The sequence below is a fragment of the Streptomyces sp. NPDC047886 genome (assembly GCF_043204435.1).
In the GTDB taxonomy this organism is placed as follows: Bacteria; Actinomycetota; Actinomycetes; order Streptomycetales; family Streptomycetaceae; genus Streptomyces.
This window is the reverse complement of the sequence record NZ_JBIDCF010000002.1, coordinates 1,207,296-1,264,966: the sequence shown is the minus strand read 5'-3', so window position 1 is coordinate 1,264,966 and position 57,671 is coordinate 1,207,296. Positions and strand designations below refer to the sequence as shown.

Annotated in this window: 40 protein-coding genes and 4 pseudogenes (1 of these 44 only partly in view); 32 read left to right on the top strand and 12 right to left on the bottom strand. The window is 71.0% G+C overall.

The features are described 5' to 3' along the window. Positions 1-15 precede the first annotated feature (15 nt). On the bottom strand, positions 16-1,452 hold the full coding sequence (locus tag ACGF5U_RS11410) for an FAD-dependent monooxygenase (RefSeq protein WP_392716176.1): 1,437 nt from the start codon (positions 1,450-1,452) through the stop codon (positions 16-18). 136 nt (positions 1,453-1,588) lie between these two features. On the opposite strand from ACGF5U_RS11410, the gene ACGF5U_RS11405 reads away from it, so the two are divergent. Next, positions 1,589-2,203: a TetR family transcriptional regulator gene (locus tag ACGF5U_RS11405; protein ID WP_392716174.1), complete on the top strand. Its 615-nt coding sequence runs from the start codon at positions 1,589-1,591 to the stop codon at positions 2,201-2,203. 111 nt (positions 2,204-2,314) lie between these two features. Here the strand turns inward: ACGF5U_RS11405 and ACGF5U_RS11400 are convergent, their stop codons facing one another. Next, positions 2,315-3,049: a Mut7-C RNAse domain-containing protein gene (locus ACGF5U_RS11400; RefSeq protein WP_392716172.1), complete on the bottom strand. Its 735-nt coding sequence runs from the start codon at positions 3,047-3,049 to the stop codon at positions 2,315-2,317. A gap of 251 nt (positions 3,050-3,300) precedes the next feature. Between ACGF5U_RS11400 and ACGF5U_RS11395 the strand changes: the two genes are divergently transcribed. Together ACGF5U_RS11395 and ACGF5U_RS11390 are read left to right on the top strand one after the other, a co-directional pair. Further along, on the top strand, positions 3,301-4,218 hold the full coding sequence (locus ACGF5U_RS11395) for an ABC transporter substrate-binding protein (RefSeq protein WP_392716170.1): 918 nt from the start codon (positions 3,301-3,303) through the stop codon (positions 4,216-4,218). Between the two features lie 173 nt (positions 4,219-4,391). After that, positions 4,392-4,793, top strand: coding sequence for a CU044_2847 family protein (locus ACGF5U_RS11390; RefSeq protein ID WP_392716168.1), 402 nt, complete (start codon positions 4,392-4,394; stop codon positions 4,791-4,793). A gap of 442 nt (positions 4,794-5,235) precedes the next feature. On the opposite strand, the gene ACGF5U_RS11385 is transcribed toward ACGF5U_RS11390, so the two are convergent. Further along, on the bottom strand, positions 5,236-5,802 hold the full coding sequence (locus ACGF5U_RS11385; RefSeq protein ID WP_392716166.1) for a hypothetical protein: 567 nt from the start codon (positions 5,800-5,802) through the stop codon (positions 5,236-5,238). Between the two features lie 317 nt (positions 5,803-6,119). Between ACGF5U_RS11385 and hemL the strand changes: the two genes are divergently transcribed. From hemL to ACGF5U_RS11345, 8 genes and pseudogenes are all read left to right on the top strand, one after another. Then, the gene (gene hemL / locus ACGF5U_RS11380; protein WP_392716164.1) at positions 6,120-7,439 is read left to right on the top strand and encodes a glutamate-1-semialdehyde 2,1-aminomutase; all 1,320 of its coding nucleotides are present in this window, start codon (positions 6,120-6,122) and stop codon (positions 7,437-7,439) included. Beyond that, positions 7,436-8,119: a histidine phosphatase family protein gene (locus ACGF5U_RS11375; RefSeq protein ID WP_392716162.1), complete on the top strand. Its 684-nt coding sequence runs from the start codon at positions 7,436-7,438 to the stop codon at positions 8,117-8,119. Before hemL ends, ACGF5U_RS11375 begins: the two co-directional genes overlap by 4 nt. A 167-nt stretch (positions 8,120-8,286) precedes the next feature. Next, positions 8,287-9,543, top strand: a complete 1,257-nt coding sequence (locus ACGF5U_RS11370; RefSeq protein WP_392716160.1) for a hypothetical protein — start codon at positions 8,287-8,289, stop codon at positions 9,541-9,543. 185 nt (positions 9,544-9,728) lie between these two features. After that, positions 9,729-10,328 (top strand): annotated as a pseudogene (locus tag ACGF5U_RS11365) (TlpA family protein disulfide reductase); the annotation flags it as partial. Between the two features lie 102 nt (positions 10,329-10,430). Continuing rightward, positions 10,431-11,168: a cytochrome c biogenesis CcdA family protein gene (locus tag ACGF5U_RS11360; RefSeq protein WP_392716158.1), complete on the top strand. Its 738-nt coding sequence runs from the start codon at positions 10,431-10,433 to the stop codon at positions 11,166-11,168. A gap of 5 nt (positions 11,169-11,173) precedes the next feature. Further along, the gene (locus ACGF5U_RS11355; protein ID WP_392716156.1) at positions 11,174-13,123 is read left to right on the top strand and encodes a cytochrome c biogenesis protein ResB; all 1,950 of its coding nucleotides are present in this window, start codon (positions 11,174-11,176) and stop codon (positions 13,121-13,123) included. After that, positions 13,120-14,223: a c-type cytochrome biogenesis protein CcsB gene (ccsB, locus tag ACGF5U_RS11350; RefSeq protein WP_392716154.1), complete on the top strand. Its 1,104-nt coding sequence runs from the start codon at positions 13,120-13,122 to the stop codon at positions 14,221-14,223. Before ACGF5U_RS11355 ends, ccsB begins: the two co-directional genes overlap by 4 nt. A 63-nt stretch (positions 14,224-14,286) precedes the next feature. Continuing rightward, the gene (locus tag ACGF5U_RS11345; protein ID WP_392716152.1) at positions 14,287-14,832 is read left to right on the top strand and encodes an SRPBCC family protein; all 546 of its coding nucleotides are present in this window, start codon (positions 14,287-14,289) and stop codon (positions 14,830-14,832) included. Here ACGF5U_RS11345 and ACGF5U_RS11340 read toward each other — a convergent pair. The 3 genes from ACGF5U_RS11340 to ACGF5U_RS11330 form a co-directional block, all read right to left on the bottom strand. Then, the gene (locus tag ACGF5U_RS11340; protein WP_392716150.1) at positions 14,829-16,385 is read right to left on the bottom strand and encodes a hypothetical protein; all 1,557 of its coding nucleotides are present in this window, start codon (positions 16,383-16,385) and stop codon (positions 14,829-14,831) included. The genes ACGF5U_RS11345 and ACGF5U_RS11340 overlap by 4 nt on opposite strands. 60 nt (positions 16,386-16,445) lie before the next feature. After that, the gene (locus tag ACGF5U_RS11335) at positions 16,446-18,521 is read right to left on the bottom strand and encodes a hypothetical protein (protein ID WP_392716148.1); all 2,076 of its coding nucleotides are present in this window, start codon (positions 18,519-18,521) and stop codon (positions 16,446-16,448) included. 201 nt (positions 18,522-18,722) lie between these two features. Then, positions 18,723-19,658: an isopenicillin N synthase family dioxygenase gene (locus ACGF5U_RS11330; protein ID WP_392716146.1), complete on the bottom strand. Its 936-nt coding sequence runs from the start codon at positions 19,656-19,658 to the stop codon at positions 18,723-18,725. 145 nt (positions 19,659-19,803) lie between these two features. Here ACGF5U_RS11330 and ACGF5U_RS11325 point away from each other — a divergent pair, with 145 nt between their 5' ends. Beyond that, entirely contained in the window at positions 19,804-20,892 is a 1,089-nt protein-coding gene (locus tag ACGF5U_RS11325) for a DMT family transporter (RefSeq protein WP_392716143.1), read from the top strand. Here ACGF5U_RS11325 and ACGF5U_RS11320 read toward each other — a convergent pair. Together ACGF5U_RS11320 and ACGF5U_RS11315 are read right to left on the bottom strand one after the other, a co-directional pair. Continuing rightward, a complete protein-coding gene (locus ACGF5U_RS11320) occupies positions 20,792-21,688 on the bottom strand; it encodes a LysR family transcriptional regulator (RefSeq protein WP_392716141.1) in 897 nt (298 codons plus the stop codon). The two genes, ACGF5U_RS11325 and ACGF5U_RS11320, sit on opposite strands and share 101 nt — an antisense overlap. A 1-nt stretch (position 21,689) precedes the next feature. Further along, positions 21,690-22,121, bottom strand: a complete 432-nt coding sequence (locus ACGF5U_RS11315) for a PLD nuclease N-terminal domain-containing protein (RefSeq protein WP_392716139.1) — start codon at positions 22,119-22,121, stop codon at positions 21,690-21,692. Between the two features lie 392 nt (positions 22,122-22,513). Between ACGF5U_RS11315 and ACGF5U_RS11310 the strand changes: the two genes are divergently transcribed. Genes ACGF5U_RS11310 through mqnP form a run of 3 tightly spaced genes read left to right on the top strand, consistent with a single transcriptional unit; the run spans position 22,514 to position 25,433 of the window. Beyond that, entirely contained in the window at positions 22,514-23,965 is a 1,452-nt protein-coding gene (locus ACGF5U_RS11310) for a menaquinone biosynthesis decarboxylase (RefSeq protein WP_392716137.1), read from the top strand. Continuing rightward, on the top strand, positions 23,962-24,450 hold the full coding sequence (locus ACGF5U_RS11305) for a hypothetical protein (RefSeq protein WP_392716135.1): 489 nt from the start codon (positions 23,962-23,964) through the stop codon (positions 24,448-24,450). Before ACGF5U_RS11310 ends, ACGF5U_RS11305 begins: the two co-directional genes overlap by 4 nt. Beyond that, positions 24,450-25,433 carry a menaquinone biosynthesis prenyltransferase MqnP gene (gene mqnP, locus ACGF5U_RS11300; protein ID WP_392716269.1) on the top strand — a complete coding sequence of 328 codons (984 nt, stop codon included), beginning with the start codon at positions 24,450-24,452 and terminating at the stop codon, positions 25,431-25,433. The genes ACGF5U_RS11305 and mqnP overlap by 1 nt, the downstream gene beginning before the upstream one ends. 4 nt (positions 25,434-25,437) lie before the next feature. Here mqnP and ACGF5U_RS11295 read toward each other — a convergent pair whose 3' ends face one another. Next, on the bottom strand, positions 25,438-25,992 hold the full coding sequence (locus ACGF5U_RS11295; RefSeq protein ID WP_392716267.1) for a rhomboid family intramembrane serine protease: 555 nt from the start codon (positions 25,990-25,992) through the stop codon (positions 25,438-25,440). A gap of 187 nt (positions 25,993-26,179) precedes the next feature. Between ACGF5U_RS11295 and ACGF5U_RS11290 the strand changes: the two genes are divergently transcribed. The 10 genes from ACGF5U_RS11290 (at position 26,180) to ACGF5U_RS11245 (ending at position 36,478) form a co-directional block, all read left to right on the top strand. Beyond that, on the top strand, positions 26,180-26,863 hold the full coding sequence (locus tag ACGF5U_RS11290) for a UbiX family flavin prenyltransferase (RefSeq protein ID WP_392716133.1): 684 nt from the start codon (positions 26,180-26,182) through the stop codon (positions 26,861-26,863). Between the two features lie 244 nt (positions 26,864-27,107). Next, complete coding sequence (locus ACGF5U_RS11285) at positions 27,108-27,563, top strand: Lrp/AsnC family transcriptional regulator (RefSeq protein ID WP_392716131.1); 456 nt, start codon at positions 27,108-27,110, stop codon at positions 27,561-27,563. A 249-nt stretch (positions 27,564-27,812) separates the two neighbouring features. Then, positions 27,813-28,976 carry an aminofutalosine synthase MqnE gene (mqnE, locus tag ACGF5U_RS11280; protein WP_392716265.1) on the top strand — a complete coding sequence of 388 codons (1,164 nt, stop codon included), beginning with the start codon at positions 27,813-27,815 and terminating at the stop codon, positions 28,974-28,976. Between the two features lie 176 nt (positions 28,977-29,152). Further along, positions 29,153-29,806 (top strand): UdgX family uracil-DNA binding protein, encoded by a 654-nt coding sequence (locus ACGF5U_RS11275; RefSeq protein ID WP_392716129.1) that lies wholly within the window; start codon positions 29,153-29,155, stop codon positions 29,804-29,806. 18 nt (positions 29,807-29,824) lie between these two features. Then, positions 29,825-30,349, top strand: coding sequence for a GNAT family N-acetyltransferase (locus ACGF5U_RS11270; protein WP_392716127.1), 525 nt, complete (start codon positions 29,825-29,827; stop codon positions 30,347-30,349). 116 nt (positions 30,350-30,465) lie between these two features. Continuing rightward, positions 30,466-30,714 carry a DUF4229 domain-containing protein gene (locus ACGF5U_RS11265; RefSeq protein ID WP_392716263.1) on the top strand — a complete coding sequence of 83 codons (249 nt, stop codon included), beginning with the start codon at positions 30,466-30,468 and terminating at the stop codon, positions 30,712-30,714. Between the two features lie 441 nt (positions 30,715-31,155). Continuing rightward, on the top strand, positions 31,156-32,673 hold the full coding sequence (locus ACGF5U_RS11260) for a dicarboxylate/amino acid:cation symporter (protein WP_392716125.1): 1,518 nt from the start codon (positions 31,156-31,158) through the stop codon (positions 32,671-32,673). Between the two features lie 211 nt (positions 32,674-32,884). Next, on the top strand, positions 32,885-33,481 hold the full coding sequence (locus ACGF5U_RS11255; RefSeq protein ID WP_392716261.1) for a TetR/AcrR family transcriptional regulator: 597 nt from the start codon (positions 32,885-32,887) through the stop codon (positions 33,479-33,481). 370 nt (positions 33,482-33,851) lie between these two features. Beyond that, the gene (locus ACGF5U_RS11250) at positions 33,852-35,810 is read left to right on the top strand and encodes an AMP-dependent synthetase/ligase (protein ID WP_392716123.1); all 1,959 of its coding nucleotides are present in this window, start codon (positions 33,852-33,854) and stop codon (positions 35,808-35,810) included. A gap of 74 nt (positions 35,811-35,884) precedes the next feature. Continuing rightward, positions 35,885-36,478 carry a flavodoxin family protein gene (locus ACGF5U_RS11245; protein WP_392716121.1) on the top strand — a complete coding sequence of 198 codons (594 nt, stop codon included), beginning with the start codon at positions 35,885-35,887 and terminating at the stop codon, positions 36,476-36,478. Positions 36,479-36,558: 80 nt separating this feature from the next. Here ACGF5U_RS11245 and ACGF5U_RS11240 read toward each other — a convergent pair whose 3' ends face one another. Continuing rightward, positions 36,559-39,723 carry a DNRLRE domain-containing protein gene (locus ACGF5U_RS11240; RefSeq protein WP_392716119.1) on the bottom strand — a complete coding sequence of 1,055 codons (3,165 nt, stop codon included), beginning with the start codon at positions 39,721-39,723 and terminating at the stop codon, positions 36,559-36,561. 590 nt (positions 39,724-40,313) lie between these two features. Between ACGF5U_RS11240 and ACGF5U_RS11235 the strand changes: the two genes are divergently transcribed. Further along, positions 40,314-47,438, top strand: coding sequence for an RHS repeat-associated core domain-containing protein (locus tag ACGF5U_RS11235; protein WP_392716117.1), 7,125 nt, complete (start codon positions 40,314-40,316; stop codon positions 47,436-47,438). Positions 47,439-48,033: 595 nt separating this feature from the next. On the opposite strand, the gene ACGF5U_RS11230 is transcribed toward ACGF5U_RS11235, so the two are convergent. Further along, positions 48,034-49,149, bottom strand: coding sequence for a tyrosine-type recombinase/integrase (locus ACGF5U_RS11230; protein ID WP_392716115.1), 1,116 nt, complete (start codon positions 49,147-49,149; stop codon positions 48,034-48,036). A 320-nt stretch (positions 49,150-49,469) separates the two neighbouring features. After that, positions 49,470-51,033 (bottom strand): annotated as a pseudogene (locus ACGF5U_RS11225) (replication initiator); the annotation flags it as partial. 605 nt (positions 51,034-51,638) lie between these two features. On the opposite strand from ACGF5U_RS11225, the pseudogene ACGF5U_RS11220 reads away from it, so the two are divergent. From ACGF5U_RS11220 to ACGF5U_RS11195, 6 genes and pseudogenes are all read left to right on the top strand, one after another. Continuing rightward, a pseudogene (locus ACGF5U_RS11220) lies at positions 51,639-52,022 on the top strand (type II toxin-antitoxin system RelE/ParE family toxin). Then, positions 52,019-52,357 carry a helix-turn-helix domain-containing protein gene (locus ACGF5U_RS11215; protein ID WP_392716113.1) on the top strand — a complete coding sequence of 113 codons (339 nt, stop codon included), beginning with the start codon at positions 52,019-52,021 and terminating at the stop codon, positions 52,355-52,357. The pseudogene ACGF5U_RS11220 and the gene ACGF5U_RS11215 overlap by 4 nt, the downstream one beginning before the upstream one ends. 35 nt (positions 52,358-52,392) lie before the next feature. Then, positions 52,393-52,608, top strand: a pseudogene (locus ACGF5U_RS11210) (helix-turn-helix domain-containing protein); the annotation flags it as partial. Positions 52,609-52,975: 367 nt separating this feature from the next. Continuing rightward, positions 52,976-53,266 carry a hypothetical protein gene (locus tag ACGF5U_RS11205; RefSeq protein WP_392716111.1) on the top strand — a complete coding sequence of 97 codons (291 nt, stop codon included), beginning with the start codon at positions 52,976-52,978 and terminating at the stop codon, positions 53,264-53,266. Between the two features lie 389 nt (positions 53,267-53,655). Then, positions 53,656-54,987: a hypothetical protein gene (locus ACGF5U_RS11200; RefSeq protein ID WP_392716109.1), complete on the top strand. Its 1,332-nt coding sequence runs from the start codon at positions 53,656-53,658 to the stop codon at positions 54,985-54,987. 859 nt (positions 54,988-55,846) lie between these two features. Then, on the top strand, positions 55,847-57,671 hold the 5' portion of the coding sequence (locus ACGF5U_RS11195; protein ID WP_392716107.1) for an FG-GAP-like repeat-containing protein. The gene runs 1,379 nt beyond the window's last position; the window shows 1,825 of its 3,204 coding nt (coding positions 1-1,825); the start codon lies at positions 55,847-55,849; its stop codon lies beyond the right edge, outside the window.

The window sequence follows — 57,671 nt, the reverse complement described above, 5'->3', positions numbered from 1 at the left end:
GCCCGGCCCGGGGGGTCAGTGCTGGGGCGTGCGGTCCTGGGCCCAGGCGATGTAGCCGTCGGGGCGGACCAGCAGGGCGTCGCGGCGGGCGGCGTTCGCCCAGTGCGCCCGTATGACGGCACCCGCGGCGGCGGATGCGGGGACCTCCGGCCTGGTGCCCTCCGGGGCGATGAGCACGAACGCGCCCTCGCGGAGCTGTTCGTACAGCCGCCCCTCGGCCAATGCCAGGTCGGGTGCGCGCCGTCCGGTCAGCCGGTGCGCACCGCGCTCGGCCCCGTAGGCGATACCGATGCCGCTGACCATGCCGACGGCCCTGGCGGAGGCCGGGCGCACGGTGTTCAGGATTCGTGCGGCGACGGCCCGGATCGTCCGGCCGAGCGGGGTGTGCGCCATCGCGAGGCGGACGATGGCGCCGCTGGCGCGCAGCACGGCCGTCCCGACCGGGTGCCGCTCCGCGTGGTAGCTGTCGAGCAGCGCCTCGGGGTTCCGGGCCCGCCCTCCCAGGACCGCGGCGAGCTTCCAGGACAGGTTGGCGGCGTCCTGGAGGCCGGTGTTCATGCCCTGGCCGCCGGCCGGGGAGTGGACATGGGCGGCGTCCCCGGCGAGGAAGACCCGGCCGACGCGGTAGGCCGGGACCTGGCGCTCGTCACTGTGGAAGCGCGAGATCCAGCGGGCGTCGTGCATGCCGTGGTCGCTGCCGAGCGCCTGGCGGGCGATCTCGCGGACCTCGTCCAGGTCCACGGGCGCGCTGTCGGGGACCTGGCGGTGCCGGTTCCAGCCCATGACCCGGTACCAGCCGTCACCGAAGGGCGCGATGAAGGCGAAGGCGTCCTTGGAGCCGTTGACGGTGAGCAGCGCCTCCGGTTCCTCGGTGAGCCGGACGTCGGCGAGGACCAGGGAGCGGATCACCGCGTGCCCCGGGAAGGGCAGGCCGAGCTGGTCCCGCACGGTGCTGCGGACGCCGTCGGCACCGACGAGATAGCGGGCGCGCAGGGTCGTGCGCGCTCCGTCCGGGCCGGTCAGCTCGGCCGTGACCCCGTCCGGGTCCTGCGCCAGGCCGTCCAGCGTCGTGCCGTGCCGGAAGGCGACGCCCTCCGCCAGGGCGCGGCGCTCCACGAGGCGTTCGACCTCGTACTGCGGGGTGATGAGGACGTACGGGAACCGGGAGCGCAGTCGCGAGAGGTCGAGGGCGAGGTGGCGGAACAGCCGCAGCCGGGTGAGGGCGGTGCCCGTCTTCACCAGCTCGTCGGCCAGGCCGCGCGCGTCGAACAGCTCCAGGGTGCGGGCGTGCACGGCGAAGGCCCGCGTCATGTTGCTGATCCCGTGCGGCCTGCGCTCGACGACGGTGACATCGAATCCCGCCGCGGCGAGGTCGCCGGCGAGGAGCGTCCCCGTGGGTCCCGCCCCGACGACGATGACATCGGTCTCTGTGGTGCTCGGCTTGCCGTTCATGACGCCTCCCGAGTGCACGAGCTGTCGCTCGACCTTGGTCAACAGGTGTTGGCCAACGTGTGTTGTCAACGCTTGTTGGCAAATGTAGAGCTGCTGGCTCTGGCGTGTCAACACCTGTTGGCCTACAGTTGTTGACATGAAGGAAGTCCCTGCTGAAGCTCCTGCTCACGCGCCGGAGGACTCGGGCGAGCGGCCGGCGCCGCGCCGCTCGGACGCCACCCGCGCCGCGATCCTCGACGCCGCCCGGGAGCGGTTCGCCGCCGACGGCTACGAGCGCGCCACCATCCGCTCCATCGCCCGCGACGCGGGCATCGACCCGTCGATGGTGATGCGCTACTACGGCAACAAGGAGGGACTCTTCGCCGCCGCCTCGGAGATCGACCTGCGTCTCCCGCCCGTCGCGGCGCTGCCCGCCAAGCACATCGGCGCCGTCCTGGTCACCCACTTCCTCGACCGGTGGGAGACGGACGAGGTGCTGACCGCGCTGCTCCGCGCCGGAGCGACCAACGCGGCCGGGGCGGAACGCATGCGCGAGGTCTTCCGGACCCAGCTGGGGCCGATCGCGGCCGGTGTCTGCCCCGACCCGGCCGACGCGCCCCGCCGTGCCGCCCTCGCCGCGTCCCAGATCCTGGGGATGGCCCTGGCCCGCTTCGTGCTGCGCCTCCCGCCCGCCACCGAGATGAGCCGCGAGGAGGTGATCGCCTGGCTGGCACCCACGATCCAGCGCTATCTGACGGCGGAACGGCCATGACGGCGGAACGGCCATGACGGCGGAACGGCCATGACGGCGGAACGGCCATGACGGTGGAGGGCCATGAGGGTGGAACGGGCATGAGGGTGGGACTGCCGGCGGTCCCGTAGGTCAGGCCGCCGCACCGCCGAAGTCGCGCAGCGCGTTCTCGACGATGGCCTCCAGGCGGGCGTGGTGTGCCCCGCGCCAGTACACCCTGCCGCACTCGGTGCACTGGGCGAACACGTCGTACGTGCTCCGCGTGCCCTGTTCGAGGCTCTCGCGGACCTCGTCCTTGTCGGCCTCCGTCAGCACCCCGTTGCAGGCGGTGCAGCGCGTCCACGGCGCGAGCGGCGGGGCGAACCGCTCCAGCACGTCCCGGAGTTGCTCGTCCGGCCGGTCGCTGTACACGTACGCGCCGGCCCACAGCTCGCGCCGCCGCAACAGGCCCCGGTCCCGCGAGAGCATCACGCGCCGCTCCCGCGCGGACAGCGCGGCCAGCGCGGCGTCACCGATGTCCTCGCTCTCGTACGCCGCGTCGACGCCGAGCAGCCGCAACCGCCGGGCCAGCGTGCCGAGATGCACGTCCAGCAGGAAGCGGAGGGGCGCGCCCGGGACCGGCTGCGGGCGCTCGACGCCCCGCACCTCGACGTGCTCGCCCTCGGCCGGGATGTGCGATGTCGCGACCGGGCGGCCGTCCACCAGGAGCTCACCGGCCTCGGTGAGCGGCACCCCCAGCGACTCGACGACATGGCCGAGCGTCGACACGCCGTCGGTGACCACGGCGCTGCGCCCGGCGCGGCGGGGCGCGGCGACGAATACGCCCAGGTCGGAGGTGAAGCTGATGTGGATCTCCGGTCCTCTCACGCGGCCAGGATGCCACCGGGCGTAGCGCGCCAGCCAGATCATTTCCCGTGGCGGAGCGCTTCGGCGGCCCCGAGCGCCCGGCGTGTGCGCGCGGCCGTGCAGGACGGCGGCTGGAGGGCGGTGCGCGGTGTGGTCGCCGGCGTGACCTGGCGGCACGTGGTCCGGCGGGTTCGTGGAGCGGAGGCGGTCTTGCGCGGGCCCCACCGCCGTCCCAAGGTGGGGGAGGTATTCGGCCACGAGGGGAGCGGGCTGTGTGGGCTTTCACGGACGACACCGGACGGGACCTACAGACGGAGCGGCGACCGGAGCGGGTGATCGCGTACGCGCGTGCCGGAGCCGCCCTGCACGACCTGGGCATACGACCCGTCGCCGTCTACGGCTCCGGCCACGACGGTGACGTCGTCGACCCGGCCAAGGCGGGCACCCTGCCCGAGGCCGGTGTGACGTATCTCGGCCCCGGCGCCGCGCTCGGCGAGGACGCGCTGCGCTCCCTGCGGCCGGATCTGATCGTCGACGTCACGTACGACGGGAAGAGTGTGTACGCCGTGGACGGCGCTCTGGCGCAGCGGCTCGGCGTGCCGGTGGCGGCCCTGGCGGTCGCGGGCGCCCCGCTCACCGCGATCCTGCGGCGCTTCGCCGACCTGGCCGCTACGCTGCGGCCCTCGACACCCGGCCCGTCGGGCGGGTCCGGGCCGTCCGACGGGCCCGACGGGCACCCGGGGGACCCCGGGGACGACGGTGCCCGCGCGGTGGCCGCCGCCGAGCGGGCCGTACGCGCCGCGGTCGATGGCCCCGGGCCGCTGCGGGTCCTCGCGCTCTCGGCGGCGGGCCCCGACCAGGTGCACCTGGCCCGGCCGGAGGCGTGGCCGGAGCTGCGCCACCTCGCGGAGCTGGGCGTCGGGCTGGTCGACCCGGGGCCGGGCGGCGCGAGCTGGGTCACCACCGACTGGGCGGCGGCCGCCCGGCTGCGCCCGGACCTGATCCTGCTGGACGGCCGCGCGAACGCGGTGCCGCGCGACGTCCTGGAGACCTACCCGCGGTGGCGGTCGCTGGCGCCCGACGCGGGTGTGGAGCCGTGGAGCCCCGAGACCCCGCCGAGCGCCACCGCCCACGGACGTTTCTTCAGGGACGTGGCGGCGGCGCTGGAGCACCTGCGCGCCAAGCGCTGACACGCCCCGGGCCCCGGAACCACCGGGGCCCGCAGCTCCGGGTCACACCAACTCGGAGAAACCTGGGCCTCGTTCACCTCGCTGTGATCTCCTATGAGCCTCCGTCCCTCCCCGGCGCGTTCGCCGGGGAGGCTGGTTCGACGGAGTCGTCGCGCGAGTGATGGAGGAGCGCCATGAGCGACCGGATCGTCCGTACCGTCGAAGTGCCCCTAAGCGACACCGGGGCCGACAGTGACGCCGACGGCGGAGGCGACATCGTCCGGGTGCAGATCCGGGAGGTCGACGACTCCCTGGTGCGGGTCGGCCGGGGCGGTGACAGGGCCGTCGCCAGGGCCGAGCGCTCGCTGGGGCAGATGCTGGACACCGTACGGCCGGTGGCCGACAGCTTCGTCGGGCGGTTCCGGGGGCTCGCGAACGCACCGGACGAGATCACCCTGGAGTTCGGGGTGTCCCTGTCGGCGGGCGCGGACGTCGTCATCGCCAGCACCGCCACCGAGGCCAACTTCTCCGTCACGCTCACGTGGAACCGGAACGACGCGGGAGCCCCACCCGCGCCGGATCCGCAGGCCGGCTGATCCGCCCACCCTGATCCGCAGGTCGGCTGATCCGCCCGCCCCGAGCCGATCCGCCCGCCTCCGAGCCGCAGGTCGGCTGATCCAGCCGCGATCACCGCCATCACCGCGATCACCGCCATCACCGCCATCACCGCGATCACCGTGACGCCGGGGTCCGGCAGCGGCCGCCCGGTGCCTGCGGTCGGCGGCGACGGTCCCGGGGACGGGCTGCGGAACGCGGTTCCGTGCCCCCCATGCCCCGCCGGACGTTCCTGCCGTCCCGGTCCTCCCTGCCGTCCCGGTCCTCCCTGCCGTCCCGGTCGTCCTGGCACGTCCCGGTCGTCCTGGCACGTCCCGGTCGTCCTGGCACGTCCCGGTCGTCCTGGCACGTCCCGGGCCTCCCCGCCGTCCCGGCTGGCGTCCGGCGTCCGGCGTCCGGCGTTCGCGCCGACTCCGGGGCGGGCTACGGCCAGACCAGGCAGTACGGCTGGTGGCCGGCCTCGTGGAGGCGGACCGAGAAGTCCTGCCACTCGTGCAGCAGCTGGTACACGTTGAAGGCGTCGCGCGGGCCGCCCCGGTCCGGGACCGTCGACCATATGAAGGCCGCAGCGCCGACGGACTCCTCGCCGATGCCCCGCAGGGGGTCGACGACCGTCATCGGCAGCTTCACCACCGCGTAGTCGGGGTGGAGCACCACCAGCTCCAGCGGCGGCACCTTGTGCAGGGGCATGCCCTGGATGCCGGTCAGCACCATCGCCGCTATCGTTTCCGGCTTGATCTTGGTGAACATGCCGCCCATGCCGAGTTCGTCGCCGCCCAGCTCCTCCGGCCGCATCGAGATCGGTACCCGTGCGGCCGTGGCGCCGTTGGGCGCGCCGAAGTATTTGTAGGTCACCCCCAACCGGCCACCACCGCTCCCCAGGGGTGTGTCCCCCATTGGTTCGTTCCGCTCGCGCCGGTGCCTCCCCCGCCGGGCAGGCTCGGGACCCAGGTCGTCGGTCCCCTCGCCCAGTCCGCCACCGCGATGCATATCTCCACCCGACTGGTTTTTAGGCAACACAGCCCCCGCCGCGCAACCCGATCATCGTGTCAGTGACCTCCCCCACGAACGTACGGTGAAACACCTGTCCGCGAGAACGTCCGGGCCTCTGACACCATGGTTTCTGTGAGCTTTCCCTATGACGCCCCAGTTTCGCAGACGCGGAGGTACTGACGCCCCGCAGTAAACAAGGTCGTGAAGAAGGAATCAGAAGGCTCGACCGCCAGGAGCCTGGCGTCGCCGCCGGTGATCGCCCTGTCGCCCGGCGTCGCCCGCCCGTCCCATCGTTCTCGCAGGTCAGGACCAAAGTGCCGTATTCATACGAAGCCCCAGTCTCACAGACGCTTTTCGACCGCGCGTCCCTTGTGACGCCCGGCGGCGTGAACTCTCCCGTCCGGGCGTTCCGAGCCGTGGGCGGTACGCCCCGGTTCATGGTGTCCGGTACCGGTCCGTACCTCACGGACGCCGATGGGCGGGAATATGTCGATCTCGTGTGCTCCTGGGGGCCGATGATCCTCGGGCACGCGCACCCCGAGGTGATCGCCGCGGTCCAGGAGGCGGTGGCGCGGGGTACGTCGTTCGGTACACCGGGTGAGGGCGAGGTCGCGCTCGCCGAGGAGATCGTGGCCCGGGTCGCCCCCGTCGAGCAGGTCCGGCTGGTCTCCAGCGGCACCGAGGCGACGATGTCGGCGATCCGGCTGGCCCGCGGCTTCACCGGCCGCGCCAAGGTGATCAAGTTCGCCGGCTGCTACCACGGCCACGTGGACGCGCTGCTGGCCGCGGCGGGCTCGGGCGTGGCGACCTTCGGGCTGCCCGACACGCCGGGCGTCACGGGTGCGCAGGCGGGCGACACGATCGTCCTGCCGTACAACGACCTGGAGGCGGTGCACGAGGCGTTCCACACGCACCCCGGTGAGATCGCCTGTGTGATCACGGAGGCGTCGCCCGGCAACATGGGCGTCGTGCCGCCGCGTCCCGGATTCAACGCGGGGCTGAAGGACGCCTGCGCGAAGAACGGCGCGCTCTACATCTCCGACGAGGTCATGACCGGTTTCCGTACGTCGAAGGCCGGCTGGTACGGCATCGACGGCGTCACGCCCGACCTGATGACGTTCGGCAAGGTCATGGGCGGCGGCTTCCCGGCGGCGGCGTTCGGCGGCCGCGCCGACGTCATGGCGCACCTCGCCCCGGCCGGCCCGGTCTACCAGGCCGGCACGCTGTCGGGTAACCCCGTCGCCACCGCCGCTGGCCTGGCGCAGCTGCGGCTGCTGGACGACGCCGCGTACGAGAAGGTCGACGCCGTGTCGCGGGAGATCCAGGGGCTGGTGACCGAGGCGCTGGGCAAGGAGGGCGTGGCGCACCGGCTGCAGACCGCGTCGAACATGTTCTCCGTCTTCTTCGCGGAGCGCGAGGTCGTCGACTACGAGGACGCCAAGAAGCAGGAGTCGTTCCGGTTCACCGCGTTCTTCCACTCGATGCTCGCGCACGGCGTCTACCTGCCGCCGTCCGCCTTCGAGTCGTGGTTCGTGTCCACGGCCCACGACGAGCGCGCCGTGGAGCGGATCGCCGCCGCGCTGCCGGCCGCGGCCCGCGCGGCCGCCGAGGCCACCGCGGAGGGCGCCGCATGAGCGGGGAGCGGGACGTCACCGTCGTCCATGTGATGCGGCACGGTGAGGTGCACAACCCGGACGGCGTGCTGTACGGGCGTCGCGCCGGCTACCACCTGTCCGAGCTCGGGCGGCAGATGGCCGACCGGGTCGCCGAGCACCTGGCCGGGCGGGACGTCGCGTACGTGGTGGCGTCCCCGCTGGAGCGGGCCCAGGAGACGGCCGCGCCGATCGCCAAGGCGCACGGCCTGGACCTCGCGACCGACGCGCGGCTGATCGAGGCGGCCAACGTCTTCGAGGGCAAGACCTTCGGCGTGGGCGACGGCGCGCTGCGCAAGCCGGGCAACTGGCGGCACCTGACCAATCCGTTCCGGCCCTCGTGGGGCGAGCCGTACCTCGACCAGGTCGTACGGATGATGGGCGCGCTGGACGCGGCGCGGGACGCCGCCCGGGGGCACGAGGCGGTGTGCGTCAGCCACCAGCTGCCGATCTGGATCGTGCGCAGCTACGTCGAGCGGCGCAGGCTGTGGCACGACCCGAGGCGCCGCCAGTGCACGCTGGCGTCGCTCACGTCGTTCACCTACCACGGCGACCGGATCGTGTCGGTCGGCTACAGCGAGCCCGCCCGGGACCTCGTGCCGGCGCATCTGCTCGCCGGTGCCAAGCCGGTGAAGGGAAAGTCGAAGGCATTCGGCGCGTAGCGCCGGACGAGAGGTGCCGCAAGTGGCCGAACGGCATCAGGCTCGTCAACGTCTCGTCACATTGGTAATGGTGTGTTAATCCCCGGAACCCTCGCGTTCCGCCGCGCATCTCAGGGTGTGCCGGTTCGGACATTTGTCCGGCAGACGCCAGCGCGGATGGGGAAGATATGCGCCAGATCAGCAGAAGGACGTTGCTGGGGGCGGGAGTTGGGGCCGCGGCCGGGATGGGAATCGCCGGCTGTGGCCTCATCGACCGTGCGGGCGACGGGGGACGGGACGGGCGGAAACCCGGTAAGGATCAAGGAAAGGACGGCCAGGGAAAGCCGTCGCCCGGAGCCAATCCCGGCCGGCCGATAGGCGACGGTTCCACGGCCGACACCGGAAAGCAGCCGAACCAGCCCCGCAAGCCCGTCCCGCTCGAACCCGGTCAGACCCCGCCCCAGTTCGTGATCTTCTCCTGGGACGGCGCGGGCGAGGTCGGCAACGGCCTCTTCCCGCGCTTTCTGGAACTCGCCAGGAACCACGGGGCGGCCATGACCTTCTTCCTCTCCGGGATCTATCTGCTCCCGGAGTCGAAGAAGACGCTCTACCGCCCGCCGAACAACCGCGTCGGCGCGTCCGACATCGGCTATCTCACCGACGACCACATCAAGGACACGCTGAAATCCGTCCGCCAGGCGTGGCTCGACGGTCATGAGATAGGCACCCACTTCAACGGCCACTTCTGCGCCGGCTCCGGATCGGTCGGGAACTGGACATCGGCCGAGTGGCGGAACGAGATCGACCAGGCGGTGAAGTTCGTCACCGAGTGGAAGACCAACAGCGGCTGGACGGAGCTCGACCCGCTGCCCTTCGACTACCGCAGGGAACTCATCGGCGGCCGCACCCCGTGCCTGCTCGGCCAGGACAACCTGCTGCCCACCGCCAAGCAGCTCGGCTGGCGCTACGACGCCTCCTCGCCCGGAGGCCGCCAGCGGTGGCCCGACAAGCGCCGGGACATCTGGGACCTGCCGCTCCAGGCCGTACCGTTCCCCGGGCACTCGTTCGAGGTCCTCTCGATGGACTACAACATGCTCGCCAACCAGTCGAAGAATTCGACGCAGGGCGTGCCGTCGCGCTATCCGGGCTGGAAGAAGCAGGCGACCGAGGCGTATCTCGCCGGGTTCCGCCGCGCGTACGAGACGAATCGCGCGCCCTTCTTCATCGGCAACCACTTCGAACAGTGGAACGGCGGTATCTACATGGACGCCGTCGAGGAGGCGCTCAAGGGAATGGCCGGCGAGAAGGACGTACGGCTGGTGTCATTCCGGCAGTTCGTGGACTGGCTCGACGTCCAGGATCCGGCGATCCTCGCCAAGCTGCGCACGCTCGACGTCGGACAATCGCCGGCCGGTGGGTGGAACACCTTCCTGAAAGCCGCGTAGGGCGCGCGGCGGGCCGGGGGTTCCGGGCAGTACCCGGACCCACCGGGTTCCGGGTACTGCCGGGCTGCCGGGCTGCCCGAGGAGCATGCCCGCCGCAAGCAGGCTTAGGCGAGCTTGACAAGGGGCTTTACGGGCACTCAGGGGGGCGCCCAAGATCCGCGAATCGCCCATGCGAAACTTTTCACATGAGCCTTAGCCCTGCCCCCCGAGGACTCCTGCTCGGCGCCGCCGCGCTCGCGGCGGCGCTGACGCTGACCGCGTGCAGCGGCGACTCCACCGGCAAGTCCGGTGGTGGCGGCGGCACCAACTTCGTCACCGACACGGGTGGCATCTCGACCGTCGCCAAGGGCAGCCGCACGGCGCCCGGCACGCTGGAGGGCGAAACCCTCCAGGGCGGGCGGCTCGACGTGGCCGACCTCAAGGGCAAGGTCGTCGTGCTGAACCTCTGGGGCTCGTGGTGCACACCGTGCCGCACCGAGGCGAAGCACTTCGTGAAGGTCGCCGGGGAGCTGAAGCCCAAGGGCGTGGAGTTCATCGGCATCAACACCCGGGACTTCAACAAGCAGCCGGCGCTGACGTTCGAGGAGGACCACGGGATCACGTACCCGAGCCTCTACGACCCGGCCGGCAAGCTCATCCTCAACGGATTCCCCAAGGGCACCCTCAACCCGCAGGCCATCCCGACCACCATCGTCCTCGACCGCGACGGCAAGATCGCCGCCCGGGCGCTCATGGCGCTCAACGAGGACAAGCTCCGCTCGATGATCGAGCCGGTCCTGGCCGAGGCGGCCGGGACCACCGCCGGGAAGACGGCCGCGAAGACGGCCGGGACCACCGCGGGACAGACCGCGGACAAGGCCGCCGACAAGGCCGCGGAGAAGTAGTCGATGAACCAGACGGTCTTCAGCGGGGCGCTCCTGCTGGCCCTGCCCATCGCCGTGCTCGGAGGCCTGGTCTCCTTCTTCTCGCCCTGCGTGCTGCCGCTGGTCCCCGGCTACCTCTCGTACGTGACCGGTGTCACCGGCACCGACCTCGCCGAGGCCAGGCGGGGGCGGATGGCCGCCGGGGCCGTCCTGTTCGTCCTCGGCTTCTCCGCCGTGTTCGTCTCGGGCGGCGCCCTGTTCGGCTACTTCGGCTGGACGCTCCAGGCGTACCGCGAGCCCCTCACGATCGTCCTCGGCATCCTGTTGATCCTCATGGGGGTCCTCTTCATGGGCCTCATGCCGTGGTTCACCCAGCGCGAGTTCCGCTTCCACCTGCGCCCCGCTTCGGGCCTCGCCGGCGCTCCCTTGCTGGGCGCCCTGTTCGGCATCGGCTGGGCCCCGTGCATCGGGCCCACGCTGGCGGCCGTCCAGGCGCTCGCCGCGAACGAGGCCAGCGCCGGGCGCGGCGCGCTGCTGACCGTCGCGTACTGCCTCGGCCTCGGCGTGCCGTTCGTGATCGCGGCGGTCGCCTTCCGCAAGGCGCTCGGCACGTTCGGCTGGGTCAAGCGGCACTATGCGTGGGTGATGCGGATCGGCGGCGTCATGATGATCGGGACCGGTCTGCTCATGCTCACAGGTGTGTGGGACATCCTCGTGCAGGAGATGCAGGGCTGGTCCGAAGGCTTCCAGGTGGGGATCTGAGTTCGATGAGCAACACCGAGACGAGCACCGAGACGAGCACCGAGACGAGCGCGGAGACGAGCGCGGAGACGAGCACCGAGACCGCGACCGGTGCCGACACGACCGCCGCCGCCGACGCCGCGACCGTAGCCGACACTGACGCGACCGCGACCGCGACCGCAGCCGACGCCGACGACGCCGCCGCCGACCCCGACGCGGCCGACGCTGCGAGGAGCGAGCGGGAACTCGGCGCCGCCGGGTCGCAGCTCTCCACCGCCCCGGTCGCCGATGACGGCGCCATCGGCGGTCCCGCCCTGGGTGTCATCGGCTGGGTGCGCTGGTTCTGGCGGCAGCTGACCTCGATGCGGGTCGCGCTGCTGCTGCTGTTCCTGCTGTCGCTCGCGTCCGTCCCGGGCTCCCTGATCCCGCAGAACAACGTGGACGAGACGAAGGTCAACGCCTTCAAGGAAGCCCACGAGACGCTCGCGCCGATCTACGACAGGCTCCAGCTCTTCGACGTCTACAGCTCGGTGTGGTTCTCGGCCGTCTACATCCTGCTGTTCGTCTCCCTCATCGGCTGCATCGTCCCGCGCACCTGGCAGTTCGCCGGGCAGCTGCGGGGCCGTCCGCCGGGCGCGCCCAAACGGCTGACCCGGCTGCCCGCGTACGCCACCTGGCGCACCGATGCCACCCCCGGTGAGGTGCGCGACGCGGCCCTCGCGCTGCTGAGGCGGCGCGGCTTCCGCGCCCATGCCGCCGGTGACGCCGTCGCCGCCGAGAAGGGCTACCTGCGCGAGGTCGGCAACCTCCTCTTCCACATCGCCCTGATCGTGATGCTGGTGGCGTTCGCGTGGGGCCAGCTGTTCAAGTCCGAGGGCGGCAAGCTGGTCATCGAGGGCGACGGCTTCGCCAACACGCTCACGCAGTACGACGACTTCTCGTCCGGCTCCCTGTTCTCCACGGAGGAGCTGGTGCCGTTCGGTTTCACCCTGAACCAGTTCCGGGGCACGTACGAGACCAGCGGACCGCAGCGCGGCACGCCCCGCACGTTCGAGGCCCGCGTCACGTACGCGAAGGCCGGCGGCGCCGACAAGGACGCCGTCATCGAGGTGAACAAGCCGCTGGAGATCGACGGCGCGAAGGTCTACCTGATCGCCCACGGCTACGCCCCGGTCGTCACCGTCAAGGACGGCAAGGGCAAGGTCGTCTACCAGGGGGCCGTGCCGCTCCTGCCGATCGACAACAACGTCACCTCCAGCGGTGTCATCAAGGTGATGGACGGCTACCGCGACAAGAACGGCGAGAAGCGGCAGCTCGGCTTCCCCGCGTTCTTCGTCCCGACGTACGCGGGCAAGGGCCAGGGCGAGATGTTCTCGCAGTTCCCGGGGCTGGTGTTCCCGGCGCTCAACCTGAGCGCCTACCACGGCGACCTGCGCGTCGACAGCGGTCTGCCGCAGAACGTGTACCAGCTGGACACCAGCAAGATGGAGCCGTTCAAGGACGCCGACGGCGACATCTTCAAGAAGACCCTGCTGCCCGGCGAGACCATGACGCTCCCCGACGGGGCCGGCTCGATCACCTTCGAGAAGGAGATCAAGGAATGGGCCAGCTTCCAGATCTCGCAGCAGCCCGGCAACGGCCTCGCCCTCGCGGGTGCGGTCGGCGCGATCGCCGGACTCGTCGGCTCCCTGTTCATTCAGCGGCGCCGCGTCTGGGTCAGGGCCGTCGAGGGTGAGGACGGCGTGACCGTCCTGGAGATGGCCGGGCTGGGGCGGAGCGAGTCCGCGAAGCTGCCCGAGGAGCTGGCCGACCTGGCCGCCGCGCTCCACACCGTGGCGCCGACGGCGCCCGAACCCGATGCCGACGCCGCCGGTACCGACGCCGCAGCCGGTGTCACGTCCGACGACGCTGTGTCCGACGACGTCGACGACGTCGTGTCCGACGACGCCGTTCCTGCCGAAGGGGCTGAGAAGTGAGTCTCGCCGCCGCCACCAACGAAAACCTGGCGCACATCAGCAACGTCCTCGTCTATTCGGCGATGGCCGTCTACACGCTGGCCTTCCTCGCGCACATCGCCGAATGGACGCTCGGCAGCCGCAGCAAGGTCGGCCGTACCGCCGCCGCGCTGACCGGTGGCGCCGCCACGGCGTCCGGCGCCGCCGGTGGCGCGCCGGCCGTCCGCACCCGGACGGCCGGGGGGAGCGCCGGGACGGCCGTCCTGGACAAGCCGCGGGTGGTCACGCGGGCCGGCGCCGGGGCGCGGGACGTGCCGGACGGGCCCGGCGCGGCCGGCGGCGACGAGAAGGGCGACCTGTACGGGCGTATCGCCATCTCGCTGACCACGCTGGCGTTCCTCGTGGAGGCGGCCGCCGTCGTCTCCCGCGCGCTGTCGGTGCAGCGGGCCCCCTGGGGCAACATGTACGAGTTCTCGCTGACCTTCTCGACCGTGGCGGTCGGCGCGTACCTGGCCTTCCTCTTCGCGGGCAGGAACGTCCGCTGGATGGGCCTGGCCCTGGTCACCACCGTCCTGCTCGACCTGGGCGTGGCCACGACCTGGCTCTACACCGAGAGCGACCAGCTGGTCCCCGCCCTGGACTCGTACTGGCTGTGGATCCACGTCTCCACCGCCATCTTCTGCGGTGCCGTGTTCTACCTCGGCGCGGTCGGCACCCTGCTGTACCTGTTCCGCGACGCGTACGAGAACAAGCTCGCGTCCGGCGGGAAGCCCGGCGCCTTCGCCCGTTCCGTCCTGGAGCGGCTGCCGGCCGCCGCGAGCCTCGACAAGTTCGCGTACCGCGTCAACGCGGCCGTCTTCCCGCTGTGGACGTTCACGATCATCGCGGGTGCCATCTGGGCCGGCGACGCCTGGGGCCGCTACTGGAACTGGGACGCCAAGGAGGTCTGGTCGTTCATCACCTGGGTCGCCTACGCCGCGTACCTGCACGCGCGCGCCACGGCGGGCTGGAAGGGCCGCAAGGCCGCGTACATCGCGCTGATCGCGTTCGCGTGCTGGCTCTTCAACTACTACGGCGTGAACCTCTTCGTGAACAGCCTGCACTCCTACGCCGGCGTGTGACGCGGGGCGCTCCGGGGTCGCTCTGAGGTAGCGGAGCGGGTCCGGGCGCGCGACGCTGGAGGCATGGACACCGCCGACCCCGTGGTGGTCCCCGGTACCAGCGAGAGCCACGGCGACACGCACGTCCTGCGGTTCGTGGTGCGGCTGCCGCACCCCGAGGAGCGGGTGTGGCCCGCCGTCGCCTCCCGGGACGGGCTGCCGCGCTGGCTCGCCGCCGTCGACGTGTTCGAGCCCCGGCTCGGCGGAGCGGTGGCGCTGCGCTGGCTGACCGATCCGAAGACCGCCGTCACCGGGACGGTCACCGCCTGGGACGTGGAGCGCGTCGCCGAGTACACGCTCGCTCTGCACGGGCGCGTCCGGTTCCATCTGGAGCCGGGCGGCCCCGGCGCCACCGTGGTGCGGTTCACCAACGAGGTACGGGGCTCCGACGCGCTGCGGCTGGACTGCCTCGCGGGCTGGCACGACCACTTCGGTCTGCTCGCCGACGCGCTGGACGGGCGGCCGGCCGACTGGTCGCGGTGGACGCCCGACCACTGGCGGGAGCTGCGCGAGCGGTACGCGGCGGCGGACGCCGACGAGCGGGCCCGTACGGGCACCTCCGGAACCTAGGAGCGGCGCGGCGGCAGGCAGTCGCCCGCCGGCGGCTTCCCCTCGGGCCAGGCGATCTGTACGAACCTCGGGGCGTTGCCCGTCAGCTCCACCACCGGGACCGCCTTGTTGTACGGGTTGCCGTAGTTGTCCAGGCAGATCCAGCCGCCCGCCCCCGCCACCTTCAGCGAGCCCTTGACCTGCGGCCACTGCTTGACGACGTCCGCCGCCGGAGGGAGCCGGCTGCCGCGCGGTGTCGCCTCCCGGATCGCGTGCACGGCCAGCGCCATCGCGTCGTACGCGACGATCGCCTGCCCGTCGGTGAGCTCCACCGGGCCGATCGGCCCCGCGGGCTTCGTGGCGAGCGTGTCCAGGGTCCGCACGAACGCGTCGTACGCCGCCGTCGACCCGCCCGTCGCCGGGGTGGGCCTGCCCGCCACCGCCCGCCACGCGTCGGGGTGGGCGAGCGCCGCGTACCGTACGGTCAGCCCGGCGCCCAGCACGGACCGGTCGAGCTGCTTGTCGGCGCCCAGGTAGGAGCCCTCGTCGCCGGTGAGCACGGTGAACTTCCGGTCGGTGCAGCCGCGCCGCCCCAGCGCGTTGACGAACTGCCGCAGCTGGGTGTGGCGTCCGGCGAAGTACAGCGTGTCGGCGCGTGTGTCGCAGATGAGATGGGTGATCTGCCGGAACGTGTTGGCCGTGGTGCCCTCGGCGTTGGGGTCCTCCGGGGACGTGAACAGCTGCGCTTCGTAAGGGGACTTGACCAGGAGGGTCGAGAAGGCGGTCTTCAGGGTGTCGGTGTAGTGGTCGCCGGTGCGGGTGTCGTGGACGAGGAGCGCCCTGCCCGCGTCGACCGTGCCGAAGCGGGCCAGGGCCCGTGCCTCGTCGCTGTTGGTGGGCGCGACCCTGGCGAGGCCGGGGAACCGGTTGTGGCCGGGGCCCGGCCCGTTGGCGATGTCGTCGGCGGTGATCGTGGTGCCGACGACCGCGATGCCCGCGCCGGTCAGCTCGCTCACCGCGTCGCGTACGAGGGCGTTGCTGGTGCCGATGCCGGACACGGCGCGCAGCTGGTGCGGGGCGCCCCGCATCGTCTTCAGCCGGTCCACCGCCACCCGCCAGTGGACGTGGCCCTTGCCGCTGTTGGCGAGCAGCAGCCGGATCTGCGGCGTCTCGTTGTTGTCGCGGTTGGCGGCGTACTGCTGCGCGAACGCGCCCTGCAGCTCGTGCAGCACCTTCTCGCGCAGCCCGGGGTCGGTCGAGGTGAGCGGCAGCAGCAGCGCCACCGTCGCATACCGGCCCTCGCGCAGCGAGGCGTTCTCGCGGCCGATCGCGGCGGCGACGCTGGTGAGCGCGGGCACCCCGAAGTCGTAGCCGTTCCCGTCGACGGCGACGCCGACGCACTCCCGGCTGCCGACGGGCCGCTCGACGCCGGGGACGCAGCCGCGGTCCTCGGGCGTGGTGATCCGGTCGACGGCGACGACGGTGCCCCAGATCAGCAGGGCCAGCACCACCGTACTCGTGACGATCTTCTGCCGGGTCGTGTAGAAGACGCGGTAGCGCAGCGGGTTCCGCATACCTGCTCCGTCGGGTCCTGTGGGGCGAGTGGGTTCGTCGGGCGTGGGTGGCATGGGTCGTCAGGCTCCGTTCCCGCGCCCCGGCGACGACAGGGCCCGCCAGGCACGGATGTCCCTGGGCCAGTGGGTGGCCGCGTCCCACAGCGCGCTGTTCCCGGTCAGGTGCAGCCCCGACAGCTGGCGCAGCTCGTGCGCGAGCTTCTCGACGACGTCGTCGTCCGGCAGCGCCAGCGGATCGGTGACCAGCCATACGGCGTGCAGCAGCCGCCGCACCCGCAGGTGCAGCGCCGCCCCCTCCGGGTCCAGGCCGTCCGGCAGCGGCCCGCCCGGGTCCTGCCCGAGGGCCACCGCCCGGCGGGGATCCGGCCCCGGGTGGTGGAGTTCACGCGGGTACGGGGCGGACGCGATGAACCGCAGCCGCTCCAGCCAGCCCCGCACGTCCGCGTCCGGGAACGTCTCCCGCAGCCGTGCCACGGCGCCCTCGCTCTGCCCGAGCGCCAGCTCCTGACGCAGCCGGAACGGGTTCGGGTCGGGCCCGTAGTGGCGGTGCAGCGTCTCGTGGACGGCCCGCCACGCCGCGTACGCCGGGGCGTCCGCGTCATGGAACCGCAGCCGGTGCAGCAGCAGCGCCCGCAGCAGCGGGTCCCCGACGAACTGCCCCCGACCGCCGTCGCCGCCGCCGTCGCCCCAGCCGTCCGCCCGCAGCGCGTCCCGCACCCGCAGGGCCACGTCACCCTCGGCGTGTGCGCCGCGCAGCCGGGTGCGGGCCAGCGCCCGGGCCGACGGCTCGTCGTGCGCGGCGGCCAGCACGGCCGCCTCGTCCGGGCGCAGGTCCGGCAGGAGTTCGGCCAGCAGCGCGTCGGCGACCGGTACGGCGGGCGCGTCCTCCCGCAGCTCCACGGTCAGGTCCAGCAGGGCGCCCGGCGTGAGCGTGGACCGCGTCCCGGCGGACGCCTCGCCCGTGGCACGTCCCAGCAGCGCCACGCCCAGGGGGCGGCCTCCGGTCAGCCGGTGGACGCCGTTCGGCAGTTCGGCGGGGGCGCGGCCCGCCGGGTCGTACCGGTCGAACACGCTCCGCGTCTGCGCGGCGCTCAGCGGTGTCAGCTCCACCGCGAGGATCCCGGAGGTGATGTCGGGGCCGCGTGGGCACGGCGCCCGGTGGCCGACCTCCGGCAGCCGCAGCCGGGTGGCGCGGCGCATGCCCTCGTGGTCGCGGTGCCTGGACGAGGCGATGATCACCACCTGGTCCCGTCGGCCGTCGTTCCGTTCCCGCAGGACCGGCTCGATCAGCCGCCGCCCGAGCGGCAGGTGGGCGTTGTCCAGCAGGACGACGGGGCGGCCCCTGCGGGTGCCGCGCCGGGCGAGGCCCACATAGGCGCGCCGCAGGTCCTCCACCAGCGCCCCGACCAGGAAGCCCTCCGCGTCGGCGCGGCGGCGGCCGCCCTGGGAGAAGTCCACGGCGAGCTGGTGGAGGCCGATCTTGCCGTTGCCCCCGCCGTTGCGGTACGCCCCGTACCACGCCTCCGACCTGCGCTGATATCGGCCGAACACCTCTTCGAGCACGGTTTCCACGGTCGCTTCGGCGAGGAGACCCGCGAGGGGTGTCGTGGTCTCGGCGGCGGTCGACGCGAGCTTGGCGAGGACCTTGGTGACCCAGGTGCCCGCCGCGCCCTTCGTCTCGTCGACGGTCGACAGGACGGGGCCGAGGCGCTGGAGGTCGCGGCGGGCCCGCTCGTCGTCCTCGCGGGACCAGCTGATGCTGGCGACGGCGGCCAGACCGAGGGACAGCCGGGGGAACTCCACCGGCTTCGCCGCCAGCACGCGCGGCGAGAGCTGCACGGCCAGCTCGGCGAGCGCCCCGGTCACCTGGTTCCAGCCGGGGCCGTGGTCGACCGGCGCCTCGATGTGGGCGCAGTCGAGGAGGGCGAGCGGGGTGCCGCCCCGGTAGGCGTTGCGGATCTGCTTGAGCAGGGCCGTCTTGCCCATGCCGCGCCCGCCGACGAAGACGGTGACGGGCGGGTCGTCGCCGTGCTCGTACTCGACACGGGAGAAGCCGTACGGGGCGAGGCCGGTCAGCCGGGACACCAGACCCGCCGGATCGAGGACCGCCTCACGGCCGTACAGGTCTCTGTCCACACGCCACCCCCGAAGCGTCAGCGTCACAAGACGTGTCCTGTCACACTTTCAAGTGAAGGATAGCTGCGCGGAGTTGGGATATCGCGGAGAGTTCTCGAACCGATACCCGAAGCGTCATCCCGTAGGGGAAAGGGCGGATCCGGCCGTCACGGGCGCGGGTCGCACGGGTCGTACGGACCGCGCGGGTCGTACGGGTCGCGGCTACGCGGGGTCCGTGGCGATCGCGTCGAGCTGCTCGCGCAGATACGCGTGCGAGTCGATGCCCCGTACGGTCGTGCCGGGGTCGCACTCGTAGAAGTACACCAGCGACATCAGCTCCTCCGACGGCACGTCGGCCGGAGGCGGCAGCACCCGGTGGCGGCCCGACCGCCACCGTCCGTCCGTCCACCGTGCCATCAGGTCGCCGATGTTGACCGTGAGCGCGTCCGGGTCGTACGGGGCGTCCGCCCACCCGTCCCGGTCGGTGAACACCTGGAGCCCGCCCCGGCCGGCCTGCCGGTCCAGGACGGTGATCGTGCCGTAGTCGGTGTGCGGGCCGATCCGGAACTGGCCGGGCGCCGGGACACCCGTACGGTCCCGCCCCGGGTACCAGTTGATGTTGAACCCCCAGGTGGGGTGGGCGGTGTGCCGGGTGAAGAAGTCCTCGCCCTCGCCCAGCGCCGCGCCCAGCAGCCGCAGCAGCTCGTCGGAGAGCGCCCGCATCCGTACGAGATACGCCTCCACCAGCGGTCGCAGCTCCGGCACCTCGGCGGGCCAGGTGTTCGGCAGGAACCACTCCGCGTCCACGACCGGGTTGCCGGTCGGTTCGTCCGCCGCGAACGACAGCGACTCCTTCAGGTCCGGGGGAGTGAGCGAGCCCTCCGCGTAGCCGTTGGCCTCCCGGCCGGGGCCGAGCCAGCCACGCCCGCCGACCCGCACCGCGTACGGTTCCTTGACGGCGGGCGGCAGCAGGAAGAACGCCCGCGCGGTCCTGCGGATGGCCGCCCCCAGCCCCGGGTCCACGCCATGACCGGTGACCAGCAGGAACCCCGCGCCGCGCAGCGCCCGGTCGACGGCCGTGGCGAGAGTGGCGCGGGCGGCGGGGTCGCCGGAGCGCCAGGGCCGCAGGTCGACGGTGGGGATGCGGTGCGTACGCATGCCTCAACTGTCGCCGCGCGCCCGGTACGGGGCAACAGCGCGCGGCGGCCGGCGGAGCGGCCATCGGCACCTCCGATGGGCCCATCGGCAGGACGCCCCACCAGCGCGTGGACCGGCCGGCACCGCCGTTCGTAGCGTCGTCGCCATGAGAACCCACACCACGGGCCCGGCCGTCACGGGCACCGCAGCCACGGCCCCGGCCGCCACCGGAAGCACCACCGGAACCGGAGCCGCCACCGGAACCGGAGCCGCCACGGGAGCCGCCGGCGGAACCGGAGCCGCAGGCACCGGCGCCGCGCCGCGCGGGTCCGAAACCCGCGGCACCCTCGAACTGGCCGCGGCGATGGCGCTGTCCGGCACCATCGGGGTCTTCGTCGTCGAGTCGGGGGCGTCCCCCTTCAACGTCGTGCTCTTCCGCTGCCTCTTCGGCGCCCTCGCGCTCGCCGCCTACTGCCTCGCCCGCGGGTACTTCACCGACCACGGCCTCACCGCGAGGAAGCTGGCACTCGCCGCGCTCGGCGGGGTGCTCATCGTCTTCAACTGGGTGCTCTTCTTCGAGGCGTACGAGCGGACCTCGATCTCACTGGCCACGGTCGTCTACCACACCCAGCCGTTCTACGTGGTGCTGCTCGGCGCGCTGTTCCTCCGGGAGCGGCTCACCGCGGGCAAGCTCGGCTGGCTGGTCGTCGCGTTCGCCGGGCTCGTGCTCGTCTCCGGCGTACGGCCGGGTGACACCGGCTCCCTGGTGGGGATCGGCCTGGCACTGCTCGCCGCGCTCCTGTACGCCGCCTCCACCATCGTCACCAAGCGCGTCACCGGTGTCCGGCCGCACCTCGTGGCCCTCGTACAGGTGCTGGTGGGCATCCCGCTGCTGCTGCCGTTCCTGGACGGCGGCGAGGCGGCCGGGCTGGGGGCCGGCTGGGCGTGGCTCGCCGGGCTCGGGCTCGTCCACACCGGGCTGATGTACGTCCTGATGTACTCCGCTTACCAGAAGCTGCCCACCGCGAAGATCGCGGTGCTGGCGTTCATCTACCCGGCGGTCGCCATGGTCGCCGACTGGGCCGTGTACGGGCACCACATCGGCCTCGTCCAGGCCCTGGGCGCACCCCTGATCGTGCTGGCCGGGCTGAAGGTCACCCTGCGGTCTGCTCCCGCACGAGCCGCCGCGCCTGCTCCACGAACAGCCGCGCATGGCCGGGAAGCCGCTTCCCGCGCCGCCACGCGAGCTGGGTGAACAGCGTGAACCCGGGCTCCCACGCCAGCGCCGCCAGGGTCCCGGCGGCGAGCTCACGGGCGACGGCGACCCGGGGCAGCAGGGCGATGCCGAGGCCGCTCGCCACCGCGCTCTTGGCGGCCTCGATCGTGCCGCACTCCATGAACGGGGGCGGCGCCCCCGTCAGCCGGCACAGCTCCTCCTCGAAGAGGTCCCGGTAGCGGCAGCCCGGCTCGGTGCCCACCAGCTGCACCGCCGCCAGGTCGCCGGTCGCCACCGCCGCCCGCCCGGCCAGCGGGTGGCCGGGCGCCGCGACCAGGGTGAGCGGCTCGGCGGTGAGGACCTCCGTCTCCAGGTCCGGGTGCTCGGTCCGCTCCTCCAGCAGGAAGCCGATGTCGAACAGGCCACGCCGCAGCGCCTGCCGGGTCTCGTCGCCCAGCGTCGGGCGCAGCGACAGCCGCACCCTCGGATAGCGGTGGTGGAACAGCTCCAGCAGCGCGGGCAGCCGGTAGGAGGTGACCGACTCCACCGTGCCGACGGTGAGCGTCCCCTCGGGCTCCCCGGCGCCCGCGACCGCCGCCCGCGCCTCGTCGGCGAGCTCGATGATCTGACGGGCGTACGGCAGCAGCCGCTCACCCGCCTCGGTCAGCCGGATACGGCTGCCCAGCCGGTCGAACAGCTCGGTGCCGAGCGAGGACTCAAGCGACCGGATCTGGGCGGTCACACTGGACTGGGCGTACTTGAGTTCCGCGGCGGCCTGGGTGAAGCCGAGCACCTCGGCGACCTTCACGAAGGTCACCAGGAGACGCAGCTCCACGTCACGGCTTCTTGGGCTCGTCGCCGCCGGTGCCGGTGCCGGAACCGCCTGTGCCGTTGCCGCCGTCCTCGTCACGCCGCTTGAGCTCCTCCTCGCGGCGGCGCAGGTCGGCCTCCCAGTCCTTGAGGAGCGACTCGTCCTTCTTGTGCTCGTCGCGCAGCGACTTCAGGAACTCCGGGTTGTCGTCCGGGGCGACCCACTGGGTGCGCTGGTTGCGGTGCCACTCGCTGGGCGTGCCGCCCCGGGCGGAGGCACGGCGCGCCCTGCCGGCCGCGAACCAGACGATCGGGCCGACGATCCAGAAGAGCAGGATGATGAAGACCCACGCCACCTTGGGCAGGTGCTTCGCCTCGTCCTCGGGGGTGTTGAGGCAGTCGATGAACGCGTAGATCGTCAGCGCCAGCGGCAGGATGAACATCAGTGCCCTGAGCATGTGGGACAGCCCCCTGGAAGCGTTGGCGGGCCGCGCGACGACAGCCCCGGATGACCACGTCCAGGGTAGCCGGTGACCCCGGCCCCCCTCCGGCCCCGGGCCGCCCCCGGCTCCGGCCCCCCGCCGCGTCCGCCGCCCCCCGCCCTGGGCTCACGGCCCCAGGACCCGCCGCGTCCGCCGCCCCCGCACCCCCGGCCCGTGCGACCCCCGGCCCGTGCGACCTCCGGACCCCCGGGCCATGCGACCCTCGGACCCCCGGCCCTGCGCGTGGGTGGTCCGCCGCCTCGGGGCTGTGTCGGCCCGGGGGCGACCCCCGGACCCCCGGCCCGTGCGACCCCCGGACCCCCGGCCCTGCGCGTGGGCGGTCCGCCGCCTCGGGGATACTGGGGCGCATGGCTTACGACGATCTCCGCTCGCTGCTCAGGGCTCTGGAACGCGAAGGCGACCTCAGGCGCGTCAAGGCAGAAGTCGACCCGTACCTGGAGGTCGGGGAGATCGTCGACCGGGTGCAGAAGTCCGGAGGGCCGGCGCTGCTCTTCGAGAACGTCAAGGGCTCGGCGATGCCGCTCGCCATGAACGTCTTCGGTACGGACCGCCGGCTGCTCAAGGCGCTCGGCCTGTCCTCGTACGACGAGATCAGCGACAAGATCGGCGGGCTGCTCAAGCCCGAGCTGCCCAGCAGCTTCGTCGGGGTGCGCGAGGCGTTCGGGAAGCTCGGCGCGATGACCCACGTACCGCCGAAGAAGGTGAAGGACGCCCCCGTGCAGGAGGTCGTCCTGCACGGCGACGACGTCGACCTGGACGCGCTTCCCGCGCTGTTCACCTGGCCGAAGGACGGCGGCTCCTTCTTCAACCTGGGCCTCACGCACACCAAGCACCCCGAGAACGGCATCCGGAACCTCGGTCTGTACCGGCTCCAGCGCCACGACAAGCGCACCATCGGCATGCACTGGCAGATCCACAAGGACAGCCGCAACCACTACCAGGTGGCCGCGCGGCGCGGTGAGCGGCTGCCGGTCGCGATCGCGTTCGGGGCGCCGCCCGCCGTGACGTACGCGTCCACGGCACCGCTGCCCGAGGACATCGACGAGTACCTGTTCGCCGGGTTCCTGCAGGGCAAGCGGATCGAGATGGTCGACTGCAAGACCGTGCCGCTCCAGGTCCCGGCGCACGCCGAAGTGGTCCTGGAAGGCTGGCTGGAGCCCGGGAAGATGCTGCCGGAGGGGCCGTTCGGCGACCACACCGGCTTCTACACGCCGCAGGAGGACTTCCCCGCGCTCACCATCGACTGTGTGACGATGCGCCGCAGGCCGCTGCTCCAGTCGATCGTCGTCGGCCGTCCGCCGACGGAGGACGGCCCGCTGGGACGGGCGACGGAGCGGTTCTTCCTCCCGCTCCTGAAGATCATCGTGCCCGACATCGTGGACTACCACCTCCCCGAGTCCGGCGGCTTCCACAACTGCGTGATCGTCTCGATCGAGAAGAAGTACCCCAAGCACGCGCAGAAGGTCATGCACGCGATCTGGGGCGCCCACATGCTGTCGCTGGAGAAGCTGATCGTGGTGGTGGACGCCGACTGCGACGTGCACAACTACCACGAGGTGTCGTGGCGGGCCCTCGGAAACGTCGACTACGCCCGTGACCTCACCGTGGTCGAAGGCCCGGTCGACCACCTGGACCACGCCTCGTACCAGCAGTTCTGGGGCGGCAAGGCGGGCATCGACGCCACGCGGAAGTGGCCCGAGGAGGGCTACGTCCGGGACGGCGGCTGGCCGGACATGGTCGAGTCCGACCCCGCCACCGCCGAACGCGTCACCCGCCGCTGGAAGGAATACGGCCTGTGAGCCCGCTCGCCGTCGAAGGACCGGCCCTCTACATCGGCACCGACACCAGCTACGTGGCCCTCCTGCGGCCCCGGCTCGACCCGGCGCAGCCGGGGGTGCGGGACGCCGCCGAGCGGGCGGGCGTCTCGCCCGAGGAGTTCGCGGGCCCCGGAGACGTCTGGACGGTCCTCGTCGAGCACGACGGCACCGGCGACGGCTTCGAGCTTCCCGGTGTGCGCGACGCCGAACCGGCCGGTTTCGCGGAGCGGCTGCGCGCCGAGCTCGCCGCCGGTTCCGCGCCCGGGGGCGAGCCCGAGCCGTTCACCGTCGACGGCGGTGCCGTGCTGCGCCTGGACGCCCGCCCGGCCGGGCAGGGCGCGTACAGCTTCACGGCGCACGTCACCCCGCCCGACGGCGAGGCCCCGGCGCTGACCGTGGAGACGGGGCCGCTGCCCGCCGCGGGGCTGCTCGCCGACCTCGACGCGTTCCTCGGGAGCCTCGCATGATGACGACCACCGACGGGATCGCGGACGCCGGTTCCGGTTCCGGTTCCGGCTCCAGCTCCGGTGCCGGCTCCGGCTCCAGCCCCGGTTCCGGGCCGGGTTCCGTGTCCGGGCCGGGCCGCGCCCGGGCGTTCCTGCGGCTGGTGATGATCGAGCACTCGGTGTTCGCGCTGCCGTTCGCGTACATCGCCTCCCTGACCGCCATGTTCCAGGACGACCGGCGGGTGCACTGGGGTGAGCTGCTGCTCGTCACCGTCGCGATGGTCGGGCTGCGTACGTTCGCCATGGCCTGCAACCGGATCATCGACCGCGAGATCGACGCCAGGAACCCCCGGACGGCCGGGCGGGAGCTGGTCACCGGGGCCGTGTCGGTGCGGTCCGCGTGGACCGGGGCGCTGGTGGCGCTGGTGGTGTTCCTCGGCGCGGCCGCGCTGCTGAACCCGCTGTGCCTGATGCTCGCGCCCGTCGCCGTCGTCCCGATGGTCGTCTATCCGTACGGCAAGCGGTTCACGAACTTCCCGCACGCGATCCTCGGCCTCGCCCAGGCCATGGGCCCCGTCGGGGCGTGGCTCGCGGTGACCGGGGCGTGGTCGTGGGAGGCCGTGATCCTGGGCCTCGCGGTCGGTGTCTGGATCGGCGGCTTCGACCTGATCTTCGCGTGCCAGGACGTCGACGCGGACCGGGCGCACGGCGTCATGTCCGTACCGGCCAGGTTCGGCATTCCGGCCGCCCTGTACGGGGCGCGTGGCAGCCATGTCGTGACGACCGCGCTGTTCGTCTGGTACGCGCTGGCGACCGGCGCCGGCGTCTGGTTCTGGGCCGGTCTGGTGATCGTCGCCGTGGCGTTCGCCTATGAGCACAGCATCGTCAGGCCCGGCGACCTCTCGCGGCTGAACCGGGCGTTCTTCACGACGAACGGCTTCATCGGTGTCGCCCTGTTCCTGTGCGCGCTCCTCGACCTGGTCGCCCGGGGCCTCACGGTGTGACGCCTCAGGGCGCGAGCACCGGGCGCGCGCCCGGCACCGGACGGCGGCGGCGGAAGACGAACGCCGCCGCCACGCCCGCCACCAGGCCGAACAGATGCCCCTGCCAGCTCACGCCGGTCTGCGACGGCGATATGCCCAGCAGGATCGTGGAACCCCAGACGGCCCCGACGGCCACGCCGACACCGATGTCCAGCGGCTTGCGGTCCACGAAGCCGCGCACCAGCAGATAGCCGAACAGGCCGAAGATCAGCCCGGAAGCGCCCGCCGTGTTGCTGTACGAAGGGGACACCAGCCACACGCCGAGGCCGTCGATCACCACGATCAGCGCCGCCACGCCCAGGAACCGGCGTATGCCGCCGACCGCCGCGAGGAAGCCGAACACCAGCAGGGGCACGCTGTTCGCCGCGACGTGCCCGAAGCCGAAGTGCAGGAACGCCGCCGGCACGAGGTCGCGCAGCTCGGCGAAGTCCCGCGGCATGATCCCGTACGTGTCGAGGGCGTGGCCCGTCGCCAGATCGACGGCCTCCAGCACCCACAGCAGCGCGACCCAGCCCAGCATCAGCCCGGCGGCGGCCTTGACCCGGTCGGCACCCGTCCACCCGGTGCCGTCGCCACCGCCCGCGCTCCGCACTCTCCGTGCGCTCCGTACCATTCCCGCCCCCCGGCCTTCTCGCGCCTGTCCCCCCGAGAACGTCGGCGCCACCTCGTTCAGTTCCGCACCTCGAAGGCCGGATAGGCTCAGCGGCGTGGAACAGCCGGTGGAAGCAGTGCGTCGTCCGTGGGTCGTCGGGGTTTCGGGGGCGTCCGGGACGCCGTACGCGGCCTCCGTGCTGCGCGGGCTGCTCGCCGCGGGCGAGAGCGTGGACCTGGTGGTGTCGCGGGCGTCGCGGCTGACGCTGCTGGACGAGACGGGCATCGCCTTCCGGGACGCCCACTGGCGCGAGGACCTGCGGGAGTGGCTCGGCCGTGGCGCGGACGGCAAGCCCCGGACGTTCGACGTGGGCCTCGACGACCTCGCGGACGTCCGGTACTGGGCGGCGGGTGACCTGGCCGCCGGGCCGTCATCGGGCTCGTACCCCGTGAAGGGGATGCTGATCGTGCCCGCGTCGACGGCGTGTGTGGCCGGGGTGGCGCTGGGACTGTCGAAGGACCTGCTCCAGCGGGTGGCCAGCGTGACGCTGAAGGAGCGGCGGGCGTTGGTCCTGGCGGTACGGGAGACCCCGTTGAACGGGCAGACCCTCCGCCATCTGGTGACCCTGGACGAGGCGGGCGCTGTCGTGCTGCCCGCCTCTCCCGCGTTCTACGCCGGAGCGACGCATATCCAGGATCTGGTGGACTTCGTCGCGGGGCGGGTGCTCGACGCGGCAGGGGTGCCGCACGAGCTGTACCGCCGGTGGAAGGGAGAGCTCGGTGGCTCCCGGGAGGATTGACCGGCCGGTGGCGCGCCGGGTGAGCGGGTCGGGCTGGTCGAGTCGGTCGAGTCGGTCGAGTCGGTCGAGTCGGTCAGGCCGGTCGAGTCGGTCGAGTCGGTCGGGCCGGTCGGTGCCGCTTGGTCGCGGCGGCAGGCGTGGCGGCGCGCGCGGCGGTGCAAGGTTCACAGGGAACCAGCCCTGCATGTCTTAGTTTCTACACTCAAACACGCGGTATTGCTGAATAATGGAAGGCTTCAGGTATATGGACGCCGTGGATAGGCAGCTCATCCAGGCCCTGCGGGAGAACGGCAGGGCCTCGTACGCCGAGCTCGGCCGGCTCGTCGGGCTCTCCGGGCCCTCCGTCACCGACCGCATCAACCGCCTCGAAGCGGCCGGCGTCATCACCGGGTACCGCGCCACCGTCGACGCCGCGTCGCTCGGCCTCGGCGTCACCGCGCTGATCGGCATCTCGCTCTCCGACGCCGCCGACCACGAGGACGTCGCGCGCCGTCTGCGCGACCTCGCCGAGATCGAGGACTGCTGGTTCATCGCCGGCGACGACTCGTACATGCTCAAGGTGCGCGCCAGCGATGTCGACGGGCTGGAGAAGACGATCCGCCGGCTGTCCGGCACGAAGGGCGTCTCCCGTACCCGTACGACGATCGTGCTCTCCACCAAGTGGGAGAACCGCGTCGGCGAGCTGCCCGAACAGCCCTGACACGGGCCCCCGGGCGGGGCGTCGGCGGGTCTCCGGCGGGGAGTCGGCGGGAGTCGGACCGGAAAGCCGGCGGGAAGCCTGCGCGGCTCTCCGGCGGCGGGTCGGCGCGAGGTCCCTCCGCCCCGACCGGCTCTCCGGCGGCGGGTCGGCGCGAGGTCCCTCCGCCCCGAGGGCGCGGGACACGGGGGAGTACGGTGGTGGGGTCCGGTTGGCAGACATGCAGACATTTGGCATATGGGAGGCGGCTCGATGGACGCGGGGCTCAAGCGCGAGCTGGAGGAGAAGGTCCGGTCCGGGGAGCGGCTCACCCGCGAGGACGGCATCGCCCTCTACGAGTCGGACGACCTGGCCTGGCTCGGCGGCCTCGCGCACGAGGTGCGCACCCGCAAGAACGGTGACGTCGTCCACTTCAACGTCAACCGCCACCTCAACATGACGAACGTGTGCACGGCGTCGTGCGCGTACTGCTCGTTCCAGCGCAAGCCGGGCGAGAAGGACGCGTACACGATGCGCATCGAGGAGGCAGTCCGCCTCGCCAAGGCGATGGAGAACGAGAACCTCACCGAGCTCCACATCGTCAACGGACTCCACCCCAACCTCCCCTGGCGGTACTACCCGCGGTCGCTGCGCGAGCTGAAGAAGGCCCTGCCGAACGTCTCGCTGAAGGCGTTCACGGCGACGGAGATCCACCACTTCGAGACCATCTCCGGCATGACGGCGTCGGAGATCCTCGACGAGCTGATCGACGCCGGTCTGGAGTCGCTGACCGGCGGCGGCGCCGAGATCTTCGACTGGGAGGTCCGCCAGCACATCGTGGACCACCGCACCCACTGGGAGGACTGGTCCCGGATCCACCGCCTCGCGCACGAGAAGGGGCTCAAGACCCCGTCCACGATGCTGTACGGGCACATCGAGGAGCCCCGCCACCGCGTCGACCACGTGCTGCGGCTGCGCGAGCTCCAGGACGAGACCGGCGGCTTCCAGGTCTTCATCCCGCTGCGCTACCAGCACGACTTCGTGGACATGAAGGACGGCAAGGTCCGCAACAGGCTCCAGGCCCGCACGTCGATGGCGACCGGCGCGGAGGCCCTGAAGACCTTCGCGGTCTCCCGGCTGCTGTTCGACAACGTCCAGCACGTCAAGGTGTTCTGGGTGATGCACGGCGTGCAGACCGCGCAGCTAGCCCTCCAGCACGGCGCCGACGACATGGACGGCTCGGTGGTCGAGTACAAGATCACGCACGACGCGGACAACTACGGCACGCCGAACAAGCTGACGCGTGACGACCTGCTGGAGCTCATCCGCGACGCCGGGTTCCGCCCGGTCGAGCGGAACACCCGGTACGAGGTCATCCGGGAGTACCCGGGCCCCGACGCCGACCGCCGCGAGTCCCCCCAGCCGATGCGCCTCTGACACCTGCGGGCGCACCGGGCGTGCCCGCCCGCGCCCGGGTACCCCCCCCCGGCGGTGCCGGGGCTGGGGCTACCGGGGGGCGTCGGCGGCCCGGAGGCAGCGGGGCCGGAGGCAGCGGGGCCGGGGGTACGGCGAGCCGACGGGGTATCGGGGGCCCGGCGGGGTACCCGGCGCGCATGGCCACCAGGAGCGGGGCCGCGCCCGAGGACGCGTACACCGCCACACCGTTCGTACCGGAGCGCGGCGGCATCGAGGCGCTGCGGGACGCCGCCGCCGGGTGCCGGGGCTGCCCGCTGCACCGGGACGCCACGCAGACCGTCTTCGGCGCGGGCAACGCGCACGCGCGCGTGCTGCTCATCGGCGAGCAGCCGGGCGACCAGGAGGACCGGCAGGGCAGGCCGTTCGTCGGGCCTGCCGGGCGGGTGCTGACCCGGGCGCTGGAGGAGTCCGGGATCGACCCCGACGACACGTACATCACCAACGCGGTGAAGCACTTCAAGTTCGAGCTCGTCCCCGAGCGCGGCAAGCGCCGCATCCACAAGGCGCCCAGCCTCCGCGAGATGGGCGCCTGCAAACCCTGGCTCGACGCCGAGATGGACCGCGTGGACCCCGAGGTCGTCGTCGCGCTCGGCGCCACCGCCGGGAAGGCGCTGCTCGGCTCGTCGTTCCGGGTGACGAAGCAGCGGGGCGTGCTCCTGCCGTACGAGGAGCGCGGCGAGTGCCTGGTGGCCACCATCCATCCGTCGGCGGTGCTGCGCGCCGACGACCGCGACGCCGTCTACGCGGGCCTGGTGTCCGACCTGCGGATAGCCGCCGAGGCGCTCGGCTGAGCCGATTATCGTCGGGGCATGCCGCTGAACTTCGTACTCGACCCGAAGGCCGACCCCGCCCTGCGCGACGGCGTCCTCGCGCTGTGGACGGACGTCTCCAACGCGGGCGGAGCCGTCGGCTTCGTACCGCCCGTGACCAGCGACGACATCAGACCCCAGTGGGTCAAGCACCTGGCCGGGATGGCCGAGGGCCGGATGCGGCTGGTGGCCGGCTACGACGAGGACGGCGCCGTCGCCGCCACCGCGTTCGTCACGTTCAACACGCACCGGCTGATGCGCCACTGGGTGTGGCTCTACACGGTGATGGTCCACCCCCGCCACCAGGGCAAGGGGTACGGCCGGGACCTCATGGCCGCGGCGGCGGACGCGGTGCGCGGCTTCGACGGGATCGACGCCATCCGGCTCACCTGCCGGGGCGGCCTCGGCCTGGAGGGCTTCTACGCCTCCTGCGGCTACAAGGAGGTCGGGCGCGTACCGGGCGCGATACGCGTCGCCGACGGCGACGACCGGGACGACATCTTCATGCTGCTCCCCCTGAAGTGATCGAAACGCCACGTGCTTCACTAGTCGGGCAGGACCGTCGTACGTCGAGAGAAGAAGGAAGAGGCCCCGCCGTGTCCGTTGCCTCCAGGACGAGCGCCACCATCCGGTACACGCTGATGCGCTTCGGCATCTTCGCCGGCTGCTTCTTCGTGCTGTGGGGCCTCGTGTACGTGGGCGCGCTGCCGCGCGGCCTCGGCGACTCGAACCTGCTGTGGGTGCTGCTCCTGGCGATCGTGATCTCGGCGCCGCTCAGCTTCGTCCTGCTCCGCAGGCAGCGCGACGCCATGTCCGAGCAGATCGTGGAGAAGGTCGGCAGCGCGAAGGCGCGCCTGGAGGCCAACCGTTCGCGCGAGGACCTCGCGTAACACCCTGACGAAGCGGGGCGGCGGGTCGCCCTGTCCATCGGGACGGCGACGCCCTGAGCCCCCAACGGGGCGGCGGGCACCCTGGGACTCATCGGGGCGGCGGGCACCCTGGGATTCACGGGACGGCCACCCTGGGATTCACGGGACGGCGAAGCCCTCCTGAGCCGCCATCGGGACGGCGGGCACCCCGGGCCGGGACCCGGGGGTGCCCTCGTAAGGTTCCTCACACCCGCCCGTACCCCCTCCCCCCTCTCGCGCACCCCGGTGCCGGAGCGACCGCTCCGGGCCGGGGTGTTGACGTTTTCGAAGGCACGAAGCCGCGTCAGGCTCTCAAAGAACGGCTTTGAGGTTCTCAAAGTTCAAGTGTTAACGTGCTCGGCATGAACATCGCAGTGCGCCCCCGCCATGGAACCGCGAGCGTCCCGCTCGTGGCGCGCCTGCATGTCGACCTCTGCCGGTGTATGTCCGCGGTCTGTTGCCGCGAGGTCTGAGCCAGTCTCGACCCGGCATCCTGCCGCGGCGCCGCCCCCACGCGCGGGCGCCGCACCCCCTTCCCCGTACCTCACCCTCGCGCACTACTGGAGTGTGTCCGTGTCCGCGCGCCGCGTTGCCGTCCCCAAGGTCCCGTTCTGGGCCCAGATAATCGCCGGTCTCGTCCTCGGTGTGATCCTCGGCTGGATCACCCGCAGTTACGAGGTCCAGTGGCTCTACACCACCCTCGACAAGGTGGGCCACATCTTCGTCCAGCTGCTGAAGCTGGCCGTCGCCCCGCTCGTCTTCTTCGCGATCGTGGTGTCCATCACCAACCTGCGGAAGGTCAACAACGCCGCCAGGCTGGCCACCCGCACGCTGCTCTGGTTCATGATCACGTCGTTGATCGCCGTCGCCATCGGTCTCGCGATCGGTCTCCTCACCGATCCGGGTGCCGGCACCGGCCTCACGCCGAAGGACGGCAAGAAGCCCGAGCACGCGGGCTCCTGGCTGGACTTCCTCACCGGCATCGTCCCGACGGACGTGATCACGCCCTTCACCGAGCTGAACGTCCTCCAGATCGTCTTCATGGCCGCCGTCGCCGGTATCGCGGCCCTGCAGCTCGGCGAGAAGGCCCAGCCGATCCTCACCCTCAGCGAGTCCGTCCTCCAGCTGCTCCAGAAGGCGCTGTGGTGGGTCATCCGCCTCGCGCCGCTGGGCACCGTCGGCCTGATCGGCTACGCCATCGCCGACTACGGCTGGGACCTCATCGGCAAGTACGCCACGTTCACCGCCGACGTCTACATCGGCTGCGCGATCGTGATGTTCGGCGTCTACCCGCTGCTGCTGGCGACCGTCGCCAAGGTCAACCCGCTCCAGTTCTTCAAGGGCGCCTGGCCCGCCATCCAGCTGGCCTTCGTGTCCCGGTCGTCCGTCGGCACGATGCCGGTCACGGTCAAGGTCACCGAGCGGCTCGGTGTGCCGAAGGAGTACACCAGCTTCGCGGTGCCGTTCGGCGCGACGACGAAGATGGACGGCTGCGCCGCGATCTACCCGGCCCTCGCGGCGATCTTCATCGCGCAGATCTTCGACGTCCAGCTCGGCATCGGCGACTACCTGCTGATCGCCTTCGTCTCGGTCATCGGCTCGGCCGCCACCGCCGGTCTGACCGGTGCGACGGTCATGCTGACCCTGACCCTCTCCACACTGGGCCTGCCCCTGGAGGGCGTCGGTCTGCTCATGGCGATCGACCCGGTCCTCGACATGATCCGGACCGCCACGAACGTCGCCGGCCAGGCGCTGGTCCCGGTCGTGGTCGCCGCCCGTGAGAAGATCCTCGACCTCGACGCGTACAACAGGGCGTCGGCGTCCCCGGTCGACGACATCGACGCCGACATCGACGCCGACGCTGACGCCGACATCGACGCCGACGCTGACGCCGACGTGCGCGAGGCCGAGCAGAAGGTCACGGTGCCGGTCGGGGCCTGAGGCGCGAGCCGCCACACGCGGCCGCCCGCTCCGTCCCCCATGCCCCTGCCCCTTGCCCCCTGCCGTGAACCACGGCGGGGGGCACGCGTGTTCGGCGGATCGGCCTAGGCTACGGACGGCCGGAGGCCGGACGCACGGCCCCGAGTACGAGGAGAGAGCCGCGGTGGAGACGAGAGCGAAGCGCCTGCCCCGGGCAGTGCGCGAACGGCAGATGCTGGACGCCGCCGTACGGACCTTCGGGAGGCGTGGCTACCGGGCCGCTTCGATGGACGAGATCGCGGAACTCGCGGGCGTGTCGAAGCCGTTGGTCTATCTGTACCTCAACTCCAAGGACGACCTCTTCACCGCGTGCATCCGGCGCGAGGCCGCCGCGCTGATCGCCGCCGTACGGGCCGGAGTCGAGCGGGAGCCGGGCCAGCCGGCGGACCGGCAGCTGTGGGCGGGGCTCATCGCGTTCTTCACGCACACCGCCGAACACCCGGACGCCTGGGCGGTGCTGCACCGCCAGGCCCGTACGCACGGCGAGCCGTTCGCCGCCGAGGTGGCGGCGATGCGGGACGAGATGGTCGCCTTCGTCACCGTGCTGATCGGCGCGGCGGCCCGGGAGGCGCACCAGGACCCGGAGTTCGCCGACCGGGACGTGGCGGGGCTCGCGCAGGCGCTGGTGGGCGCGGCCGAGTCGCTTGCCGCATGGGCCAACGACACCGAGGGCGTCACCGCCAAGGAAGCGGCCGCGACGCTGATGAACTTCGCCTGGACGGGGCTCGGCGGCCTCCTGGGCGGGGACCGCTGGTCGCCGTCCCGCTGATCCGCGTCCCTGTGTGAACAACGTGCAGATGGCGACGGCCCATTGTCGTGGCGCCGTACCCGGCCCTAGATTTACCGCTGAGTAAGGTTACTTGGAGGTCAGGAACGGGCCGGACGGTTCCATGGCCGTTACGGCGATCCCGTACGACACGACGCACAGCCCCGCACCCTTTCCCTCTTCCTTCCCCCTTCCTTCTCCCACCTCCGTCCCTTCGCCCCTTCCCCCCCACCTCCGTCCCTCCGTCCCTCCGCCCCTTCCCCCTTTCCCCCTTTCCCCCTTCCCTCTCCGCCCTTTCCCCTCCGCCCTCCCCTCTCCCAGTCGCACGTCAGCACCCGGCCCGCACGACGCCCCTCACGTCAAGGAGCCGCACATGACCGTCGAAACACCCGGAAAGGCCACACCCCCCGGATCGACCCCACCCGCCCCGTCCAGCTCACCCCCCGCACCCGTCCCGCCGCAGCGGACCCGTGTGGACGGCATGGTGCGCGAGGTCTCCGTACCCGCACTCGTCCCGCCCGTCACGTCCGGCTCCCTCGCCGACATCCCCTTCGACAACGCACGCCAGGCCCCGGCCGATCCGGTCATCAGCCGCGCGGGCGAAGGCGGCGCATGGACGGACATGACGGCCGCGGCCTTCGCCGCCGACGTGCTCGCCGTCGCCAAGGGGCTGGTCGCGGAGGGGCTGCGCCCCGGCGACCGGCTGGCCATCATGGCGCGTACGACGTACGAATGGACGCTCCTGGACTTCGCGGCCTGGGCCGCCGGGCTGATCACCGTCCCCCTCTACCCGACGTCGTCCGCGTTCCAGGCCCGCTGGATACTCCAGGACTCCGGCGCCGCCGCGTGCGTCGTGGAGGACAAGGACCAGGCCCGCCTCATCAGCACCGAACGCCGCGGGCTCCCCGGCCTCGCCCACCTGTGGGCGTTCGACACCGGCGCCGTCGACACGCTGCGCCGCTCGGGCAGGGACGTCCCGGACGAGGTCGTCATCGCCCGCAGGTCCGGGCTGTCACCGGACTCGATCGCCACCCTCGTCTACACCTCGGGCACCACCGGCCGCCCCAAGGGCTGCGTCCTCACGCACGGCAACTTCTTCGCCGAGGTCGACAACGCGGTCGAGCTCCTCCACCCGGTCTTCAAGGCGGTGAGCAAGGACCCCGCCTCCACCCTCCTCTTCCTGCCGCTCTCCCACGTCCTCGGCCGGATGGTCGCCATCGCCTGCCTCCGGGCGCGCGTACGCCTGGGCCACGCGCCCTCGATCCGGACCGAGGACCTGCTCGCCGATCTCGCGGGATTCCGGCCGACGTTCCTGGTCGCCATCCCGTACGTACTGGAGAAGGTCTTCAACACCGGCAGGGCGACCGCCGAGAAGATGGGCCGGGCGTCGTCCTTCGACCGGGCGGCGAACATCGCCCGGCGGTACGGCGAGGCGCTGGAGGCCGCCGAACACGGCACGGGGCCCGGCCCCTCCCTGCCGCTGAAGGCCGCGCGGGCGCTGTACGACCCGCTCGTCTACCGCCGCATCCGGGCGGCGCTCGGCGGCCGCGTCCGGTACGCGATCTGCGGCGGGTCGCCCCTCGGACGGCGCCTGGCCTCCTTCTACGCGGGCGCCGGCATCGAGATCTTCGAGGGGTACGGGCTGACGGAGACCACCGCCGCTTCCACCCTGACCCCGCCGCTCAAGCCCCGCCTCGGCACCGTCGGCTGGCCCCTGCCGGGCACATCCGTACGGATCGCCGACGACGGGGAGGTCATGCTGCGGGGCGGCCACGTCTTCACCGGCTACTGGGACGCCGAACGCGGCGAACCCGCCCCGGACGCCGCCCCCGACGGCTGGCTGCCCACCGGCGACCTGGGCGCACTGGACGAGGACGGCTACCTGACGATCACGGGCCGCAAGAAGGACATCCTCATCACGACGGGCGGCAAGAACGTCACCCCCGCCCCGCTGGAGGACTGGCTCCGCGCCCACCCGCTCGTCGGCCAGTGCATGGTGCTCGGCGACAACCGCCCGTACATCACCGCACTCATCACCCTGGAACCGGACGGCCTCGCGCACTGGCGCCGTATGAAGAAGAAGGACGGCATCCCGCTCCGCGACCTGGTCCACGACGAGGACCTCGTCGCGGCCCTGCAACGCGCCGTCGACGACGCCAACCGCCTCGTCTCCCGCGCCGAATCCATCCGCAGGTTCCGTGTCCTGCCGACCGAGTTCACCGAGCAGACCGGCCACCTCACCCCGTCCCTGAAACTCAGACGCGCGGCGGTACTCCGCGACTTCGCCGCCGACATCGAGGCGCTGTACGACCGGAGGCAGGCTCCGGAATGAACCGGGGGCCGAACCGGTTGTCGTGATCCGTCGGCGGCCTGCGCCGACGACGTAGTCGAGGAGTCGGAGTCGTGATGACTGGTGCGGCGGACCGGAAGGTCCTCTTCCTGCTGGCGAGTACGCGCACGGACGGCAACACCGAGCAGCTGACCCGGCGAGCGGCGGCGCAACTCCCGCCGGGAGTACGGCAGGAGTGGCTGCGGCTGACCGAACTGCCGCTGCCCGAGTTCGCGGACGTCCGGCACAGCGGCGACGGCCGCTACCCGTGGCCCGAGGGCCACGCCGGGGCACTGCTCGACGCCACCCTGGAGGCCACCGACCTGGTGATCGCCTCGCCCCTGTACTGGTACAGCCTGTCCACACCGGCCAAGCACTACCTGGACCACTGGTCCGGCTGGATGCGCGTACCGGGCCTGGACTTCAAGGCCCGGATGGCCGGCAAGACCCTGTGGGCGGTGTCCGCCCTGTCGGAGAGCGACCGGACGGTCGCCGAGCCGATGATCGGCGCCCTGCGGAACACGGCCTCCTACATGGGCATGCGTTGGGGCGGCGCGCTGCTCGGCAACGGCAGCGCCCCGGGCCAGGTCCTCGCCGACAGCGCGGCGCTGGCGGAGGCGGACGCGTTCCTCACCGGCGTACGGGAGCGGGAAGAGGCGGCGCTCGGCTAGGCCGCCTCCGGAAGAGACAGGCGACGGCCCCGTCCGCGAGCGTGCGGACGGGGCCGTCGCCTTGGCCAGGCGCCCGGCCGTCAGCCGATGGCGGTGTGGCCGAGCCAGGTGGTCTTCACGGTGTCCTTGACGACGTAGAAGGCGGTGGATCCGTTGAGGCCGATGGGACCGCCCGGCCAGACGCGGACGTCGCCGTTGGACCACAGCCCCCACACCTCGGGGATGCCGTCACCGGTCACGTCGGGCGTGCCGGTGAGGATGGGCAGCGCGGTACGGGTGAAGCCGGCGTTGCCGTACGTGTCGAGCTGTCCGCCGGACGCCGCCTTGGTGGCCAGCGAGGCGAAGTCCAGCCCGCCGCCCGTGGCCGGCTTGCCGTACCGGAGGTAGAGCTGCCCGTTGGTGGCGTCCCGGTACACGAGATCGGCCGTGCCGTCACCGGCGAGATGGGCGACCTGCACGACATCGCGCTGCGTCCAGTCCTCACCGGTCAGCTGCGTCGCCTTGGTGAAGCTGACGCCCGAGTACCCGGTGAACGCCCACAGGGTCCCGCCGGAGACGGCGACCATGTCGGGGCGGCCGTCCCCGGTGACGTCGCCGACGGACAGGATCTGTCGCAGACCGCTCGCCGCGGGCGCCCCGGCGGGAAGCAGGATGTGACGCCGCTCCTTGACGTTGAACCCGCCATAGCCGTCGCCCGGGTACACGTACAGCTTGCCGTCGCCCATGCGCGCCACCAGGTCCTGGATGCCGTCGCCCGGCAGCCAGTCACCGTTGTGGGTGATCAGCGCGCCGGTCCAGTAGCCGTCCTCCAGCTTGGTGACCTTGCCGCCGTCGGTCGCTTCGTAGGCGGTCTCCTCCATGGAGGCGTGGAAGCGGTCGGTGCCCTGGGTCTTGGCGTACAGCTCCAGGTTGCCCTTCGGGTTGACCGTGTAGACGTCGGCCACGTTGTCGCCGGTGACGTCACCGGGATAGTCCAGGATCGGCGGCGGCGAGACGTAGAAGACGTATTTGGTCGCCGAGGAGATGTTGCCTGCGGCGTCGACGGACCGCACGTAGAGCACGCTCGGCCCGGCGTGGGGCGGCTTGATGGCCGGTGTGGTCGCCTTGTTGTTCGTCGCGGTGATCTTCCGGTCGTACGCGGTGTTGAAGCTGTACTGGAACTCCTTCACGGCGTCCGCGGGGACGCCCGTGAAGGTGAACGTGCCGGTCACGCCGAACCGACCGGGGGACCAGACGTCGCCGTCCGGTCCCGGCTCGGGGAAGGCGGTCGAGGTCACCTCGGGCGGTGTGGGAACGGTGTGGTCGACGGTGAACTGACAGTGGGCCGTGGTCCCGGTCGGCCCCCAGGCGGAGGGGTAGCCGTCGGTGTCGATGGTGCGGGCGGTCCAGCTGTAGGTCTTGCCGTGGGTGAACTTGTCCCAGGTGAAACCAGGGTTGATCGTCCCTGAGCTGTTAGGCGCGTAGTTCCTGTTGACGACAGGATTGGCGGTGTCACCAGTGGGCCAGATGTACAGGTTGACGTAGGCGAGGTTGTTGTCCTTGTCGGATCCGGTGACCGAGAAGATGAGATCCGTCTTGCCCACGACAGGGAAGGGGCTGACGGCGTCACAGGTGGTCCCCGGCGTCATCTTCATGGCGGAGGCGACGGGCTCGTTCGGAGGCACATTGTGGATCACCTCGATGGACGGTGAACTCTCACCGTTCGCCAGGAACTTCTTCCAGGCGGCCGCATCGCTCTCGTTCGCGGCGCGCAGGCCGAGGGTCAACTTCGACCACTTACCCGTGGCCGCCTCCTGGGCCGCGGACCTGATGTCCATGGCGATCCACTTGTCGGGGCAGGTGTCGGAGCGGTATCCGTGCCCGTTCGTCTGGCTCGACAGCACGCGCGTCCACGACGGCTGGTTGTTCCAGGTGCTGGAGCTGGAGATCGTGCCCGTGAGGTACAGGTTGTACTGGCGGGCGGAACAGCCCCAGGAATAGGTCTGCAGAGCGCGGAACGAAGCCGACTTGATGTTGGCCGAGTGCAGCTGGGACCCGAACTCGAAGGTGAACACCGAACGCGACAGGCCGCCGGTGGTCGACTCGTAGCCGACGCGGGCGTCGTTCGTACCGTCGTTGAAGTTCTGCCCGTTGTAGAAACTGGAGCTCGGGTACTTCTGGTACAGCAGCGTCCAGTTCAGCTTGCGGCCGGTGAAGGACGGGTCGATGAAGACGGGGTAGACCACGTCAGGGTCGGCGAGCTTCTTCGCGTTCACGGCGAGGCCGAGCGTTCCCGTGCTGTCGTCGAACGTCGCACCCAGCGCCGCGTCGTGGCTGCCGGGCTGCGGACCGGCCAGACCGGGCAGCGCGAGCGCGGTTCCCTTCAGGGCCGGGTCCGGGGTGGGCGCCGGTTCGCCGAGGGTGGCCTTCACGGTGCCCGCCGAGTCCCACAGGTACGGGGTCGGCGCGGAGGCCACCTCCTGACCGGCCGCGTTCCGAGCGCTGACCACATGGGTGGTGGCGTCGAGGGCGAAGTCCAGGGTGGGGGAGGCCAGCCGGTACTGGAGCCGGTCCAGCAGCGGGTCGTCGGCGGCCTGGCGGCTGTGCACGACCAGCACGTGCGAGTAGCCGCCGTCGCGGGCGGTCAGCAGCAGGTCGATGCCGGGGCGGACGTTCTCGTAGAGGGCTCGCGGGCCGTCGACGACCGGAGCGGGCAGCGGGCCGGGCCAGCTGACGACGAGCTCGTGACCGCCGCTGCTCAGGCGTACCAGCTCGGTCCAGGCCGGCGCGTCAGCGGGGGCCAGGGGCGCGCGCAGGACGGCGCGGGAGGCGCGGGCTCCGCCGTCGTCGGATATGGCGGCATCCGCGTTCCCGGCGCTGAACACCACCGGAACGTTGGTCGCCTTGGGCCTCCAGCCGTTCTCCACGCGGCGCAGGGTCGTGTCCACGGGCTTCCAGCCGTCACCGACCCTGGCGCGGATCGTGTCGCTGTGTGTCCGGGTCCGCAGCAGCCCGTCCGGTTGCGCCCAGGTGGTCGAGTGCGGCGTGTGCCGGTCGGTGACGACGACGTCCTTGCCGGTCCGCTTCGCCTGCCGGATGGCCTCGCCGGCGTCGACGGTCCGCTCGGGGGCGCTCTTCGCCTCGGCGCGAGGGGCGGGCGTGGCGGCGTCCTCACGGACGAGGTGAACCCCGGCCGGGACGGCGATGGCAACCGCGAGGAGAGCCGCGAGCACGGCGATACGCCGCCGTTTGCGCGGGCGCTTCAATTCACCAACGGACAGGGCTGGTTCGCTCTTCTCCGTACCCCTTCTGGGTGGCAAATTCTCCGTGCTTTCCGCAGCCTTCGAGGCGTCCACGACTTTCCCTTCCCCCCGCGGGCGCCTGGATGCTGAGCTACCCTCGGAATTCCCTGCCGTACACAGATGTGTGCCAGCAGAGCATGAACCATCTTCACGGATTCGTCACGTGACTTCTGCAGGGCAGTAGATGCCCGGGAACCGGAGGCGACCCCAGGAGCGTCCCTGTTGCCAAGGGTTGCTTGTACCAAGAACCCCTCTCGAGGGACTCTCGAAGTGGTGCATTCAGGGCCAATTGACCCAGACGGACAGCCTATTTGGGACTTCTTATCGAGGCTTCAGGCGGTTGCCATATGTACGTCCTGAATTCTGCTGAATGACGTAATGGTCAGTCAACTCCCTTATCTAACGCATTACCCGATCTGCGTGGTGAGTGATCTCACATCCCGTTAGGGGCTGTGGATTTTGTGTGTGCTCCCCCGGCACAATTGCCGGGCAATTTGTCGATTTCCCTGTGGTGGCACGTTCTTCTGTGTCCTGCGGCGGAAGTGGGGGGTCACATGTCCTCGTCCAGTCCGGGGCGTTCGTTCGGCGTAGCCGAGGGCGCGAACCTGCTATTTCGCAGGCCCGTCTCGCGGTCCGCGAAGAAGGCACGTGCGGCTCGCCGCGCCTTCGCGCGCCGCACCGGGATCGCACTCTCCGCACTTCTCACGGCGACGCTGCTTCCCGCCGAAGCATGGGCCGTTCCGCCGCCCGACCCGCGCGACGGCGTCGTCCTGACGGACGTGCAGCAGGAGGACCCGGCAGCCCCGGACGAGGCGAAGATCGCGGAGCTGAGCAAGTGGTCCGGCGCCCCGGCCGAGCCGCCGCCGGAGTACACGCCCACACACGTGACCCCGCCTCCGGCGGCCACGGTGAGCGTCGACCTGGACAGCGCGGGCGGCGAACTCGTACAGGCCGGCACACTGCCGGTGCGCATCGGGCAGGCGTCGCCCACCGAGGCAGAGCCTGACCCTCCGGCACCGACCGGGACCTGGAACGTCACGGTGGAGCCGCGAGCGACCACCGAGGCGGTCGGCGTCGACGGCACCGTACTGACAGTGGCACCTCCGGCGACGGGTTCCACTCCGGTCGATGTCGAACTCGACTATGGCGCGTTCAAGGACCTCTTCGGTACCGAGTGGTCGACCAGGCTCCAGCTCGTCCAGTTCCCCGAGTGCTACCTGACGACGCCCGAGCTGCCGGAGTGCGGCACCCCCGTCGACATCCCCAGCGACAACGATCCGTCCACCGAGACCGTCCGCGCGACCATCGACCCGGCCGCGGCCCAGCCTCAGGGCCTGACCGCGCAGAGCGGCGGCGGCGCGGTCGCCCTCGCCAGCCGTGACAAGGCATCCGGCGCGGCCGGCACGTACAAGGCGACCCCGCTCTCCGCGACGGGAACGTGGTCGGCGGGCGGTAGTGGCGGCGGCTTCAGCTGGTCGTACCCGCTCTCCGTACCGGCACCTCCGGCCGGCCCGGCACCGCAGATCTCGCTCTCGTACTCATCCCAGTCCGTCGACGGGCGCACCTCGGTCACCAACAGCCAGGCGTCCTGGCTCGGTGATGGCTGGGACTACAACCCTGGATTCGTGGAGCGCCGCTACCGTAGCTGCTCGGACGACCGCAAGGGCAGCCCCAACAACGCCAACGAAAGCGACAAGAAGAAGTCCGACCTGTGCTGGGCCAGTGACAACCTCGTCATGTCGCTGGGCGGATCCACCACCGAACTCGTACACGACGACACCAGTGAGAAGTGGATCCCCGCCACCGACGACGGGTCCCAGGTCGAGTACGTGGCCAAGGACGGCAGGACTCCGAAGGCTGGGCAGACCGCCGGCCACGACGGCGAGCACTGGGTCGTCACCACCCGGGACGGCACGAAGTACTGGTTCGGCAGGAACAACCTCCCCGGCCGTACAACACCCACGAACTCCACCTTCACCGTCCCGGTCTTCGGTAACCACAGCGGTGAGCCGTGCCACGAGGCGACGTACGCCGCCTCCTCCTGCACGCAGGTGTGGCGGTGGAACCTCGACTACGTCGAGGACGTCCACGGCAACGCGATGCTCATCGACTGGGCGCAGGAGAGGAACCACTACGGCAAGAACGAGAAGCACGACAACGCCGTCTCCTACGTCCGGGGCGGCCATCCGACCCAGATCCTCTACGGCCTGCGGTCCGAGAACCTGTCGGGTCCGTACGCGGGCAGGGTCGCACTCCAGGTAGCCCAGCGTTGTGAGAAAGTCGGCACCGTCAGCTGCTCCGACACCGAGTTCGAGTCGAAGAACTACGAGGACAAGCAGCCCTGGTGGGACACGCCCTCGACGCTCAACTGCCCCAGCACCAAGGGTTGCTACGTCTACGCCCCCACGTTCTGGAGCCGTATCCGGCTGGCCTCGGTCACGAGCTACGGCCAGCGCACCCTGGGCTCGACCGCGCACTCCAAGGTCGACCGCTGGGATCTGAAGCACGAGTTCCACAAGAACAGGGGTGACACGCACCCCCCGCTCTGGCTGCACTCCATCACCCGCACCGGCTTCGGCACGGAGACGGACGAGCTCGGGAACCAGAAGAGCAAGGACCTCCCGGCGGTCACGTTCCTTAAGAACAAAGACGACATGCCCAACCGCGTCCTCAAGCGCGGTGACGAGAAGGCCCCGGACTTCGACCGGCTGCGCGTAGAGAGGATCCTCACCGAGACCGGCGGGGAGATCCACATCGACTACTCCGATCCGTGTTCCGTCGGGACCGACCACCCAGCTCCGCAGTCGAACACCAGCCGCTGCTATCCGGTCTACTGGGCCGAGGACCCGGGCGTGTTCGCCGACGAGAACATCAAGGACGGCGTCCCTCCCGCGCCGCCGGAGTGGTTCAACAAGTACGTCGTCAACAGCATCACCGAGAAGGATCGCGTCGCCGCCCAGCCCGACGTCATCACGACGTACACCTACGAGGGCGGCGCTGCGTGGGCGAAGAACACCGACGAGTTCTCCAAGGCTGAGCTGCGCACGTACGACCAGTGGCGGGGCTATGCGAGCGTCGTCGTGACGAAGGGCCTCGCCCCCACCTCCAGCTATCCGAACCCGCCGAAGAGGCAGCAGAGTCGCACCCGCTACTTCCGCGGTATGCACGGTGAGAACGGCACCGCGGCGGTCCTTTTGAAGGATGCGACCGGCACTGAGACTCTGGTCAATGACCTGTCGGCGTACCAGGGCCGCGTGGCAGAGACGATCACCTACAGCGAGGTCGGCGGAAGCATCGCGTCCCGGGAACTGGCGTGGCCTTACGACAAGAAGACGGCCTCGCGTATTCGGGGCGATGGGCTACCGGTGCTGACGGCCTACCGCACGGGCACCGCGCGCACGGACACCATTCAGACGATCAGCGGCGGCAGGACGAGAACGGTCCGGTCTGCCTCGACGTTCGAGGCCACCTACGGCCTGCCCACCCAGACTCACACACTCGCTGTCACGCCGAACGGTTCCGGTGGCTGGACCATCAGTGACCAGTCCTGCACCACGACGTCGTACGTGCACAGCGTCGACAAGAACCTGATCGGCCTGCCACAGCGCGTCCGGACGACGGTTGGGTCCTGTGGACAGGCGGCTGCGGCGACCGGTGACCAGGTCATCAGCGACACCCGTACGTCCTACGACGCCCTCGCCTCCTTCGGCACTGTTCCGGTCAAGGGCCTCCCGTTCCAGGTCGACACCGTTGACGCTGACGGAGTCGGTTGGGTCACGTCGCGGCGGACGACGTACGACGCGCTGGGCCGTCCAACGAAGGTCACAGATGCCGGGAACAACTCGACTTCGACCTTCTTCAGCCCCACGACAGGACCGGCCTTCCGGACCACTGTGACCAACGCGTTGGGCCACAGCTCCGTCGCCGTGACGGATCCGGCCCGGGGCACGGTTCTGTCCGTCACGGACCCCAACGGGCGGAAGACGACCAGCAGCTACGACGAACTGGGCCGAGTAACCGATGTCTGGTCCGCGTCCCGGACGCAGGGCACGGACAAGGCTTCCGCGACCTTCGAGTATCAGGTCGCGAGCAACGCGGTCCCGGCGGTGACCACACGCGTCCTGCGAGACAACGGCACGTACGAAGACTCGACCGTCCTGTACGACGGCCTGCTGCGCCCTCGCCAGACCCAGGTCGAGGCACTGGGTGGCGGCCGCGTCATCACCGACACCAAGTACGACGAGAGCGGCAACGTCCGCGAGACGTACAACGGCTACTACGCCAAGGGCGAGCCGGACAAGCAGATCTTCGTTCCCGCGACGCTCACGGACGTGCCGAACTCGGCCAAGATCACTCACGATGGTCTCGGCCGCGCGGTCCGCACCACGACGCTGTACGCCGGTGATGCTCAGCACTCCACGACTGCCCGGTACGAGGGTGACTGGTCGTTGACCCGCACGGGCATGTCCGTCGACGGCCTCACCCCGCTGTCGGGCAGCCGCGCGGTCAAGACGTGGACGGACACGCTGGGGCGGACGGCGAAGATCCAACACTTCACCGCCCTCGACCTCACCACACAGATCGACACCACGTACCAGTACGACCTGCGTGGCAACCTCACGCGGGTCACCGACGCCAAGAACAACAAGTGGACGTACACCTACGACGCGAGGCGCCGTCTGACGGCCTCGACCGACCCCGACATGGGCTCCGCGACCTTCGGCTACACCGTGCTCGACCAGCTGCTCTGGTCCAAGGACAGCCAGGGCCGTGCCCAGTACTCGGAGTACGACGTCCTGGGGCGCCAGACCGAACTGCGCGATGACTCTGCGACCGGCCCGCTTGTCGCGAAGTGGTCGTTCGATACCCTGCCAGGCGCCAAGGGCTACCCCGTCGCGTCCACCCGCTACCACAGCGGCGCGGCCTTCACCTCCGAAGTCACGGGCTACGACAGCGAGTACCGCCCGACGGGCACCAAGACCACCATCCCGAGCACGCCGCTCACGACGGGCCTGGCGGGCTCGTACCCCTACGCCAACACCTACACGCCCACGGGGAAGCTCCAGTCCGTCGAGCTGCCGGCGACTCCGGGTGGCCTGGCGGCCGAAAGGGTGATCACCCGCTATGACGGCGAGGGCTCACCGACCACCACGTCGGGCCTGGCCTGGTACACCTCGGACACGCGCCTCAGCCCGTTCGGGGAGGTCCTTCGCACGGCTTCCGGCGAGGCACCGCGCCGGGTGTGGACGACCAACCTCTACAACGAGAACACCGGGCGCCTCGAGCAGTCGATCAGAGACCGCGAGACCGTCAACCCGCGCAGGCTCTCGTCGCTCACCTACGCCTACGACACCGTCGGCAACATCACCTCCATCACGGACGCGCAGTCGTCCACGCGGGTCGATCGCCAGTGCTTCGCGTACGACCCGATGGGCCGACTGGCTCACGCTTGGACGGCGCTGACGCCCAGTTGCCCGACGACTTCGGCGGCGCAGGGAGCCGGTCCACTCCGATCCGATCTCTCGCCGAGCATCGACGGCGGCGGCTACTGGCACTCGTACGCGTTCGACACGATCGGCAACCGCACACGGATGACGGTCCACGACCTGACCGATCCGGCCCTGGACGACGAACATGACTACACCTACGGCACGACGCTCCCGGACGGACCGCAGCCGTCCCCTATAGTCCAGCCGCACACTCTCACCCAGGTCACAGCGACCGAACGGACGGCGACTTCGACGGTCACGTCCCAGTCCACGTATGCCTACGACGCCTTCGGTAACACCACGCAGCGTGTGCTGGACGGCGACACTCAGGCCTTGTCCTGGGACCGCAGGAACAAGCTGACGTCGGTCGATACCGACAGCAATGGCTCCGCCGACGTCACGTACCTGTACGACGCGTCTGGCAACCGACTTCTCGAGGACAACGGCTCGACTCGCACCCTCTACCTCGGCGAGGCCGAGATCACGGTCAGCACCAGTGGGCAACCGGTCGAGGCCCAGCGCTACTACACCCACCCCGGTGCCCCGACGACGGTTCGCTCCACGGGCGGCAAGACGACGGGGCACAAGCTCACCGTTTTTCTGACCGACCACCACAGCACTGCCACCACGTCGGTCGAGCAGACGGCAGGTCAGGCAGTCACCCGCCGCTACTTCGACCCCTACGGAAACCCTCGTGGCACGGAACCCTCCACGTGGGCAAGCCGTCGCAGCTTCCTCGGCACCGGCGTAGACGACCCGACCACGGGCCTCACTCACATCGGCGCGCGCGAGTACGACGCCTCGACGGGCCGTTTCATCTCGGCAGACCCCGTCATCGACATCACCAATCCGGTGCAGATGAACGGGTACATCTACGCCAACGGTGACCCGATCAATCAGATGGACCCGACGGGTCTTGAGAGCTGCTATCCCCACAACTGCTCCGGCAGTAACGGGACATACGGCACATATTCACCGGCGAAGGATCCGGCCTCCAGTCAGAACGGCGGCGGGGGATCTGGCGGCACCGGCAGCCCTAGCAAGGGTAATGGTGACGGAAGCGCCTCAGTGGTGAACATCAAGCAGGAAGACGGGCGTACTTGGATAGAGGGGATCCAAGTGCCGACTGCCGAAGAATTGCACGCGCAGCTTCCCCAGTTCGAGGCGAGAGACAGGCTGGGAAAGTGGGCAGAGCGGAAGTGTTCCCTCGGAAAGGGAGTAGAGGACTTTTGTGCGGCCGCTGAGGCGCTTGGCCTCGTCTCTTATGAGCAGTCGGCGTTCGACAAGGCAGTGACAGCGGTAATCATTGAAGTCGCTGCCCCCGATATCGAATCGTGGAAGCAATGCCTGGGTGGTAGTGCGGCCGGTTGCGGATGGGCCGCACTGGATTTTCCGCTCCTTAAGATTGTCAAAGGCTTCAAGGGCATCTCGAAGGTGGTGAAGTCGTGCGACAGCTTTGTTGCCGGCACCAAGGTTCTTCTCGAGGACGGCTCAAGCAAGCCTATTGAGGAGCTTGAACCCGGGGACAAGGTTGTTGCCACCGATCCCGAAGCCGGCGAAGCGCAAGGCAAAGACGTTGTAGCCACCATCTTCACTCGTGATGACAAGTGGTATGTCGATGTGACGTTCGCGACTGAAGAAGGCCCCGCGACGATCACAGCAACTGACCACCATCCCTTCTGGTCGGAGTCGGAGCGGGCTTGGCTCGATGCGGGTGAGCTGCGGCCCGGCATGACGGTGCGTTCTGTAACAGGTGTGGCCGTCAAGGTCATCGCGGCACGTCGGTACAGCGCAGAGCAGGACACCTACAACCTCACGGTCGCAGGCCTCCACACGTACTATGTGCTGGCGGGGCAGACTCCGGTCCTGGTTCACAACAGCAACGGCAGGAACTGTGGGCCGGGCGGGTCGGGGATATCTGCACGTCACGAAAATGCTGGCGATATTGGCAATTACACAGATGGACAGAGAACCCGGGATCCGGCTTCGCAGTGGTATCACGAAATGCTAAGCGATGACGAGCTTCTGGACAGCATCAACAAAGCTGGTGAAGGAGATGGCATCCTCGTCTCGCGTGACGGCACGATTCTTGGTGGTCACCACCGCAAGGACGAGCTCCAAACAAGAATCAGGAACGGGCGCATCGATCCGAATACGCGAATCCGTATCGATGTCTACGACGGGGATTAATTTCTGATGTCAATGATCCGTTTGACGGACCCAGACTTCCGCGTGTGTGAAATCAGTTTCGAGATGTTGCTGGCGATCCAAGCGGAGGCGGAGGAACGGGGCTGGGCAACGCGATGGTCATCGGCCGACGCGCTCCGCAGCCAGGTCAGGGAAGGTGTCGTTGCGCTTCGACCACTAATGCGCGAAGAGCGAGGAGGGGTTGTGTGGGCGTATCGATGCCTCCTGCTGTTCGCGACGGCTGACGATCGGAATGCTGGGGGGATTGCCACGATCGATCTCGTTCCCGAGAGGCTGGAATCGCTGGAGCGAATCGATCGAGATCCGGATGTTCGGAGAGCTCTGGTACGAATGTTCTCTCTCGCGTCGGGTGGGATCTCGATGATCTCGAAGAAGTAGCGTGCTACCGGAGGGAGATAATGCCAGCCGAACCACTTCCGTCAGGTTCGTCGGATTGCCGACGGGTAAGCGGGTGAAGCGTAGGTCTGCCCGAGCAAGCTGCATCGGTTTCGCCTGGTCGTGATAGCAAATCTGGAGCCCCGCCGGGTGCGACTGGTGGGGCTCCAGAGGTTCTTGACGGCAGTAGTTGACGGCAACGTCAGCGGACGAAGGCGGCGCAGGATGGTGGTTCATCGCCGTCGCCGTTGACCGACTCGGTGGTCTCCGGGCTGTCGAGCGCGGTGCCGAGGGCGTCGATGGCGTCGCGCTGAAGGCGGAGTCGGACGTGGGCGTAGACGGTGGCGGTGACGCCGATGTGGGCGTGCCCGAGGAGTTCCTTGATCACGACGAGTTCGACGTCCTGCTCCAGGAGCAAGGTCGCGGTCGAGTGCCGGAGGTCGTGAAACCGGATGCGGCGGAGGCCGGCCTTGCGGAGGAGCGTGATGAAGGCGCAGGTGAGGTTGGTCGGGTCGATCGGTCTGCCCTGCTCAGTGGTGAACACGTGCCTGTCGTGCAGCCACGTCGTGCCCGCGTCCTCACGCTCGCGCTGCTGCTGCTCGTGGTGGAGCTTCAGCGACTGGACGCAGCGGGTGGGAAGGGCGATGCGGCGCTCGGAGGCCCGTGTCTTGGTAGGCAGCGTGGTGAGCCCGCCTGCGGCGGTGCGCTGAAGGGTGCGGCGGATGGCGGCGGTGCCTGCGTCGAGGTCGAGGTCTGTCCAGTGCAGGCCGAGGAGTTCGCCCTTGCGGAGTCCGGTATGGAGGGCGAGTTCAAACAGGGCGTACAGCCGGTGGTTTTGGGCGGTGATGAGGAGTCGGCGGGCTTCGTTGGCGGTGAGGGGTTCGAAGCGTCGGGGCCGTAGGGTGCCGGTGCGGACGTTGCGGGCGACGTTGCGCGGGATCTCTTCCTCACGCACGGCGTGCTCCAGGGCGGACTTGAGGACGGAGTGGATGTAGGTGAGCGTCAGCGGGGAGAGCAGCTTGCGGCAGCACTGACCGGCGGCGCAGCAGCGGGGCTGGTCGCGCCGGGCGTCGATGCCGCGCGTGCAGCACTGGCAGGTGGTGCGGAGCTGGTTGAGCCAGGTGCGGACGTCCTTGGCGGTGAACTTGGCCAGGGCGTCCTGGCGGGTGGTGCCGTAGACGCGGATGCGCCTGCGGGTGTTGCCGGGGGCGAGGACGTATCCGGCGGCTTCCCAGCGGCCATCCTTGCGCTGGTAGACGGTCCCGTCGCCGTTGGCGCGCACGCGGCGGGAGGCGGGGTTGTCTCGGGGTGTGGTCATTAGGCGGCGTCCTGTTCGAGGCGGGTGCGGATGAAGTCGGTGAGCGCGTGGGCGGGGATGCGGCCGGCGCGGGCCGAGGGTGATCGAGGCGAGCTGGCGGGTGCGGAGCAGGTCGTAGACGGCGGAGCGGCCGAGCTGGAGGCGGGCCATGACCTGGGGGACGGTGAGGAGTTCGGTGCCGGCGGACACGCGACGGCTTCCGTCGGGTCAGCGCCGGACGGCCGGAGTCCGGAGTGACCGGGGCCGTCTGGTCGACGTCCGTCGGGCCGAGCAGGCCGCTTGGCTTCCAGGAGGTTCGCGAGGTGGGTGAGTTCGGGCAGGAGGCCGGTTCCGGCGTATTGCCAGCGCGAGATGACGAGGGTCGTGTCCGCGTTGCCGCGCTGACCGGCCGTGTCGGCACAGTGACCAGCTCGGTGACCGGCGGTCAGGTCACTGCGGTCATCACGGTCACCATGCCGGTCAGTGACCGGCTGCCCGGCGGTGGGCAGGTTGCTGTCGGCGGCCGTTCGCTCGACGCACAAGCCGACGGGGGCCGGAGCAGCGGCGTCAGCTTGGGGGGTGCGCCAGGCGGTGCGTTCGGCGCGGAGGTGGGTGAGGGTGGTGGAGTAGTGGCGGGTGCGGGTGGAGAAGTGGCCTCGAAGCCGAGCATGTGGGCCCAGTGCCGCAGGCGGAGGTGGGCGTGCTCGGGGCGGGTGGCGAGGTGCCAGGCGGTGTGGATTATGCGGCGGGCGTGGTTGGTGATGTCGTACTGGGCGAGTTCGGCGAGGAGCCGGAGGCGGCGGTCGAGGGTGCCGGTGGTGGTCTCGGCGCCTTGGTGGCGTACTTGGCGATGTGCCGGTCGGTGACCGGTGCGTCGCTGGTGAAATCGGTGCTGCGGATCGGCCGGACGTCGATCTGCCGCCCGAACCGGAACTTCAACCGCCGTTCTCGATCAGCGTCCTGAGGTCGCGGTGCGTTCTTGGCAGGCTGTCGCGGCTGGCCTTCGTGCGGGACGCGGGTGCGTGTGGCAGCGGCACGAACGGCGTGGTCGAGGAGTTGGGTGGTGGCCCAGGCGGGCGGTGTGCTGCCAGGGCCTTTGGGCCCGTCGAGGCGGATGACGGCGTGGAAGTGGACCTGGCCGCGTTTCTGATACTCGGCGACCTTGGCGTAGGAGAGGGTGGCGTGGTGGCGCAGGGTGCGCTGGGTGAGTCCGGCGGCTTTGGCGATCTCGCGGCGTAGGTGGGTGGTGAAGCGGGCCCACAGGGCCGGGGCGTGCGCGTTCCACAGGACCGCGCCCGCGTAGTCGTAGCGGTCTGGATTGAGCGGGGTGCCGAGAAGCGGATCGTTGTCGGGGTGGGTGTGGCCGCAGTGGCAGCGGCCGGTGTCGGGCTGGTTGTGGACGGGGCCGAAGCCGGGCGCGGTGAGGGTGGCGAACACGCGTGGATGAGCAGCAACGCTGGTGGGGACGGTCTTGCCGCCGCGAAGTCCGGCGGCGATGAGCTGTTAGGTGTCGTATCGGTAGACGGTGGAGCAGGCGGGGCAGCGGGTGGCGCGGCGGTTGCCGCATCGGACCAGCAGTTCGCCCGCCGGGAGTCGGCTGGAGTCGAAGTGGTCGAGGTTTTCGCCGGTCGCGCTGTCCAGACGGGTTCGGTGTCCGGTGAGGCGGATTGGGTGCGCGCAGCCGCCGAGTCCGGTTATCTGCCGTGCGAGGGGCGCGAGGTGGCCGGTGGCGGCGAGCTTCGCCAGCCTGGCGGTGAGCCTGCCGTGGCGCTCCAGCGTTGAGCGCCCTGCCGTCGAGGCGGTGACGTCCGCCGGGACGGTGCCGGTCGGCGTCGTGTACGCCGGCGACGGACGCGAGACGGCTGGATGGGTTGCGGGGTACGGGAGATGGAGCTGTGCGGGCATGCGGGAAGGGGCCTTTCGGCGGGAGCGCGGAACCGGTACGGAGCGGGGCGGCATGGGCAGGCCGAAGTGATCGGCTCACAGGGGAACGGGGCGCCTCGAAGTCGGGCGCGGCCACCGGACCAGTTGTCTGAATCTCTCCACGAGACTGACCCCACTTCTCAGCGTGCGGCCTCACGTCGCACAGCAAGCTATCGCCTACGACCGTCCTACGGCCGGATCGCAGGCAAGGGCCGACCAGGGGCCGACCCTCAAGATCACTCGCCGGGCTCACCGAGGGCGGCGGCCGGCGTCGCCTCCGGCGGGGAGTGAGTTCCCGGCCGCCCGTGGCAGACCGACCCCGCCCGACCCGGTCCCCGCGCCGCCAGACTGGGCGACGCATCAGCCCGGCCGTACGCTGCCTCTCCCGCTCGGGCCCGATCCCGCCGGAAGAAGCCGACCCGGCGCCGCCCCGGCCGGTTGCCGCTGGTTTGCGGCACCGCCGCCGCATCAGGATGAGGGGGACCATTGGGCCGTGCGACGCCGGAGTGGCTGCGATCGGGGCAACGGCACACGACCTGAACTACGAAGTCGCGCTCTCGTACCCCGTGCCATATATCATCGGCGCTATGGACAGCGGGCGGTACTCGATCGAGATCGAGCCGGAGGTGCGGCTGTGGCTGGAGAACATTCCCGCCCATCACTACAAGCAGGCCGAACGCATCGCCGACCTGCTCGCCTAGCAGCCCACCACGCTCGACGAACCGCACTCCCGCCATCTGGGTGGCAAGCTCCGCGAGCTGCGCTTCCGCCTCGGCGATGCCCATCAGCGGATCACCTACTGGCTGGCGCCCGGCCGACGTGTCGTGCTGCTCACCGTGTTCCGCAAGACCAAGATGCGCGAGCAGGCCGAAGTGGACCGCGCCCACGCCGCACAGCGATTGTGCGAGGCAGAGCATGAAGCCGCCGCCGAGCACGACCTCTACAGCCGCAACCTCAAGGAGAACCGATGAACCACAGCGAATGGAGGACCCGTCGCCACCGCCAGCTGCTGGGCGAACACCTGGACGCTGACCCCGAGTACGACCAGGTCTACGAAGAGGCCGGCCTCGCCATGACGTTGGGCAAAGCCGTCTACAACCGGCGTAAGCAGCTGGGCCTGAGCGAGGCCGACCTCGCCGAGCGCATGCACGTCGACGTCGATGACATCGAGGGCATCGAGACGGCCACCGAGCTGCCGTCCATCGCGGTCATCATGCGTCTGGCCCGCGCACTGGACCTCACGGTGGACGTGCACCTCGCCGGCGGAGACGAGCCCACCGTCACCATCGTCGCCCCGGCGGCCTGAGGCGGGGAGGAACCATGCAGGACCCGCCTTCCGCGCTCGCCCGTGAGCTCGGGCAACTCGTCCACAACCGGCGCATCGAGCTCGGGCTGTCCCAGGCCGAGCTGGCCGAGCGGTGCGGGATGAAGCAGCCGCAGATCTCCCGCTTCGAAGGCGGCGGGACCGTGCCCACGCTTCCCCTCCTGCGCCGCCTGGCTCAGGCTCTCGGCGCCGACCTGACCATCAGCCTCACCCCGCACGACAAAGCCGCTTGACAAGCATTCGGAGTTCCTGGAATTCCCCAGGCGGTGTAGACCACTGGCAGCAGTAGTGACGCTGACAGTGAAAGGCTGGGGTGACAGATGGCGTTGACTCTCGCGCCAGGCAGAATGCCAGGCGTACACCGGCTTCCGCGACAGCCATAACCTGCGGACCACCTCCGGTGGCCGCACCCCCGCTCAAACATGGTCTGTGGGCCTCGTAGTGCATGCCACTGGCCGACGGGCTTGTGCGCGGGTGGCGGGGTGGTCCGCGGGTACGCAGGCATCCAGGGGCGGGGCTGGGGGCTCCTTTGGAGGCTTGGCGGCGGTCTTCTCGATCGAGGAGTCGCGTTTCATGTGAGCGTCAGATAATGAAAGGTCGGTGCCTGGAATGGCGTATGGCGGGCTTCTTTTCGTGATCGCCAGTCAGCGTGTCACCTCGGATGATGCTCTGCAATCCATCCCTTTCTTGCTGATGGGCGGAGGGGTCGGGTTGGTGCTGGCAGGGAACTTCCGTGGTGCTGCCGACTGGCTTCTAGCTTTCACCTCCGCAGTGATGTTCGGGCATATCGGATCAGCGACGACACGTACGTTGCGCATCACTGGTGCGGTGACCTTTCTCCTGTCGCTGGCTGGGCTCGTGGCGCAGGTCGCGGTGCTGCTCAGGTCCTGAGTTCTCGCCGGCGCGGGCGGGGGAACCATCGAGGATGGCCAGGCGGCCGTAAGTACGCGGAAGGCGGCGCGTGCTGTGCACGTCGGAGACGTGGCGGTAGGCGGCGGTGCCGTGCGGACCCGGTCGGTGGGTGGAGGTCGGGGCCGGGTCGTGGGCTGCCGCGACTCGGTGCGGTGTGACGTAACCCCTTGTGAGGACCAGGGAAGTACCCCTCCCCACCCCTCCCTGCCTCCCGTCACTCACACGAGTGGAATGCGGCAACTGGGGTGGTTTCGGGTGGGGTTCGCTGGCATATGCTCGCCGCGACAACCCCAGACACGCGACGGCCCCCGGCCGGGACTCGCAATCCCGATCGAGGGCCTGACCACCGAGGAAGTAAGGGCTTCCCGATGGCTGTTCAGCACCTTAGCGTGCCCTCCTGCGCCTCCGCTCCCGTTGCCGGATCTACCGCCCGATCCGGTGTCGTTCACGTCAACCGGCGGCACACCAGCCGGTTCACCGTCGTCGGCAACCACCTCGCTCAGCACCGGTCGCTGACGCTCGTCGCGATCGGGCTCGCCGTGCACATCCAGTCGCTGCCCACCGGGGCGCGGATCGGCGTCAAGTGCCTGGCCGCCCGCTTCCCCGAGAGCGAGGCGCGCATCGCCGCCGCCCTGCGCGAGCTGGAGAGCGCCGGGTATCTGGAGCGGGCCAGGGAGCGGCTGTCGAACGGGCGGATCGTCACCCGGACCGTGTCCTTCAACCAGCCGGGTGCCACACCGGATTCCGGGCCGGCGGTCCGGCGCCCGCCCGGTCGGCGCGACCGGCCCGACACACCCCGCCCCGAGCAGGCCATCACGCAGCCGCAGCCGCAGCCGCAGCCCTCGCCCGCGCCGTCCCCGCCCGCGTCGCCGCCCCAATCCGTGCCGCCCCCGCCGCCGCCGTCGCCCCAGTCCGTATCGCAGCCCCCGCAGCCCCCGCTGGCCCCGCAGCCGCAGCCGCAGCCGCAGCCGCAGCCGCAGCCGCAGCCGCAGCCGCAGCCGCAGCCCTCGGCCGCGCCGCCACGGCCCGCGTCGCCGCCCCCGCCCCCGTCGCCCCAGCCCGCATCGCAGCCCCCGTCGGCCCCGCAGCCCCCGTCGGCCCCGCCGCCCCCGCCCGCGCCGCCCCACTCCGCGCCGCCCCACTCCGCGCCGCCCCACTCCGCGTCGTCCCAGTCCGTGCCGTCCCCATCCGCGTCGTCCCGGGCCGCCCGGTCCCTGCCCGCGCCGCGTACCGATGACCCCGGGCGCCGTGTCGTCGCCGCCGGGCTCCTCGCGGGGCTGCGGCGCGACCACCCCGGGCTGCTGCTCGGGGAGGGCGACGTCCAGCGGCTGGCCCCCGCCGTGGCCGCCTGGCTGGAGCGGGGCGCCGCGCCCGACGCCGTACACCGCACCCTGACCGCGAGCCTCCCCGACGAGGTCAGCCACCCGGCGGGGCTGCTCGCCCACCGGCTCACCGCGCTGCTCCCGCCGCCCCTGCCCGCCGCGCCGCCCGGTCCCGTACGGCCTGATCCGTTCCAGACCTGCGACGGATGTGAACGTGCCTTCCGCGCGCCGGAGCCCGGCAGATGCCGCGACTGCCGTCCCGTCACCCGATCGGGGCCCGCCCAGCATGATGGGGATGACTCCCGCCCGCCGCGTGGCACGGACAGCGAGCGCCCTGACCGTCGCCCTGACCGTCGCCCTGGACGACGCACAGCGTGAAGCCTTCCTCTACCGGGCGATGCGCGACAGCTCCCGGCCAGCTGGAGATCACCGGGGAGGCGGTTCGTCCACGGTCCCGGAGGCCCCTCCGGGACCGTGAGCTGACCGCCGCGCAGATCAGCCGCCGTCTTGAGCGGTCATGCCGGACGAGCTCCCCGTCCGCACCAGGGGCCCGACGTGGCGGACGAGTTCCGCGCCCGCACCAGGGGCCTGACGTGGCGGACGAGTTCCCCGTCCGCACCAGGGGCCTGACGTGGCGGACGAGTTCCCCGTCCGCACCAGGGGCCTGACGTGGCGGACGAGCTCCCCGCCCGCGCCAGCGGCCCGACGTGGCGGACGAGTTCCCCGCCCGCACCAGGGGCCCGACGTGGTGGACGAGTTCCCCGCCCGCGCCAGCGGCCCGACGTGGCGGACGAGCGCGGGCGGTGATGACGAGCGCGGGCGGGGGACGCGGCACCCGGACATCATCGTGACCCCCTGGGGACCCCCTGGGCCGACACGGTGGCGGCGGGACGCCCGTTCCTCGCGGGCCCCAAGAACGCGCCCGTGGGGCTTGAGGGGCTCGTGTCCCCGGTCGAGCGGCGGGGGGGGGGTGACCCATGTGCGGTACCGGGTGCGGTATGCCCGCCGGGAGGGCTGGCACGCGGGAGAACCCGCTGGCAGGCCGGGGTGGGGCCGCTGTTACGATCCGGCTCACTTGTCTGGGGTGTGGCTGCCCCCGGCGGTACGGACGCCCGTCGGCGCACGCCGTCGGCAGCGGCGCCGCCCCCGCCGGGAGGGGACTTCTTCTTTGACTCGCTCACTCCACGCTCGGACTCGGTCGTTCCGCGCGCGCCCGGGTGGTGCCGGACGGTCCGCTGTGGCGCTGGCCGTGCTCGCGGGCGTCGTGGCCTCGGGCGGCCTGACGGCACCGGCCGCGACCGCCGCCGAGGCCGTGGACGGCCCGGCCGGGTCCGTCGTCGCGCCGCCGTCGCCGCGCTTCGTCCCGCGCGCCACCCAGATCCTGAACGCCGGTGAGACCGGCTTCCTGTACGCGCGGGAGGACGACGACCGGCTGCTGTGGACCGAGTACGCGACGGGCGCCACCACCGCCCTCGCCACCCGGCTGCCGCGGAAGCTCGCGTACGACGTGTTCAACGCGCGCTTCACCGTCAACGCGGCCGACGTCGCGGGCTACTTCGGCGCCGGTTCGGACACGGTCGCCGTGTACGCCGCGTCGCCGACGCCGCACGTGACCCTGCGGCAGGGCGCGGGCGCCACCGGTGACACGGTCGTGATCCCGATCCCCGCGGGCCAGGTGTACTCCGGCACCTTCGGCACCACCGTCCTCACGGCCACGATGGCGGACGGCGAGGTCACCGGCCACCACCTGCTGCGCATGGTGTCCGGGACGGTCGAGGACCGTGAGATCACCGGCCTGCCCGCCGGTGCCGTCCCGTCGCGCTACGCCGACGACGGCGACAGCGGGGCCGTCATCCTGCGCTACCGCAACGGCGACGAGAACGCGCCGGACACCCTGGACCGCTGGGTGATGGTCGACCTGGCGACCGCCGCCGCGTCCGCGCTGCCCGACCGGCCGGACCCGGAGAACCCCTGGGAGGTCCAGGGTTTCCGGCTCGGCAAGGACACGCTGCTGCGGCAGCGGCCGGGGCGGTACGCGATGGACGTGCTCGACCGGAAGGACCCGTCCGGGGCCGTACTGCGCACGTACGCCGGGACCGGGGACGGCTCCGGGGTCGCCCCGGTGGGGATGTCGCTGCTCCTCGCGTACGGGACGGAAACCGGCAACAACGACTACCGCGGCGGCCCGCTCGTCCGGCCGACGGCGACCGAGGGCACCCGCCAGCTCCTGGACTCCGCGCGCGCCGACCTCGCCGTCGCGCCGGACGGCTCCGTCGTCGTGGCGGGCGCCGAGAAGGCCCCCCACCAGGGCGAGACGGACTGGGCCTTCTACCGGTTCTCACCGGCCGCCGACGGCAGCCTGACCCGGCAGCGCGTCGCCACGGTCCAGCCGATGCCCGCCCACGTCTACGGCCTGTCCCTCGGCAGCGGCATCCTGACGACCGCCGACTCGGGCACGACCTTCCAGCCGCACACCTACCTCGGCGGGTACCGGAGCACCTGGCTGTCCACCACGGGCGCGCCCACCGCGCTCCGGTCGACCGCCGACGGGCTCGTCTCCGGACGCGACAGCGGATGCACCGACCTCGACGAGCGCTGCGTCACCATGTGGGCGAGCGGCGACGGCCACCACGGGCGGGAGCAGGCCACCGAGGCCGGTGACACCGTGCTGCGCGAGAACGGCGCCACGGCGTGGGGGCCGCGGCTCGACACCGGTGACAGCAGCCCCGAGCTGGCCGACCTCTCCGGTCGGTACGGCGTCGTCGACGGGGCCAGTTCGGGGCAGCAGTACATCACCGAGTTCCGCGACGGCACCCCCGGCAGCACCGTGCTCACCAGGCGGTCACGGGTGGCGTCCGCCGTGTGGGGTGCCACGCTGTGGAGCGCCGGCGCGACGGGCGGCGAGGTCGTCGCCACGACCCTGCCGACCGGGACACGGCAGGCGTCGTTCACGACCCGCAACGGCTGCACGCCGAACGAACTGCAGGCCGTCGGACGCTGGGTGTACTGGCGGTGCTTCGACTACTTCCGGGATCGCGGCGCGGGCGTGTACGACCGGGTCA

Coding starts and splice junctions, on each gene's coding strand:
- ACGF5U_RS11270 (WP_392716127.1), top strand. CDS start 29,825: ATGCCGCTGAACTTCGTACTCGACCCGAAGGCCGACCCCGCCCTGCGC.
- ACGF5U_RS11200 (WP_392716109.1), top strand. CDS start 53,656: ATGGCTGTTCAGCACCTTAGCGTGCCCTCCTGCGCCTCCGCTCCCGTT.
- ACGF5U_RS11315 (WP_392716139.1), bottom strand. CDS start 22,121: ATGCTCAGGGCACTGATGTTCATCCTGCCGCTGGCGCTGACGATCTAC.
- ACGF5U_RS11260 (WP_392716125.1), top strand. CDS start 31,156: ATGTCGACCTCTGCCGGTGTATGTCCGCGGTCTGTTGCCGCGAGGTCT.
- ACGF5U_RS11275 (WP_392716129.1), top strand. CDS start 29,153: ATGGCCACCAGGAGCGGGGCCGCGCCCGAGGACGCGTACACCGCCACA.
- ACGF5U_RS11250 (WP_392716123.1), top strand. CDS start 33,852: ATGACCGTCGAAACACCCGGAAAGGCCACACCCCCCGGATCGACCCCA.
- ACGF5U_RS11215 (WP_392716113.1), top strand. CDS start 52,019: ATGAACCACAGCGAATGGAGGACCCGTCGCCACCGCCAGCTGCTGGGC.
- mqnP (WP_392716269.1), top strand. CDS start 24,450: ATGACGACCACCGACGGGATCGCGGACGCCGGTTCCGGTTCCGGTTCC.
- ACGF5U_RS11255 (WP_392716261.1), top strand. CDS start 32,885: ATGCTGGACGCCGCCGTACGGACCTTCGGGAGGCGTGGCTACCGGGCC.
- ACGF5U_RS11390 (WP_392716168.1), top strand. CDS start 4,392: ATGAGCGACCGGATCGTCCGTACCGTCGAAGTGCCCCTAAGCGACACC.
- ACGF5U_RS11245 (WP_392716121.1), top strand. CDS start 35,885: ATGACTGGTGCGGCGGACCGGAAGGTCCTCTTCCTGCTGGCGAGTACG.
- ACGF5U_RS11345 (WP_392716152.1), top strand. CDS start 14,287: ATGGACACCGCCGACCCCGTGGTGGTCCCCGGTACCAGCGAGAGCCAC.
- mqnE (WP_392716265.1), top strand. CDS start 27,813: ATGGACGCGGGGCTCAAGCGCGAGCTGGAGGAGAAGGTCCGGTCCGGG.
- ACGF5U_RS11235 (WP_392716117.1), top strand. CDS start 40,314: ATGTCCTCGTCCAGTCCGGGGCGTTCGTTCGGCGTAGCCGAGGGCGCG.
- ACGF5U_RS11410 (WP_392716176.1), bottom strand. CDS start 1,452: ATGAACGGCAAGCCGAGCACCACAGAGACCGATGTCATCGTCGTCGGG.
- ACGF5U_RS11355 (WP_392716156.1), top strand. CDS start 11,174: ATGAGCAACACCGAGACGAGCACCGAGACGAGCACCGAGACGAGCGCG.
- ACGF5U_RS11265 (WP_392716263.1), top strand. CDS start 30,466: ATGCGCTTCGGCATCTTCGCCGGCTGCTTCTTCGTGCTGTGGGGCCTC.
- ACGF5U_RS11340 (WP_392716150.1), bottom strand. CDS start 16,385: ATGCGGAACCCGCTGCGCTACCGCGTCTTCTACACGACCCGGCAGAAG.
- ACGF5U_RS11405 (WP_392716174.1), top strand. CDS start 1,589: ATGAAGGAAGTCCCTGCTGAAGCTCCTGCTCACGCGCCGGAGGACTCG.
- ACGF5U_RS11375 (WP_392716162.1), top strand. CDS start 7,436: ATGAGCGGGGAGCGGGACGTCACCGTCGTCCATGTGATGCGGCACGGT.
- ACGF5U_RS11325 (WP_392716143.1), top strand. CDS start 19,804: ATGAGAACCCACACCACGGGCCCGGCCGTCACGGGCACCGCAGCCACG.
- ACGF5U_RS11370 (WP_392716160.1), top strand. CDS start 8,287: ATGCGCCAGATCAGCAGAAGGACGTTGCTGGGGGCGGGAGTTGGGGCC.
- ACGF5U_RS11310 (WP_392716137.1), top strand. CDS start 22,514: ATGGCTTACGACGATCTCCGCTCGCTGCTCAGGGCTCTGGAACGCGAA.
- ACGF5U_RS11285 (WP_392716131.1), top strand. CDS start 27,108: ATGGACGCCGTGGATAGGCAGCTCATCCAGGCCCTGCGGGAGAACGGC.
- ACGF5U_RS11330 (WP_392716146.1), bottom strand. CDS start 19,658: ATGCGTACGCACCGCATCCCCACCGTCGACCTGCGGCCCTGGCGCTCC.
- ACGF5U_RS11385 (WP_392716166.1), bottom strand. CDS start 5,802: ATGCATCGCGGTGGCGGACTGGGCGAGGGGACCGACGACCTGGGTCCC.
- ACGF5U_RS11230 (WP_392716115.1), bottom strand. CDS start 49,149: ATGACCACACCCCGAGACAACCCCGCCTCCCGCCGCGTGCGCGCCAAC.
- ACGF5U_RS11360 (WP_392716158.1), top strand. CDS start 10,431: ATGAACCAGACGGTCTTCAGCGGGGCGCTCCTGCTGGCCCTGCCCATC.
- ACGF5U_RS11295 (WP_392716267.1), bottom strand. CDS start 25,992: ATGCTGGGCTGGGTCGCGCTGCTGTGGGTGCTGGAGGCCGTCGATCTG.